The sequence below is a fragment of the Stakelama portus genome, assembly GCF_003171655.1.
In the GTDB taxonomy this organism is placed as follows: Bacteria; Pseudomonadota; Alphaproteobacteria; order Sphingomonadales; family Sphingomonadaceae; genus Sphingomonas; species Sphingomonas portus.
Map to the genome: position 1 here is coordinate 288,358 of NZ_QFZL01000002.1, position 57,671 is coordinate 346,028.

Sequence of the window (57,671 nt, forward strand, 5' to 3'; positions counted from 1 at the left end):
CGGAGCTGCATCTGATCGAGGAAGACAGGGTCCGAAATCGAAATCCCGTCGCGGATCAGATCCTGATATCTGCGACGCCAAGTCTGCTCCTTGGCGATGAAAAGCGCGGTGAAATCGTCAGGCCCGAGTGCATCGAGATGTGCGGCAGGGACCTCCTCAATCACCTCCCGAAGGGTCATCTTCTCTGTCTCCGCGCCGGTCAACGCAGTAAAAAGGGACTTCTGATAGACGGAGAGGGCGTTCCGCGTTTCCGCGATCGCAGCCCGGTGAGCCGCGTCCTGAACCGAGTCCGAGAACATCAGGAAGCGCGGCTTCGCTTCCGGTCGCTCTTCATTCTGCGCCGAGGTGTAGATGGTTCCGGTGATCCCGGTCGTCAGTCGTGCGGCCCGCATTCCAAACAGGAGAAGGCCACGAGCCTGACCGCAAGCGGGGCAAGTCCGATCTATGCGTCCCTGACCATCAGTCGGGCTGTACATCCAAACCGGGGAGGCTGAGCCTGGCTCGAGCCCCTCGTGATCTGCGGGGGTGAAGTCGACGGACTCCGCATCGAGCAGCCCTTTGACGATTTGACCGCCCCCACCGCTGGCCTGCACCATGCGATCGATGGTGTCGTGATAAAAAAGACGGATCCGGTCGGCACCATTCTCGTCGAAGAACTCTTCGTACAGCTGTTCTAGCGGGGCCCAGCAAGATTTCGACCCCGAGTTCAGACGGCCAACATGGGCCGTTGCGCCGCACCGGTTGCAATTCACGACCGGGAGGGAACGACGGAGTGCCTGGCGGTCGAGGTCGAGTGCGTGAGACAGGTGCATAGCTGACCGTCGCCCGTCCGCTTCAAGACGCGGCAGGTTCGTCACCATGCGGGACATCTCCCGGACCCAGATTTGGAGCCGGACGTTGAACAGGGGCCGCGGATTCTCGACCGCTCCAGAGCGCGCCCAGGCGACCAAGGCGACCACCAGTTCGGCGAGAGCTCTGTGGTCCGCTGCCACCCAGTCCCGCAGCACGCGCACTTGCGCGAGACCGGCCGCGATCTCTGCGAGCGAAGCCGGGCCCGAATGCTCGGCGATAATCTTTAGGGCGCGCTGGCACAGGTGGTGCTGAAGGAGCCGCTCTCCGAGCGCGATCCGCCAAGCAGGGTCGGCGGCGTTCCCATCGCGAAGAAAAGCGAAGTCCGGGTCGGTTTCGTCAGGGAAGAGGCAGTGAGCCAGCCGCTGCGCCGCGAATGGTTGATCGAGCTCCTCCGCCTCCCGTAGGGCGGCGTGGACACCAACGGGATCAGGGCGGTCGACATATTCGGGGTCGCCAAACACCTCGTTGGGCGTTTTTCGGGTCTCCCGGATCACAGCGCCCGCATCGAACGGCTCCCCGAATATCGTCTCCGCGTAGCGCCGGAGGTCCGTTGCCGCCTCGTCCCCGGAACCCAGCGTCGCCGAGGAACCAACGCAGACGAGGTGTCCCTCGGGGGTCCCAAGCCGATACTTGAGGCGCCGCAAGAGCAAGGCAAGGTCCGCTCCCTGCGCGCCGTCAAACGTGTGCATTTCATCGACCACGAGAAACCTCAGGGACTCGTGATCGTTCGCCTGCCACAACGGTTTATCCCGCCCACGCAGGAGGAGATAGTCGAGCATCTTGTAGTTGGTGAGCAGAATATCCGGCGGGTTGCGCCGCATCGTCTCACGGTGGGTGATGATGCTGTCCGCGGTCACCTCGTGGGTCGCGTTCTTCGGTTCGGCGTCCGCGTAAATCCCCGCGCGCACCCCGTGCAGGGTTGCGATCCCGGATAGCGCGGCCGCAATCCGGCGCGCCTGGTCGGTCGCCAGAGCGTTCATCGGATAGATCAGGATCGCCTTGATCCCCGGCTTCCCCTTGTTTCGCCGGCAGTGATCGAGGATCGGCCAAAGGTAGGACTCTGTCTTGCCCGATCCGGTCCCGGTCGCCACGAGGGTCGAGCGCATTCCCTCGCCACTTAGCCGCGCGAAGGCATCGATCTGGTGCTGGTAGGGGGCGAAGCGCAGCGGGACTTCAGCGAAAGGCTGCGTCCAGGTCCCATCGGCGGCCCCGTCGATTTGCCGGAACGGCATGTCGACCGAAAGCCACGGGCCCTTGATGAAGTTTGCGGGCTCTTCGAGAAACCGATCCACCATGCCCTCGAAGGCGCGGCTCGAACTGTTCAGGGTCGTGTGGACCAGTTCGCGCAGGCTCTCCTGAACATGGCGGGCAAGGAGGATCGGGTTCATCTCAGGCGGCCTCTTCGGATTTCAGCCGCTCGAAATGCGCCCAGGCGCGCCGGTAGTCCTCGATCCGGTCGCATTGGGTGAAGGGGCCGACGAAATGGCGTGTCACGGTGCGCGGACCGCCGGGCATAGTGTCGTCGATGGCCGTGCAGGTCAGTTGCTGCGCGTTATCGACGAGGATTTTCTCCCAGGCCGCGCGGCCGGGGCTCTTGCCGCGATCGTCGAGCCAGCCGACACCAGGCAAGCCCTTGGAACAGGTCCAGACGATCCGGCCATTCTGGTCGAACCAAGTGCCTGCCTCGTATTCTTGCAAAACAGGAAAGTAGATACGATAGATCTCAATCAGTTGATCGAGGGTCAGACTGAGCGCCTGGGCGACCAGCACATCGATTTCGGCGAGGGCCATGCGGCGAGCAAATTCCGTACGGAAGCCAGCGCTTCGGTCCCAATTAGCGGGCCCATTTATCGGTCTATCATGTTCAAGGCGAGGATCTGAGGACGACCACGTCAGGACATCAGAGCCGACAAAGTTGCGCGCCCAAAACTCAGAGTAAGCGCTCGAAATGCAAACCAACCGCAATACACGGCTTCTCGCTGTGCCGTTCAATCTGACCCATGGCAATCGCGCAGCCTGAGACTCGTGCAAATCGGATATCGCCGACGCCTTTACCAAAAAGTCAAAGGGTAATGATGCAGAAAATGCAGCGAGATCAAGTAACAATGTTTCATCCTGAACTGCAATACTCTCTATTCCACCGACGTGGCAGACGTTCGGGGGAATCAATGCAGATATCAGACTTCGCTCGCTATTCAGATTAATTTGACGGCGGAAAGCAACCCTAAAGAAATCGGCGTGCGCCTTACTCGAATCCCAAGTGCACTTGGTGATCGATCGTCGATATTCATCCATCTCAATTGCTGGAGAAAAGTTTGAACGCGGAATGAAGTCATCAGGGATGAGCTGGTGATCAACGACGTCATAATCCCCCTTCTTCTTCGAAATGTTTCGAGGGGTCTTATAAAACGGATTCGCAACGTGAATGTGCGGTCCCTGCAAGACGGTCTCCGCCCAATCCCGATAGCCTGTATCCCGTTTTATTGTTCCGTCCTTCTGCCTCCCACTCTCATGCCAGCACGAAGACATTTGCCAACGCGGAACTCGAATACCTTCTGTAATCTCGCCCCGAGGATTTTGATCATCGCTTGGCTTCCCTTCACGTAGTTTTGGGAACTCAGCAAGGCGTCGAAAGACAACAAGCATATTTGCAGAAAATGGCTGTATGAAACGTGTTTCCTCAATTGGACTGGCCGCATCCTCTGCAAGGGAATTTATTACAGACAATGCACCGCGATTTATTCTTACGATCCTGTCACGGTGACCACGGGTGTCCCATTTCCCATCAGCCCCTTTTATATCTGGGACGGGACCAGTGCCATCATGCTCAAAAGAGTCCTCAACCTGCTGCGCCAGGAATGCGGTCGTGAATTGATCGAAGGAAATATCGGCATCAACTCCGCGATATATGTTCTGGCTAAACCGCATGTAATGTGCGGCATCCGCGAAATTCTTGGCTGTCATTGTGTTGATGTAGCCAAAGTGCTTGACGATACGCGAATACCAATGCCGACGGAACGCACCGGACTTCGGATCTCCCAAATGTCCGTCCTGATGAATAAGCGCCGCATACCCCTCCGGCGCGACCAGCCGGAACGACAGATCGATGAAGCAGCGGTAGAGGTTGTTCGACCCGCCCCCTGCGAAGGGGTTCATCACCTCGGACGAGGTCACTTCCATCGCCCCCCGGGTCGACACGAAGTCCTGAAGGAAGGCCGCTACTGCCGGAACCAGCCGCCCATCGCGCCGCACGGTAGGCGCCTTCGGCAGCGCCTCAGGGAGAACCTTCTTTGCGTCGGACGCCGACAACCCCGCATGAAGCGGGTCGATATCTGCCAGTACCAACCCTTCGTTCCACGAGGGCTTTGCCCATGGGGGGTTTCCGACGATTACATCGAAACCGCCCCGCGCTTTCATTACGTCGGCGAAGATCAGGTCGAAATGCACGAAGCGCTCTCGCTCGGCGACCTCGACCGCCGTCTTCAGCCAGTCGAAATTATCGATCAGCGCCTCAACATTCGTTTCGCGGAACAACCCCTCCTGCCGCTTGGCTGCCGCCTTGAACAGGTCGCGCGCCGGTGCGTCGGGTTCAAGCCGGTCAAAGAAGTCCGGCGCGGGCTCCGAGAATTCCGCCACGCTTGGCGCAGCGAGCGCACCGTCGGCGGTGAACCCACCCTCGATGATCATCGCCATGCCCTGAAAGAACTCCGCCCGGCTGGGTAGCTGATCCGCCCTTTCGAGCGGCCAGAGCCAGAGCGCGCACCAGGCGTCCATCGCCGTCTTCAGACGCTTGTAGGGCAATGTGTTGGTGGCGCGGTCCTCACCGGTGATGCGCGCGTTCAGACGCGCCTTGTCATGGAAATCCATGCCCTTGTTGCCGGGCATCACCTTATCGGGCCAGATCGTAATCTCGTCGTTGGCCGCGACACGAGAGCGGGCAAGATCATTGGCCACCTGATCGAACAGTGCTTCGGCAACGCGGCTGAGCTTCTGGACCAGCTTGATCTCGTGCGGCTCGAGCTTCTTGAAGAAGCCATCCTTCCGCCACGCCTTGATCTGATCTTGCACGTCCTTAGCAAAGGGGGCGATCGATTTGTCCTTATCGAAGTTCGCCATATCCTTGGCAGGCAGGAGCCACTGCCAGACATGCCCCTCGGGCAGGCGCTTTCGCCAGCCGATCTCTTCCGGCTTGCCGTTGAGCCAGAGGTCCGGCTGCGCCCTCGCGCTAAGCATGTCCGTCGAATAGGCGGCGCGGCGCGCACCGATCAGGGAGTTCCCGGCGTGAAGCTGATCGCCAAACCACGGCGAAAAGTCGCTTGCGTGCAGACTATTGAGCCAGAGGGAGATCGCCCCAAGCTCGACCGCGATTGGGTTGAGGTCTACCCCGAAGCAATTCCGGTCCGCGATATAGGCTCGGACACGTTGTTTCTCGATGACGACCTGATCTTGCGGAATGGTCCGGCCCGTCTCCTTCTGCTTCCGTTCGAGATAGAGATCGGCGAGCTGGTTCGTCGTCTCGACGAGGAAGGCGGCGGACCCCATCGCGGGTTCGAGGATCTTCAGGTCGAGAAGTTCGTCGGCTGTGAGGCCGCGGCACCGCTCCATGAGCGCGTGCTTAACCAGCAGGCGGGCGAGCGGCTCCGGGGTGTAGTAGGAGGCTGACTTTTCCCGGTCGCGGCCCGCGAGCCGGTAGATGAAGGTCCCCTTGGAATAGACTAGCGCCTCAGCCCCCTTGAAAACGATCTCCTCGGGAGCGAACTCGCCGATCCGGCTCCTTGGAACGAACCAGCTTGGCGCAAGCGGGTCCACCTTGTCCCGGCGGAACACATCATCCTCCAGTTCACTGTCGGCCTCCCCTGCAACTTCCTCTTCTTCTGCGTCCTCATCGACCTCGACCGGTTCGCCGGCGTCGTTGTCATCGGCCTCCGCGTCAGCTGACCGGCCCTTCCGCGGCTTCAGCTCGATCAGGTCCGTCTTGGCGACGACCCCGGTGAAAGAGATCAGGGTCTCGTAAACCGCGCCCAGCTGGCCGATCCCGAGCTTCGCGTAGGAAATCCGACCGGTACTCTTCCCAGTTGACCGGAGCGACAAGAGGCGGATTACCTTCTGGATCGCGTCGTTCCGGAGCCGGAGCCCGCTGAGAAGCGGCGTACTCTCCGGATCGAGCAGGGATACCTTGACCGACGGGAGGCGCAGCCCGGTCGCCTTCCCCTCATCGACCAGGTCCAGCCCGTCGTGGAGGAGGTCGAGGGTTCGCTGGAGGCTGTCCCAGAGGAACGTCCCTTCGCGGTCAGTGGTTGTCCGAAGCGGAACGGATTCGAGCTCGCGAAGCGCTTCTAGGGAGTATCCGGTCGCGTAGATCGGATTCCGGAGGTCCAACAGGTTCAGCCGGGGATTCGCCTCCGCATAGAACAGAAACAGGAGGCGATACATGTAGCGCAGGCACTCGCGCGAGAGCTCTGGTCCATCGATCCAGACCCCCCGGCGACCCGGTTCCGGGAAGGTAGATGGGTATTTGCCCCCGGTTACTTCGAGCGCCTCCTGGCCGAGCAGCTCGATCGCGTCCCGAACGGTCCGCTTCAGTGAGGTGGTGACCGCGTTGGCGTTCCGCTGCGCCTCCTCTTCGAGCCGGTCCGATATCGGCACCCCCTGTTCTGGAACGCGCGCCTCGCGCGCGGTGAGGCAAGCCATTACGATGAGCGTATCGCGCTCCGCCCGGGTGAATATCTCTTGAAGGTCGAAACGGAGCACTGACCGGGCCGGCCATTTCCGCTTGTCGACGAGCACCATCTGGGACATGCCGAGGACAAGGAGATGACGAGGCGCGTCAGGGAGCTCGAACACGCCCTCCGCGATCGTTTCCTCGATCGATCGGTCGAGCAGCGCCGCCTCTCGAACCTCCTCCGGGAACTGCTCCGGCGTGAACTTGACCCCGAGTGGGTCGGCCACCTCGTCATCGGCATCCGTAAGCGGCGCCTCGATTATCCAGAGGGCGTCACGACCGGACGCATCCGCGACCCGGCCTACGAGAGGGATCACCGGGCTTCCGTTGAGGGCTGTAAGCGCCGTTTCCCGCTTCCAAGTGTAACCGAGAGCGGCAAGGAGTGCGTGATGAGCGTCCCGGACCAATTCCGACTGACGTGTCGGGTCGGAGGCGTTCCGGACTTGCCGCAGCGCTTCGATGGTCGGGGTAGCGACGCGGGAAAGCCGCTCCACCGGATGAGCTGCCTTGTCGAGGCCGCCCCAGCGCGACGTGATGTCCTGCAATTCCTCTTTCAGCACGTCCGAAAGGGTCCCGGACGGGAAGAATTCAGCCTCGTTCTCGATCCCGATCAGGTCCATCCCGTCACCCCACCAACACGGCTTTGACGTCGACATACGGGTTTGGATCGGCCACCATGCGGCGGGTCCGCTCAAACCATTCCGTCCAGTCCTGGAACAGCCGTTCGATCTTCTGCTCTTTCGCCCGGCGCAGGGTCAGGCGCCGTTTCTCAGCGGGACTGAGCGCTTCTTCATCCGCCAGCACATCTCCGAGATCGAGCGTAAGCTGCTCCTTGAACCGGGTTTCCAGCGCCGCAAGCCGGTCAAGGACGTCGTCCAAGTCCCGCTGGATGTCCGCTTCCCGCGCCCGGCGCAGATCGACGAGATGGGTCTGGAACCGGTCTACAGCCGCGGGGATCACTCCCCTCGCCGTGTCCAGGTTTTCGATTGGCCGGCTCGGGGTGTTGTCCGCGAACCGGGTCCGGCTCAGAAAGTCCGGGACCTCCTCGATTCGGAGCTTCCCATCCGGGGTCCGGACCACCACGGCCCACCGGTCCACTACCGGCGCTCCGTTCGCGTTGGGGACCGCTCCGTGCAGGATCACCGCCACCTCGCCGGGCTCAAGTCGCCCGTGCAGGCACGCAACGGGGGCGGCGTGTTCCGGAAAGAAGGTGCTGGCCCGGTCCGCAAACCATTCAAGGATCGGGTGCCCGTCCCATAGGTACTGTACGGTTGGCCAAGACCGTTCCTGCATCTTCGCCTGATCGATAGCCTGATTGATTACCTGCGCCTGGTCTGTCAATTCGATCCGGTCTCCCGGCCCTACCGCCTCTTCCGGCATGTAGCGCCCGTCGACCGCCCCTTCACTCGCGTATCCGAAGCCATCACGGGCACACATATCCTCTGGGATCGTCATCCGGATCATCCGCTCTTCCCGGACGACGGAAGGCGCCGCAGCGAAGATCTGGTCCTCGAGGCGGGATAGGCGCTCGATCATCGAAGTCGCGTAGGTAAACGTGTCTTTGTACAGGCGAGGAGGAGCGAGGTCTGCGGCCACCTCCGCCTTGGCCGGCGCGGGAGTCGCATAGTCACCGAAAAGGGCGGCGAACTCATCGTCCAGAGACAAATGGGTCGCAGCCTCCGCGGCCCGCGCGTCCATCTGCGCCTCGAACGCGTCGGCACCGATCCCTGCGGCGACGGCCTCGGCGACCACGGTTTCTTCTCCCTCGGTATCCCCGGCGCCTAGGAAAACAGCCGGATCCCCGACCCCCTCCTGAGCCGCCACGTCCTTGGCGACCAGCTTCTCGAGCACCCACATCTGGCGGACCTTCGGATGGGTGCTCTCACCGACGAAATAAGTGATCTGGGGTGGCCGGTCCTGTCCGTACCGGTCGATGCGCCCATTCCGCTGCTGGAAACGCAGGAGAGACCAAGGCAAGTCGAAGTGGATTAGCCGGTGGCACTGAAAGTGCAGATTAAGTCCCTCGGACGCCATATCAGAGGCGATCAGGATGCGTACCGGGGACCGTTCCTGCCCGAATGCCTCAATCACCTGCTGGGTCCGGACGTCCGCTTCGACGCTACCCCCGTCAACCCGGGCCACCTGCTCCTCCGATAGGCCCAGATCGACCCGCAGGCGCTCGGAGAGCCAGGACACGGTGGCAATCCGTTCGGAGAAGATCACAAGCCTGTCTCGAGGGTCTCTTCCGTTCCAGCGCAGGTCGCGCAGCAGCTGCAAGAGATCCTGATACTTGCTGAAAGCGCCGGTATCGATCGCATCTACTTGGTCTGCCAAAGTTAGTAGCCGATCCCGGTCATCCGGAGTGCCGCGGGCGGTCCCATTCTCGATGCCCCGGATACGCCGCTCAAGGGTTTCACGGCAGGCAGCCGGGCTCGAGAAGATCGCCTTGGCGAGCGTGGTCCGGAACAAGTCGATCGCACGTCCCCGAGACGACCCCTCGTCCAAATCGAGATGCAGGTCCGCAACGGATTGATAGGCGAGTTCCTCTTGAGGGCTGAGGGGGAAAGAGCGCCGGAACAGCTCCCGCTTCGGAACCTCGCGGCCGATATCCGCGACCACCTCAGGGGAGGACCGAAACCGGCGCACCACCAAGTCTTCAATGTCGCTCCGGTGCAGTCGGGACGGGTCGGGGACTCTGGTCGGGTCCAGCATCTCGATCAGACTGGCGAAGCTCTCCTGGGATCCGTCGTGCGGGGTCGCGGTCAGCAAAAGGAGCGAGTCGGTCCGGCGCGATAGAAGCCGGGCCAGATCGGCTCGTTGGGAGTTTGTCCCCGTCGTATTTTTACGGACCGCGGCGTTGTGAGCCTCGTCAATGATGATCAGGTCCCAGTAGGAATGTCGGATCGCGTCGCGGATCTGGGCATCCCGCTTCAGTGTGTCGATCGAGACAATCGACCGGTCGAACTGGTCGAAGACGTTATAATGGGCGGGTATCCGGTTCCTCATCCGCCGGATCGCTGCGCTGTCGAGCCGCGCAAGCGGGATCGAGAAGCGGGTCCAGAATTCCTTTTGAAACTGGGTCAGCATTGCCCGGGTGGTGACCACAAGTATCCGGTTCGCCCGGCCACGCAGAGCCAATTCGGAAGCGATAAGCCCGGCCTCAAGCGTTTTCCCGAGGCCAACATCATCCGCGATCAGAAGCCGGACGCGATCCTGCGCAAGCGCCCGCTCAACGGGCAGATGTTGGAACGTCAGGTCATCGATCGCCGCTCGGCCAAGTGTGATGGGGCGTCGGGTAGTAGTCGGCGTGTGACGGAATGCCGCCTCGAGATGCAGCTTGGTGTCATTGAGCCCCGGGGACGTGTCGGGGACGAGGTGGACCCCGGCCGGATCCAGCACGCGTGCATCTTTCTCAAGGTTCCAGACGAACCGGGCCTCCTTGTCGCGAACCAAACCGGAGAGGCCGCGGCAATGTACTTCGCTGTACCCAAGCTTTAGCGTTGAGGTGCCGAGCACCTTCCAGGTCGCTGAGCGCAGCTCGATTACGGCCCCGGGCTGAGGTGTGGAATTCACAGGGAGCCCCCCGTGATTTCGGCCCGATTAAGTAGAATTATCTGCTGATCCTGGGGCCGCCGGGCGGCCGGGTCGGTATCGAGCCCGAGCCGCTTGAGCGCGTAATAGAGGAGCGCGCGCTTGACCGGAATCGCGGCCTTGCCGCCTTCCATCCCATAATCGAGCTCGATCGCCTTGCGCTGCCCGGTGCTCAATTCGGGATGCGGCGCAATGATCAGGTCGACATCGTCCTGCCAATCATGATCGCGCGAAGCTGTCCCCTCGCTAGCCTTGCTCGCCCGCGTTCCACCGATGCGGGACAGGACGAAGTCCTTGAATTCACCGCTACGGACGCAGTGTGCTCGGGCGTGCCATCTGAACCCGTCAAAAACTAAGGCATGCGGCGCCATCCAGCGCCAAGACGGATCCGGCGAGGACATCGACTGATAGAGGACTTCGAGTGCTTCCTTACGCTTGATCGCGGTCACGACCGCTCTGAGAATGGGAGCAGATACACCGCGGGCAGGTGTTGGCGCGCAAGCAAACCCCGGAACGCTGCCTATCCAGGCATCGCCCGGCGTAATAATCCCGTCAGCGATCGACCGGATCTGGGTGAGATACCGCTCGGCGTCAGGCTTATGGAAGATTGGCTTGAAGGAAGAGCTTCGCACATAGGTCCGGGCGCTCTTGTCGTAGACCATGTTGGTCTCGGCCAGACCCAGATATCTGTTGAGATCGGCTGACGCCTGATTGATCGAAACCCCGAATGTCTCGACGATGTCGCTTCGGTTGACGTGGCCTTCCCAGAACAAACGGAATTCGATGAATTCCAGCCTGCTCTCGACCCCTCTTCGTAATCCTGATTCGCCGTCCATGCTCCGCAGCCCCCACAAAAGCTGGACTGACCAGTTTCTGTATGGGCACACCTACTGTACGGATGTGATTAAGGCAATGCGAATCTAATCCGCTAACACGTCAACACGATCCGAGAGCGTGGACGCAACTCCCTCTGTAGACGCGAGAAAATTAAGGACACGTTGCGTTGTCTTGCGCCTGGGTCGACGCCCTTCGCGCAGATCCTGAACAAATCGAGGGTCGCCGACGGCCCGCCTACCAAACATGCTGGCCTTCGTACCGCTTCGCGCCAAATAGCCCTCAATCTGGTCCAGGAGCTCCATCGCCTTCGACTCGCTTTTCGCTTGTGTTCTTGGTATGTTCTTATTAGGAAGGCTTCCTAGAGTCTAGGATCGAATTTCCTAGACGGATGCGATAGGACCGCAGCGATGGAAGATGCACGCAAAGCCCTGGACGATCTGATCCAGCAACGAGGCTGTAATTACTCCTCGATCTCCCGCCTTCTTGGACGCAACGCGGCCTACATCCAGCAATACATCCGCCGCGGCAGTCCCCGCCAACTGGACGAGCAGGACCGCTCCGTGCTCGCCCGCTTCTTCGGAGTAGACGAGAAGATCCTCGGTGCGCCCGAGCGGCGATCCGGCCCGGTCGTCGAACTGGTCCATGTCCCTGTTCTCGATGTCGAAGCCTCGGCAGGGCACGGCGCTTTGGCCGAGATGGAATCCAAATGCGCCCAGTTCGGGTTCGACGAGAAGTGGCTGCGCCGTCTGACCGCAAGCAAGGCGACGAGCCTTTCGATCATCGCCGTGCATGGAGATTCGATGGAGCCAACGCTGCATGACGGCGATGAAGTCATGGTCGATCTCAATGATGGACAGTCGCGGCTGCGCGACGGGATCTATGTTCTGCGCATGGACGACATGCTCAGCGTCAAGCGGGTCGCTATCGAACCGCAAGGCAAGCGGGTCTCGGTGCTCAGCGACAATCCGGCCTATCCCAGTTGGCGCGGCCTGGAGAAGCGGACGATCAATATCGTCGGCCGCGTGCTTTGGTTCGGCCGCGCGCTGCGCTAGGTAGCGAACCCATGCTTGCGCTTCTTGCTGCCTCGATCGTCGCTGCCGGCCAGACCTTTACCTGCACGCCCACGCATGTCTGGGATGGCGACGGGCCCATATGGTGCGCCGAAGGCCCCCATGTCCGCATCGCCGGGATCGCCGCGCGCGAAATGGACGGAACATGCCGAACCAACCAGCCCTGCCCCGACGCGTCGGCTATCGAAGCGCGCGACGCGCTCGTCGATCTTCTTGGCGGCCCTCGAGGGACCATCTCGACAGGGCATGTCGTGGTTCGTGGACCGAGATTGACATGCCGGTCGGAAGGTTCGGCAGGCGGCAACCGGACGGCTGCATGGTGCCGACTGCCAAACGGAGCCGATCTCTCCTGCTCGATGATCCAGACACGCACAGTGCTGCGTTGGGATCGCTACTGGAAAGGGCCTGCATGCCGCTAGGCCCGGAACTCTGCCTGACAGGCCGTCTTGCCGAAGGCCCCTTCGGACTTGAACTCCATTCGGGAGGCGGGGTGTGGGAGCTCGACACCGGGCATGGAGCACGCCGGTTGCTCGGATGCGAAGTGGAAGTCTGCGGACGCCGCGCCGGGTTCAACGAGCTCATCTGCGATCAGATCTGGCCAGCAGGACAACCCCGCCCTCCTCGCTCCAAATTCAATATCGAACTTCTCTGGGCGTGCGGTGTCGTGGGCTACGGTTTGATCGCGTTCTTCCTCGGCCTTGTTGGACGTCTCGGCTGATGCTGAGCGATTGGGAACTCTGGGCTTGTGCCAACCAGGTCCTGAAAACCCATGGTGAGAATGCACCGCTTCATGTCGCCGAACAGATCGGCGCGCGCGCACTGGTTGAGGACAAGGCGGGCATCGCCACTTGGAAAGCCATCGCCAAACGCGTGGCAGAGCTGATGGGGAAGGATCGCCCGACGCGCCTCCAATAAGCCAGTATTACCTCAGCCACATCTCAATGCTGGTCAGCCTATCGGCGAGAGATCGCCCGGAAAGAGGGTGGGGTGAGGGCTTCTGGCGGCATTCCCCTCTCCTTCGATCTCCAAACCCTGCATCCGCTCGACCAGATGGCGTGCGAGATCGACACGCGCATTGCGCTGGGTTCGCGGATCGTCAGCGCCGAGCCCGACAAGCGTTGTTTCGGACGCAACCGCAAGCGCAACCTCGATATGCGTGAACAGGATTTCATCGGCGATTCGGGACATAGTCGCCATGAGAACAAAAACAGAACTAACAGTCAACCGGAGCCATGTGATCCCATGCGGATAGACGCTGCGTCAGATCCCGATTTCGAAGGGCTTGGTGATCGAGCGATCGAGTTCGGGCGGCTCGCGAGCCGGTTCTTGCGAACGATCAGACGCCTTGCCCTTAGCCTGGCCCGTTGCTGCCGCATCGCGCAGCTGATTGACCGTTTCGAGTGCCGAGCGTTTCATTCCCGGATTGCGCTCAACTGCTGCTTCGAGCTTGCCCGCATTGTCGACAAACAGGGTTAGGCCGTCGCGCAGGCGGGTTATCGTCACGAGAAATGTCTGCTGGTTGGCAAGATTGCGTTCGCGGCTATCCATGACGGCGATCCCGCGGTCAGAGGTCAGGCCCTGCGCCATGTGCGCGTTGAGTGCGTAGGCCAGGTCAAGACGCTCGAGCATGGGGTCGCCCAGCCCCAGCCGCTGTTCGGCGCCAAGCGAGGTTTTCACCGTGACGCCCTTCGTATCAACCGCCACGATGCGCGCCTGATCGGCGTTGAGCAGTCCGCGCTTGTGATCCGTCGCCGTCCAGCGAATGCGGTCACCATCGTGGATTTCTAGTGGGCGAACCTCAAACAGACGCAGCGGATCCTGCTCACCCTGCGGTCGCATCTGGCCCGGCCGGAATTCAAAGCGCTTGCCCCGCTCGTTCTGCAGCATCACGCGTTCGCGGGTGGGATCGGTTTCGATCACATCATAGCGGCCCTTCTGCAGCCCCTGCCCCCTTTGCCGGCGGTCGACTTCGAGCACCATGCCGGCCGCATAGCTGCGCGCATAGCGCATTTCCTCACGCGTCAGGTTGACGCGCGACAGCACAGTGAGACCCAAGGAACCCGGTCCCAATTCGCCATTGGCCTTGAGCCCGATTTGGACTGCTTCATTCACCTGTCCGCGCAAGTTGCGACCCGAAGCATAAATCGCGGTCACCTCACGCTCAGCAGGCGAAAGCGATAGCCAGGCAGCCGCGGCGTCGACGGCAGCTGTATCACCTGAAGCGACGACATGCGGATCGAGATGCCGCAAGGCCTCGTCGATATTTCCGCCCTGCGCTGCATATTGAGCATCGCGCAGCGCCTTATCGCGGGCCCGGAGATTGGTGTTCATGATCGCCGTTTCGACGCCTGCCTTCTGCATGACGTCGAAGGGTTTGCCCGCATCGACAGCGCCCAATTGCTTCCTGTCCCCGATGCTGGCGAAGCGGTCGAGCTGAAGCAGGTTGGCGAGGCGCACCAGCTTTTCCTTGTCGGCATTGCCGACCATCGAGGCTTCGTCGAGTAGCACCGTGGTACCGCGCAGAGACGCGCGAGCTTCGGCAAGCCTCGCCTGGTCTGCTCCTTCCAGAAGGCCCTGATGTTGGCGTAGAAAGCGCGCGACCGTCATCGAGGGAATGCCGGTGTCACGTTCAAGCATCTGCACGAGGGTGTTCTGGACTGCTAGCCCGAGCACGGACTTGCCTTCCTCGCGCAAGATGTCTGCAACAGGTTTGAGGACGGTACTCTTGCCCGCGCCAGCTACGCCTTGAATAGCGACAATCCGGTTATGCGAGGCGAGAAGCAGGCGCCCTGCCCCTTCCTGGCCAGGGTTCAAGGTCAGGCCGTATTTGAGCTGGGAGAGCGCCTGTAGCCGCTCTCCGGCCACATCGGCTTCGACCACGGCAGTTCCATGCCCGCGTCCGTGCTCGACGGCGGCGATGATGCGCTGCTCGAGCCCGATCGCATCGCGGGTTGTGACAAGATGCCGATCTGAACCCTTGCCTTTTTGCAGGTGGCCCTGGCGCAGCAACTGGTCGACGCGATGTTCGATATCGGCAAGAGTAGTGGGCAAGGCGAAGCCTAGCGCTGAGCGATATATCTCGGTCCGCGAGAACGCCGCCTCACGCTCGCCCAAATGCCGGATTGCCGATGCGACCGCATGAACGGCGGCGATCTGTTCGGGCGTCCGGCGCCCCATGTCGCGAGGCACAAGTGGGTCGCCCTGACGTAGCCCCAGACGCTCCGCGAAGGTCGCAGCCAAGAGGCGCGCCCGCTGACCGATCGATCGGACCGAATTTCCAATTCCGGAGACGGAGCCAATGTCGGTGGCGGCCCGTGCATTGGCCTGTGCAATGACAAGTCTCGGATCAAAGCCCAACTGTGCCGCTGCCTCGCGCCATTGATTCACGAGAACCTGGCGGTCTGCCACTGGCCCCTTATCCGCGCGGGTCATCAATGTGGCTGCATCCAATGCGGCCGGACCTTTTGCCTCCATGGTCGAGTATGCCTCGAGAATCTCGGTGCGGCGCGAACTGAAGGCGTCACGCACGGGTTTTGGGACGCCCACCGCTTCGAAATTGCCATGCTTGCCGTATTCCCCAACCTGGTAGCCGAGCTTCTCTACAGCCAAACGGAAGCGCGCCATGGTCATGGCATTGAGCAGCGTGTTGTGCTCCCAGATCTTGTCATTCCTCAGCGCTCGCCATTTGCCATCGGGTCCCTGGGTGACGTTGGCAACCACGGCGTGAAAGTGCGCGTTGGGCTCCTGATTGCGGTTTGTATCGTGCTGGAAAAGTCCGATCACGAGATTGCGTGTCGCGACCACCCCTTCCTTGCCTCGGACCTCCATGCGGGTTTCGGCGAGATTCTTCTCGGCCCAGGCCAGCGTCTCGCGGACGGCAGCGCCATAGGCATCGAGGATACGCGTGTCGCCGCCGACGAGGGCAAGGATGGACCAGCTCTTGGGCATCGAGAAAGTGAGGTCGGTGCCGGCGCGATGGGCCCTGTTATCGCTCCCGACACGGCTTCCACCGGGCAGCATGCCCTTGAGCACGGCCTCGAACTGCGAGGCTTGGATAACGCCTCGCAGGCCAAGCGTCTCCGCGCCTTTGCCAAGCCACTGGCCAGATCTCTCGGCATCGGCGCGGGTATAGTAATTGTCGGCGGCAAAGTAGTTGGCAGCGCCGCCAGCAGTGCGGACATTGGCTACAGAGAGCATCAGGTCTCACTCCGCCAGGCGGCGTCTGCCTCGTGCGTCACAGTTCAAAATCGCCGAGGTCGGGCCCCTCGTGCGATGGCTGATCCTGCTCGGGAACGCCGTCTTCGAGCATGAGCTTGCGGGCATCCGCATCTCGTTGGCGCTGGGCTGTCCGATCGACGGCTTGCGGCTTATCCGAGTGCGGATTGGCCCGTGGCAAGTCGCTTCGGCGTCCCTCCTTCACGCTATTCGATGGATCCTTCTCATCGGGATGATCGCCTTTGCGGAGCGCCGCATTCTTCGGCAGCAGCGGACGGGAGTTACGCGGCATTGCCTTGCGCTCTTCGGGCGACGATTTTCGCGGATGACCGGACTTACCTGACACCTTCCTGGGGTCGTCGGGAATGTCCTTCTGCGCCCGTTTCGCCGCCTGCTGGCGTGATTGCTTGGCATCCGCCTCGACTACCGGCTCTAGCGAAAGAGTACCTTGCTTTGGGACGACAGGCTTGCCTGCCCCGTCATCGTTCGACGAAGGATGTTCGCTCTGATTTGCTGGCGGATTGGCAGCTGTCTGGTCGCCCCCAGTTTCGCCTTCGGCTTTCCGGATTGGCTCTCGATCCTTGGCCCGACCGACGAAGACATGTGCGATTCTTTCCCGGTCTATCGGCTTCAAACGGACCGGCGCTGCAGGAAAGCCATCCGGGAATTTGATGAAGCCCGAGAGACGCGGCAGGTTCATCAACTGGTCGGGCAGCAGCAAAGGCTCGATATGCTTGCGCGGCGTCAGGCTGACGGCGTCGCGGGCATTGTTGTAGCCATAGGTGTAGCCTTCTTCCATGTCGCGAACCTGTCGATGCCCGATGAAGTCGGAACACCAGGTGGCCGTCTCGCGGTCTGCCGTACCGAGGATCAATTTGGTCCTGGCAAGCGATGCAAGCGTCATCGCCATGTTCTCACCGTAGACCTCCTTGAGCTTGGCATAGGCATGGATGCCGGTGACGATTGCACCGCCGAAATTGCGCGCCGTCTGCAGGCCTTTCTCGAGAGCGGGGAGCCGGTGAAGCGCACCCAGCTCGTCGATGAAGAACCAGCATTTGAGGTCCTTGGTGCGGGGCATCGTCATCAGCGTGTTCATCGCCGTATCGAGCCACAGTGTGAGAAGCTGCGCGCACACGCTCATGTCGACGTAGCGCGCGGAGATGAAGACCATCGAGCCACTTCTTTTGGCGTTAGTGCCTTCGTCGTCATGGGCGCCCTCCTCGATCCAGTCGCGGACCGAAAAGCGGCGCCCGGAAGTGGGCAGGAGCTTCAGCGCCTTGGCGTTCACGTTGAACACTGCCCGGATCGATTCCGCCATGCGCGCGGCTTCAGGAGCAGTTAGGGGATCAGCGATCGTGCCGCGCATCATGGCGTGGACCCGCGAGAGATCGGCAGTCATCAGTTCGCGGGCAAGCGCGGCATTGGTGCCCCGTCCTTCGGCCACCAGTTTGAGGCAGAATTCGACGAACAGCGCACGCGCTGCGACAACCCAGAACTGCGCCTCCCCGCCCCCGTCATGGGGGACGAGGGCTTCCGCTGCCGCCCAGAATTCACCTTCGGTGCGGCATTCGTCGAAGAGGCTCCATTGCGGACAGCGCGCGTCGAGCGGGTTCAGAATGATGTCCCGGTCGGCCTGGTAGAAGTGTTCGATGAAAGCGCCGGTTAGGTCGAATACGACGCAGCGCTGTCCCTTGGCGCGGGCTTCGGCAATCATGTCCGACATGGCGACTGTCTTGCCCATGCCGGTGGTCCCGATGAGCATGGCGTGGCTCTGTTCAAGCCGCCAGGGATAGACGACCGTCGCAAGATGCGAGGGCCGGTATGGAAATGCCGCAGACAGTTCCTTGGGCGAACACAGATGCCATTTCCAACCCATGGCGCTCGAAAGCTCTCGGGCTCGCTCGCGCTGGTTGTGACCGCGCAGTTCATCGACCAGTTCCGGTAGTGTCACGAGCATGGCCCCGCGCTCATGTTTGCGCTCTTTCGAACGGCTGCCGAAGCGCGCTGCGAACCAGTAGAACAGCACGAACGCCGGCACGAGAAGCAAGGCCGAACGCACCAAAGCGTCGCCCAGCAAGTCCAGCAGATGATCCCACGCACGGATCACCGGCGGATAGGCATCGAGCATGATGATGGGGAGCTGGACGGTTCCTCCAAACCCCGTTTCGAGTGCGACCTGTTTGGCCGGATCGAACTCCATGAAGCCGTAGATGGCAGCATAAATGCGCATCCAGACGAGGTAGGCTTCGTGATCGCTCAGCCCTGCCGAAATGGTCCACCAGCTAGTCCAGGAAATGCCGATGGCGGCGATGATCAGCGGCCCCTTGAGGCCTGCTGCAAACATGAAGCTGAAGTGCCCGAGCAGCTGACTTCCGCGCGTGAAGTTGACGAGGTTACGCTTCATCGGAACCTCCCTCGCCGGTGTTTGCGGTGAGCCCGAGTTCCTTGCATTTGCGCGCGTAGGCGTGATGGGCTCGCTCACGCAGACCGTGATCGGCATGCCCTGCGAGAAGGGCATCAACGCCGACCATCGTGAACACCGATTGACGGCTGATGCGGTCGACCGATGTTTCGAGCTTCGATGCAAGATCATCATTTTCGCATGCCTGCGAAAGCAGCGACCGGATCCATTCGCTGACGCTGATATCGCGCCGGTTGGCTGCAGCACGAACCCGCTCAGCGAGCTCGACGGTGACATGCACTTGGAGAGATTTTGGCCGTGTCATGCACGGACTCCTTGTGGTCAGGAGCCCGGAACGCACTGCGAAAGGCGTGTGTTGTCTAAATCAGAAATGAGAACATGTCAAGAACGCTCGTAATGCGCAGGAATGCGCCATTCTTGGCTGCTTTCAATCGAATCCGATTGACGAATTGGCGACTATTCATTTCTGATTGAGAAGCTGCCATTTTTGCAAGAATCCATCAACACGCTGTCTTTACGCTCTTTTTTACCGCCTCCCACTTGCGATTTGTCGCGTAGGGTGTGCACCTCTGTCCCCAGCTTAGAGGGTAGATCCCAGTGTCATGACCTGCACGGGATCGGCGGTTTTGAAATCCCAGGACCAGGGGATGAAGACGATGCCGCTCGATTGCCGATTGTGTTAAAGATCGATCGAGTCCGCCGTCAGGAAGAATGGTGTCGCGGGCATCCTACCGGGAGCATGGCTATGGCGGATGTAACACTGAGCGCGACACCCAAAGGCAATGGTTTCCAGGCAACCGTTACCTATTCAAGCGGCGTGTCGATCAGTTCGGCAGAAGCCTTTCCGACGAAGGCCGAGGCCATTTCAGCAGCGGCCATGAAGGTACTCGACATGCCCGATCGGCTGGAGGAATTCGATGCGTCTACCGCCGAGGTCTGATGCTGCAGGGAATGCTCGCGCAATGCCTCCGGGAGCGACAAAACGGGACCCGAGCAAAAAGATAGGAGGAAGCCCTGACGGACTTCCTCCTTGTGTGTGGCATCAGATTTCATCGCTCAGCTTTCCTGGCACTGTGTCGATGACCCGGTCCAGCATGGCCTTGGGCAGTGCGCCGTAATCGCCCTCATCGACCGCGATGTAACCTGCCTCACCATCGGTCAGGACATATTGGGTGAAGTAGCTGTGAAGGGACCGGGCATGAGCCTTGTCGAGTGCGGCAACGAAAGCTGCCTGATCTGCCTGGAATGAACCCTGCGCGATATTCAGTGAAGCGTACATGATCTTTCCTCCTGATGTTCGATGCGTCGCATCAGGAGCTGCGAGGATGTGGGTGACGGGCCGGGTCAGGGACCGCGCATAGCGCGGCCGCGAAGCGGCGATGGGGGAAACGATTTTTGCCGGGCTTGCCCGGTAAAAATGGTGGGGCCCCGTCGTCCTTGACGCGGCCCCAAAGCCCGCATCACACTTGGCCTTTCTGCGAGAGAGACCTCTCCAACGTCAGCGTGAAAAGCACTGGCATCGCGGCAAAAACCGTTTTCCTACATGGCCCCATGCTGGCACTGTCGCGCGTGGAGGGGACCAACGGTCAGCGAAAGGACAATCTGATGGCCAGGTCCAAACCGAGCGCGCGCAATGCGCTCAAGAAACTGCGTGAACAGCGCGACGAACTCGATGCACAGGAGGCCAGGCTCCGAGATGAAGCAGCCGGCGAACTGGGCAAGGTTCTTCTCGAATGCGGAGCCGAAACGATCGAACCTGCGCAATTGAAGCAGCTCATCCGCGCATCGCTCACCATCGGGATCGACGATGCTCTCAAGCGGCTCTCCCCCGCTTGACACTTCAACCGCGGCGGGGCGTGGGCTCGATGCCCCGCCCCGCCGTTCACGACAGCGAGCACAAAAAAGGCCCCGATGGCGCGAACCATCGGAGCCTTGTTGTTTGCGGGAGGCACTCAGTCCTCATCGATGTCGGGCGCACCTTCATTGTTCGACGTCCGGCCCTTGGTGAGGAAGTCCACCTTGTCGGCGATGATCTCGCAGCCGTAGCGCTTGGTGCCGTCCTGGTCTTCCCATTGCGTATAGTGGATGCGCCCCTCGACCGTCACGAGCTGGCCCTTGGTGCAGTACTTGGCGACGTTCTGGCCGAGACCGTTGAAGCAGGTCACGCGGTGGAATTCGCTGTCCTTGGCGGTGTAGCCGTTTTCGTCCTTGTAGGTCTTGCCGTCCTTGCGTGCGGGACGGTCGGTGACGACCGAGATCGAGGTGATGTTGGTACCGCCCTGGGTCGTGCGGTTTTCGGGATCGCGGGCGATGCGGCCAACGAGGATTACGAGATTGGTCATGGTCTTTCTCCTGATCGAGCATTCCGGGTCCATCCCGGCTGCAAACCCGACTAGGAAGCGGCCACGGCGAAGCGCACCGAAGGGAAACCTCGATCTGGTTCGGGTGGTGCGGGCAGCCGGGCGCAGCCCGGCAACTCGGCCGGACCTGATCGGGGTTGCGCGTCTCGACGGGGATGCTTCAGGAAAGGTTTGCTTACAGGCCGGGTTGGTCCCGAGTGCCTTGCACAGGCCAAGCCATGACTTTTCGTATTATCGGGATGCGACGTACCCCCTGACCTCGCCTGCCTTTAAAGGCGACGTCATATCTCGACTACCGACGCTCCTCCCGAAGTGGACGAAAGCCCCCTTGAAAACGCGCCGCCAGCAGCAGTCTCCACAGTGCCAAGCGGCATAGGCTCGTCCAGACGATGGCCCCGCAACATCCAGTCTTGGGGCGTGATGAGGCGCCCCCAATCCGCAAAGGAAGGAATCGTGCCCAAGTCCTCGCGGACGTGCTGCTCGCCTACAAGGCGAACGGGCACGACACGGCTGTCGGCGTTGACGATAGTAGGCCCGAACAGCGTTTCGAGCATGAAAATGCCTTCGGCATGGTGCCGAAGGGCCCGGTGCCGCGGATCGGCAAAGATCGCCTTCGACTGGTCAAACCATTGGTGGAGCGGCAGGTAATCTTCCACCACCCCTCCCCATTTCCGAACCGACGATAGGGCGTGATAATAGCAATGAGCCATCGCACTTCTCCTAGAGATCAGTCGAATGGTCGTCGGTCGCCGTGTAACGCAGCTGGCAGTCCAGAACGAAACTCGGCGCAGCCACGTCGATGACCAGTTCGCCGCAGGCACCATCATTGATTTCCCACCCGGGATGATGGCGTTCGAGAGCAAGGTAAGTCAGTTGCTCGAGGGCGGAACTGAGGCTCTGGTCGTCGCCTTCTCCAGCACAGTCGATCGTCAATTCGGGACACGGAACACTCGCCCCCACGGCGTCAGAGAAGACGCATTCTTCGACCGCACCGCTGTCGCCGCACCCATCAAAGCGGATTTCTACGCGGACAATTTCGGCATTGCGCAGCGGGGCAATGATGGCTGCCTTGAGCCGCTGGAGTTCACTTTGTGCCTGCGCCGCACGTTCGACCTGGCGGACAGCAAAGTCAGCCATGATTGCCTGAAAATCAGTCATGAGATTTCTCCTGCAGTGTTCGGGCAAGGACCGATCGTCTTGCCCACGATAACAGGCGATCTCTTTCCTCTGACGGGCTGCGCCAGCGCCGATGGCGCTGGCGCGATGCCGGACGCATCAGTCGGTATCCTGAGCCGCGCGCTTGGGAGAAGTTCCAAGCGGACCGCGGCGATCGACGACGGTAATCCGACGGGATTTGGCTTCGATGACGAGGCGCTCCAGAACCCCGTTTCCAGGAAAGGCGACGACATAACGGGGGTCGAGCGAGAGCATACGCTCGTTGCGCTTGAAGCCTGCGCGCGCGCCCAGGCGCATGTCGAGGGAGAAGCTGATTTGGGGGATACTGCGTCGCTCCGCCCATGAGGATGCCAGACGGTCAACGCCCTTGGTGTCGCCACCATGGACAAGCACCATGTCAGGAACCCGGTCGTGGACCTTGTCCAGAGTAGCCCAGACGTTGTTGGCGAAGGTGAGCGCGTCCTGCTCGTTTGGATGGCGTGTGCGGCCACCGGCAAAGATCACCGGCGTGCCTTCAGGCATGGCGGCGCGGCGCTTGGCTTCGGACCGGGCTCGGACGAACTCGCGGCCCTCCACAAGCGCGGAAGTCAGCATGGCGCTGTGATTGAAGCGCGAACTCGACACGGGCTTCCACGAGGAGCCGAATTCGTTGAGATAGAGGGCAGCGGCCACTTCGCGCATCTCTTCGAGAGCGATCATGGCCCCTTCGGCACACTGCGCACGCTCAACCTGGGTCTCGAGTTCATGGGTATGAATTTCGGATCCATCGGCAGTGGCCAGGAGCGCTCGGACTTCGTCGGTTGCGCGGTCAACTGCGGTCGATTTGCGGGTCGCGGAACGGTGGAAGATGTTGACGAACGCCCAGCCGAGGTCCTCGGCATCGGCCTCCAGCGCAGTCCCAGAGACCATCGCAAATAGATCGGACCAGACCGCTTCGAGCGTCTGGACTACCGCATCGTGGACCGGAAAATCATTGGTGGAAACCGGGGCAGGACCAATCGAAAAACCGGAAAGATCGAGGCCGGCAAGTTGGTCAGAAAATGATGAGTGCATGGGTATTGTCCTCCTGACTGGCGTGAGGCTGACGCACCCGCTCATGGCTGCGCCAGCGAGAGCCCGTCAGGGCCAGCTTGAGGCAGTCTCCGCACCCGACAGGGGAAACCCGCTTGGGCAGGCTGGCGCGGGCAGGCCAACGGCCCACACAGGGCCGGGCCAACTCGGGCCTGCGCAAGCCGGGTTGCGGAAGACTGGCGGCTGGCCCAGGGCCTTTCTCGCATGGCTTCAGACCATGAGTGCAAAAGCAAGCTTCGTCAGGGAGGACAGGCACCTCGCCACGGTCAAAATGACTGGCGCATTCAGGCCACCCGTTTTGCGTAAACGCCCTCACCGTTCGACATGTGACCGAGGCAGACGTAGTCGCCGAACAACGCTTCAAAACGCGAGGCGATCTGGGACAGCCAGCGTTGTGCCCTCGGCGATCTGGCCGTGCGCCAATCGGCATCCCAATAGGTGCCATCGTCACGCTCGACGATCCATACCGCAACCAGGCCGGCGTAAACCGACACGCCGAAATCCACATAAGCATTGCGCATGAGGACGCGGTCTTCGCGGCCTCGCCAACCGTCGTGGGCGATCAGGGAAGGGAATGCCTGCCCTGCGCGCTCGCGCAGATCTTCGCGGAGCCACTCATATTCGAAGTCCCAGTCGTCGTCGTCTTCGACTTCGAGCACGGTGAAGGCGACAATGGCCCCGCTGGGGTAACTGACCGATCGGCCCATGACACCCTCCTTCAGGCGGCCAACGCAGCGTCGGCACACGCTTCGTCGGTATCATCGGCAGAGATCCGTCCTCCGAGTCTGAGCAAAAGCCTCGATGCTTCCTCAGCCTTTGCGGCAGCGGTGAGAATGGCACGGTCATCCTGCTTCAGGAGCTTGAGCCAGTGCTCGATATAGCTCGCATGGCTATCCAGGTGGGTGACTGGCAGACCGAGTTCAGCGCCAAGCATTGCGCTCGAAAGTTCGGCAATGAGTTCCTCGGCAGCGTAAGCTGCAGAACCAAATCGATTCTTGAGATTGCGGTCGAGGCGACTGGCATGGCCGGTCCAATGCGATAGCTCGTGCGCGAGCGTCGCGTAATAGTGATCGAAGCCCGAGAAGAGATGCGCGGGCGGCATTGTCACCCGGTCAGCCACTGGCTCATAATAGGCTTCGTCGCCCTGATGCCGCAGGACGGCCGGAATACCGGCAAAGAATGAGTCAAGTTCAGCCTGACGGCCCTCGGGTTCCACCACCTCAAGCGTCGCGGCGGGATGGAAGTGTTCCGGAAGACCTTCGACCTGATCAGCATTGAAAACCGGGTAGGCCTTCAACACGCGACGACTCTCGTCGGTTTTTTCGCCGGTGTCGGGTGCTTCGACTTCCTTGGTGTAGCTCTTGTAGAAGATGGCGATGGTGGATTTTTCACCCTTGCGCACCTGTGCGCCCAGTTCTTTGGCCTGATTGTAGGTCATCCAGAACGGCGAGGCGTAACCGCACATGTCGGCAACCATCCAGAGCCAGAATACATTCATGCCGCGATAAGGGATGCCGCACGCCCGCAATGGGCGCGAGAATGGCACACCGCGCCATGGCTTGATCCACGGCTTCGTGCCGGACTCGAGGCGAGCGATGATTTCCTGGGTGATACGGGTAGCAGGCGACACTCCGCCGCTTTGTCCCTTGCGATAGGCCATGTTGGATCTCCTGAAATGGCCTGACGACAGTTCCGTCGGTCAGTGCCGGAGATCCCGGAGCCCCCTCCGCTCTCTTTCCACGAAGGAAGCGGCCCCCCGGCATGTGCCGGAGGACCGCTTCACGTGGGCGAGCAGCCGTTCCTGTCAGGAGGAGGTCAGGCGGCCAGCTCGCTCGGGGGCTGATGGTCGTCGTTGGCGACGAAATCCACGTCGGGACTTTGCGCTTCGTTATCGGCAGGAATTTCCGGCTGGTCGGCAAAACGCATGACTTCGGGCACCCAGGCGAGGGCCCTTTCCCGAACTTCGACCTCGGTGATGTAGGTCCCCGCGAAGACGCGCTCGGCGCTCATCGCGAGATCGCCCTTTTTCACCGATGCAAAGCGTGAGGACAGTTCCAAGCCGCCAACATCGGTGAGCGCATCAAGGATGACCTGCTTCGAGACGCGGTCGAAGTAGTTTGCCGCGGTCGGACGCCACCATTGCGCCATGTCGATACCGATCGTGCTGCCCAGATGATCTTGGAACGTGATCTGACGTTCGCCTGCCATGTTGAGGCTCGCCTCGAGTGTGCGAGCGACGACGAAGCCGAGCCATGCTGCGCGACTTTCATCAGCGAGTGCCCGAAACATCTTGAAGCGCGACGAAGCGTCTTCGCCAGATCGCCAGCTCTCATCGAGACCCGAGCGCAGGTCCGCAAGGGATGCGCTTGCCGGCGCATCCTTCGCTTCGAACCCGACAATCGGACCCGCGGGGACGCCGCCACGCAGGGTCGTGGCCGCGCGTGACCGCCAGTCGTGGGTGTCGGCATCCGCGAGGGTGAAGACCATGATGTCGAGCGAAAGGCCGGGATCCGATGCCACGTGGAGCGAGAGCACGTCACGACGTTGCATCGCAAGTTCGTCGACCAGACGCTTGGAAAGCGCTGCACGGCGTTTGCCATCACTGCCGACACTCGCAACGACTTCGACGACATCTTCGTCACCAACGACTTCGATGTCGCGCTCGCCGTAGAACACCGGCTGGAGAACTGGTGTGCCGTCGCGCGAGAGAACGAGGATCATTCCGGCATCGGCCTTCAGTTCGGGTGCCAGCTCCGGGGGCTTTGCCCGAATGTCCTGGCATTCGCGCTCGATCGCTTCGATCGTCGCCTCGGCCGCAGCAATTGCTTCTTCGGCGCTGTCTTCGTCCTCAAGAATGGCCGCATGCTCGTCGTACGAGGCATCGAGCTCGTCAAGGCGGGCCAGTTCGGCGTCAGTCAACGGAGCCGGCTCGGCCGGAAGGCGAATGAGACCTTCGACGAGATCGTGACTGGCATAGGCGTCAAGCGTCGGCTTGACCCAGGCAAGACCCTGCTCTGCTGCGAGCGCCTTGGCGCGCTTTTCCATCTCCTCCGCAGCGAGCGTTTCCAGAAGCGCGACATCAACCCAGGACTCGCTGTCATCGTCGTCGAACAGTTCGCGTTCGATCCGGCCACCTGCAGCGATATAGGCTTCGCGACCGACAAGACGGGCCCGAGCATCGCTGCCGCGAACCGTGCCGGAGAGCACCATGCGCCGGATACTGTCGGCGCTGGGCGCATAATAGCCCGAGGACGCCTGTTCGTAGACGCGAGCCTGAATCTCCTGGTCGGAGGTCGCGCCGAAAGCTTTGGCGAGATCGAGAGTGATTTCGCCGGCCGCCAGTGCATCGAAGACAACGGGTGCAAGGGTCGCGAGACGCAGCCGGCCTTCAACGAAGCGGACCGTCAGTCCGAACCGGCGCGCGACATCCTCCATCGATGCCCCTGCCTCGATCAGGGCAGCGAACGCTTGCGCTTCGTCGGCGGGGTTCATCGCGAGGCGATGGAAGTTTTCGGCCAGGCTCGTTTCGACTGCGATTTCCGCATCGTCCTCAAGCACGAGGCAGGTAACCTCGTAGCCCTTCGGCAGGACTTTCTCTTCAGCAAGTGCCAGCAAGGCGCACCGGCGGCGCTCTCCGGCTTGGACCTCGAATTTGCCACGAGCAGCAGGCCGAACGATGAGGTTCTGCAACAACCCATGGGCTGCAATGCTCGCTTTCAGTTCGACATCTGCGGCTGGGTCGCCTTGGCGGCGCACATTGCGAGGGGACTGGACCAACTTGGTCAACGGGATCGTCTTGATCATGGGATATACTCCTGATTGCGAGCCCAGCATCGACCATCAACGCTCGTTCGGCTCAAACAGAAGCAAGCCCCCTTCCCTCTCAATGACTGCCGGTGGGCTGATTGCTGACAGTCAGCAGTTATAGGTTGAAACGACGCAAGCGGACGTTCGACAACTTGTCCCACTCGGAGGCCTTTGCGTGAGCAGGAGAAAACTGGGGGATAGTCAAGCGCGCGCTTTGTTCACTCATTGTTCTGTGCTATTTATGCCCGATGATTAACCGCGAAGAAGACGCAAAGCTTGCAACTGTCGAAGCCATGCTCGCTGCCGAGGGCATGAATGAAGCGGCCGAACTATTGCGCGAGGCTGAAGCCGAGATCACCGAAACCGGCTACGACAACTGGAACGGCGGAACGCGGATACACACCGTATTTCTGACCATCGAGCCTTCCGAGTTTGGACGGTTGTCTGCAAAGCGCAGTTCTTTGGAAGAGCAGATTACCGCGCGGGTGAAATCTGTGTTCGAAGATGGCTCGAATGATTGGTTTAGTGTTGAGATCCGGCCCCGCATCCAGGCCCGTACCGATTGGCGCTCATCACCCGGCCGGCTGTCCCGGCGTGCCCGTCAGAACATTATCGACGGGTTGAAGGTTGAGAAGGTCCAATGGATGGGCGAGCTCGATGATGTAGAATTTCTGCAGCGCCTTTGGGACCTCGAGTCCATGCCCTCTACGGATCATCGCTTCGAGAACGCAGCGGGGGATATTTGGCAGCATCGCCGGAACAACGACGACTGGGACGATGACTGGATTTTCGCTGATCGCAGGTTCAACCTGCTGAGCGGACCCGCGGACATGTTCTTGGCTTTCCTTGCAGAGATGGTTCACCCGATTGTTAGGCCCGATCGGAACAAAGCGTTGGAAATGGTAAGATTCTTCAACGACCAACTGCACCCTGAGGGTTGGTCGCTGGTCGAAGTGGAAAAGATTGCGGGACGGCCGCGCTTTGTTGCCAAACCCATCAGCGATTACGGCGAAAGATCAGTGCTGCGCGCAAAGACTGTCGCTGACGCTCTCAATGCAGGATGGATGAAGAAGGAGATAGAGAGACTTGAGAATTCTGTCGATCGCGATCCTGCATTGGCAATCGGTACTGCAAAAGAGCTCGTCGAGAGCTGCTGCAAGACGGTGCTCACGAATAGAGGGATTCCATTCAGCAAGAATGCAGACCTTCCCACGCTGACGAAGTTGGTTGCAGGTGAACTCGGTCTTGTGCCCGAAGGAATCTCGGAGGAAGCGAAAGGGGCAAACACCATCAAGCTGATCCTCCGCAATCTGACTGCGCTGACGCAATATTTGGCGGAGCTGCGAGGGCTATACGGTTCAGGTCATGGGCGTGACGGTCAGCACAAGGGCCTTCAACCTCGGCACGCAAGGCTTGCGGTCGGCGCTGCAGTTTCTTTCATCGATTTTGTAACGGAAACCTATCGCCAGCGCACCGACAGGCAGGAAAATGCTCTCACGGAGGCCGAATAGACGACCTGGAAGTGGGCAACGAAGAGTCGACAGCGGAGATAATGTTTTCGGCCGAGCATAGTTTTTGAGCAATCATCTAGGCGTAAATAGTACAACGGTTCGAACTGAGCTAATCTTCGCCTAATTGGGGACATGCGGACAGCAGGGCAGACAGTCCGGAGGGATAACCAGATCCGATGGCACAACTCGATTTTCTCGAAGAAGCAACTCCACAAGCGTTTTCCCTTCCGGCACTGACCTATGGGCCGATCAAGATGACCATCGGTCAAGTCCGGGCGCAGCTTCGGCCCGCAGCCGAGATTGAACTAATTCCCGACGGCCAAATTAGGATTTCGCCACGGAGATTGGTGCCGGTGTACAAGCATCCCCAGGGTGAACGTTACGCGATCGTAGATCGACGCACTTTCGCGCGGCCAGACGATATCGACGGGCTGCTCCTGCGTGATGACCGGCAGCAGCTCAGCTGGCTGAGCCACCGAATGATTGACGAACTAGAGAGCGCGGCAACGGCAGACGGCTGGGACTCGACGCTTGCGGCCCGCGCAGCCGCCGCTTGGGACGACAAGTTCAGCTTCCGCACCGAAGTTCCCAATGACGACGGATCGGTTGACCCGGGCAACGAGGGCCTGCGGCCACCGCAAATTGGCGCACTGCATGCGATCGGAGCGCATTGGAGCTTGTACAGCCAGCCAGCGACGATCGTCATGCCGACCGGCACTGGCAAGACCGAAACCATGTTGTCAGTACTGGCCGCCTATGTGCGAAAGCCGTTGCTGATCGTGGTACCGTCGGACGCGCTGCGCGCGCAGACGGTCGGAAAGTTCCTTACGCTCGGCCTGCTGCGTCAACTGGGCGTGCTGGCGCAAGACGCCGGAAATCCGATCGTAGGAATTGTCACCAAGGTCCCAAAATCGTTAATTGATCTGGAGATATTCGAGCGCTGTAACGTAATCGTCGGCACGATGAGTTCGCTGGCGGGCTCAGCGGCGCAATCGCTCGGGCCGGAGATTGCGAAACGCGTCGGCGCGCTCATCGTCGATGAAGCACATCACATCGGCGCCGATACGTGGTCCAAGTTCAGAGATGCGTTCGCCGGTAAGCCGGTCTTGCAGTTCACTGCGACGCCATTTCGTCGGGACGGCAAACTGGTCGATGGGCAAGTCATCTACAATTACCCGCTCAAGCGCGCGCAGCAGGATGGCTACTTCAAGACGATCACCTTCGAGCCAGTCTACGAGCCTAACCCCGACCAGGCCGATCTCGGCATTGCCGAGACAGCCATCGCCCAGCTACGTCAGGATCTCGACAACAAGCTTAACCATCTCATGATGGCGCGTTGCTCGACGATCGAGCGCGCGAGTGCGGTGTTCGACGTGTATCGCAAACTCGCGCCTGACTTGAGCCCGCTCTTGGTCCACTCGCGGCAGACCGATATCGCCAAGCGCATCGAGAGCTTACGCGCCGGCACGAACCGGATCGCGGTGTGCGTCAACATGCTGGGCGAAGGGTTCGACCTGCCCGAGCTCAAAATCGCGGCCATTCACGACCTGCACAAGAGTCTTGCCGTGCTGTTACAGTTTACAGGACGATTCACCCGGAGCAGCGGCGAGCGGATCGGTAATGCGAGCGTCATCGCCAATATCGCCGAGCCGAACGTGTCGACCGCCCTGGAGCGGCTCTACAGCGAAGACGCTGACTGGAACGAACTCCTGAGCGAAATGAGCTCGGTAGCGGCTAAGGATCATGCGCGTCTCGTAGCGTTTCTCGACGAAGCGCAGCGTCTCGATAAGGGACCGGAAGATGACGACGCCACCATCTCTCATCAGTTGCTGCGCCCTGGGCTCAGCACGCTGACTTATAAAGCAACGGGGTTCGCGCCCAAGCGATTCATCGAGGGCTTACCCAAGGATCATGTTCCATATCGCGTCTGGCTGCACGCATCATCGAACACACTGTTCTTCGTCACGCGCAGCGAGCCCTATATAAAATGGACTCGCTCCAAGGCGGTGCGCGACCTGGAATGGGCGATTTTCGTTCTCCACTACGATCAAGCAAACGGCCTTCTTTACCTCTCTACGAGCGACAAGAGCTCGACCTTCGAAGCGCTGGCGCAAGCGGTCGGCGGGACGAAGCTCATCAATGGCGACACGATATTTCGCAGCCTTGGGCGGATCAGCCGTCTGCAATTCCAGAACGTCGGCGTGAAGAAACATGGAAGACGCAACCTCTCTTACGCGATGTATACTGGCGCAGATGTCGCCGCCGCGCTCGGCCTCACCGAGAAGGGAAGTTCGGTAAAGGCCAATTTGAGCGGAATGGGCTGGGAAGGTGGTCGTCAGGTTCTGATCGGATGCTCGCTTAAGGGTAGAATCTGGTCCCGAGACTACGTGCCCATTCCACAGCTCAATGACTGGTGCGAGCATAATGGCGCCAAGCTGGTGGATCACAGCATCGACACGTCGAAGCTTATCGACAATGTCCTTATCCCGAGTGAGGTGACCGCGCTGCCGGCGGTTGAAGTGTTGGCGATCGACTGGCCATTCGAAATGCTTCGGCAATCCGAAGAGCGAGTGGTCTTCGTCAGCGCGACGGCCGAGCACAGCATGACGACGACAGAGCTCACACTTCTCAACGTCGATCGGGCGGCGAACGCGATCGAATTTGCAGTCGATGAAGCGTTGACTGGCCGGCTCGGCGAGTTTCGTTTTACCGTCGACGCCTCGCGGGGGTTTCGCGTCGTGCAAACGAGCGGAGGGCTCAAGATCGGCTTGACGATCGGCAAGCTCTCCTGCCCGCTCGAGGAGTATTTCTCGAATTACCCGCCGATCTTTCGGCTCGTCGACCTGACGGATCTCGACGGCAACCTCCATATCGCACCGCAATCGCCACAGGATCTCGTGATCTCAGAAGATCGATTCGAGGCATGGGACTGGAAAGGAGTGGACCGCACCAAGGAATCCTATTGGAAGGGCGGCGTTGGCCGCGAGGATTCTGTGCAATGGCACGTCGCCAAACAATATGTGGAGGCTGGATTCGATATCGTCTTCGATGACGACGATGCCGGCGAGGCCGCCGACCTGGTCTGCATGAAGCTGGAAGACGAGTTTATTCGCGTCGCATTTGTGCATTGCAAATATTCGGGCGGCAAGGACGCTGGCGAACGCGTCAAGGATGTCGTGGAAGTAAGCAGCCAGGCCATCCGTTGCGCAAAATGGAGCGCGAAGCTCCCGCAGCTCAGCCAGCATCTGAAGTTGCGCAACGAGCGGCTGAAAGGCGGGAGAGCCAGCCGGTTCATCGTCGGCACGACGACGGATCTGAACAAGCTGGTCAAGCTCAACCGGTTCAAGCCGATGCAAACCGAGATTCTAATCGTGCAGCCGGGTCTTTCACAGTCAAAACGGACCAAGGAACAATCCACGGTGCTCGCGGCGGCTTTGACCTATTTGAAAGAGACGATTGGCGTCGACGTCACCATCATTTGCGATGCCTGAACGAGGAGCAGGTCACAGGATATGCTGCAGGAGTTCTGAATGTCCGAGATGAGGGCGCAAGTTGCCGGAATCGCCGCAGTAGAACCCGGACGTTGGATCTTCAGTCTACTCAGCATCCACCACTCGAAATACGGCACCTGTTCCCGCATCTCGAACCAGGTCGACCCCCGCACCATCCCAGTGATAATCTAGGTGTCGCCCTTGAACAGGGTCTGACGCGCAGTCAGGATAAAATAGCCCAACACATTCGCCGTTCTGATGCCGGATGCTCGGATAGACCAAACCTTCTGCGCCATTCGTCCTGAGGGTTGCAGCGAGGGCTTGCGATGCAGCATAGTTGTTGGGATCAAGTGCGGGATCGCCTGCGGCAAGGCTCCTGAGATCGTGAAGATCGGCGCTTACCGAAAGGATGATCTCACGGAACTGTGAGGTCCAGCCTGGTGCTTCTACAGTGCGAGCCATGAAGCGGGCATGATGATGGATTGTCTCGAACAGCGCAGTTTCGAATGCATCCCCCGCGTATAGGACGCCGTAGGTCCCATCGGTGAAGCGACTTGGCCGGTCAGTGCTGACATGCGTGAACAGGGCCATCAGATGGGATGCACCGTTGCCCCCTACCCGGCGCTCAGCAGGTACCAGATCGAGATTGCCGATCGTCGCCATAATGCGGGGATTGGTTTTTTGCTCGGCAGAGATCAGCAGCGGCCAGTCTGCGGGGTCTGCGATATCTTCGAACAGGTCGATCGGTCGAAAGGCACTGCGGATAATCCGTACAGCACCTTTCCACTCGACCTGGGCAACCGGAATCACCTTGGGATCAATCACCAGGCACCACGTTCGGCATCAAGATAGCGACGCACCCGCATGATATCAGTCAGCTCGCCGCCAAGCATGACGTCGAGCGCGCTCGCTCCGGCAAAGGCGGCGTTGCCTGCCTTGATCCAGACGTAGCCACGCTGGGCTTCTGAAAAGATGATCCTCAGCGCCTTGTGAATACCCATCAGGTTGGAGAGCCGCGCCGCACCATCGCGCGAGACACGGCCCGCACCCTCAGCCTTCCACCGCCGGTAGGAGCGAACCGGCATGTCGAGCAGAGTCGATGCCTGCTCGTCTGTGAGTTCCCATTTGCCGAACAGGTTCAGCACGGCGCGAAACATCGCCGCTGCTTCCTCCTGAGTTACAGGGTCGGGTCGGAAGGCGTGGGGGACGGTATCAACGGGTTGCAAAGCCAACATGACTATTCTCCATATGGCAGCATATACCATTTTAGATGCCATTTGGCAAGATGCGTCAAATTCAGTCTGCAAGCCGCGCCAAGACCGCCACTGCGTTCGTGGTCGGAACGAAAAGACGCGTCTGATAGCGGATGATCTCGGTGAAACACCCATGTGCTTTGTACCAGTCGAGCCGCGACGCCGACCAACCAGCCAGTTCGAGCCGCTGCGCGCCGTTGACCAAGCTACGCTTGAGCGTGAGCGCTTCGCGGCTTCTGATTTGCATCGGCCGCCCGGTCCCGTTCACCGCATCGATGATTTGCTCTGCCGAGAAGGCATGTTCGTCTTCAAGGCCAAGCGCCTGGCATAGTTCGGGCACGCAATGGAGAGGAACCTCCCGGCCTAACAGCGAGCGTCCGTCTCGCGCCGAGATCCGGCTGACCCGAACATAGTCGGAAGGTAGTTTGTCCCACACCGGAAGTAGGAGGCCGGTTGCAAGATGCAGTCGCTCCCGCTTGTGACTTGATGCGGCGTCATCGACCTCCGCCTGCCACAGGCGCTGAAATTCGGTTGGATCCACCGTTTCCCAGTTGCTCTCCTCGAGTTGATCGGCGGTGATGTGCCCATGCTTCAAGGGACGGACAAGCTCGAAGCGGGCCACACGCATTCCTTCGTCGGTGAGCAGGCTGCGCGCCGGGACAAGCAGCCCGATCCGGCCTGAGCGCGCATTACGCAGAAGTTGCTGACGCGCACCTGACAAGCCGTAGAGCTCCTCGAGGCGTTCGAGACGCAAAGGCTTGAGCGCGCGGGCGATCTCAAGTTCCAGGAGATGCGTAGTCGCACCCGACAGCGCATCTGTGCGCAGTAGCGTGTCGGTCAGCACCTCGTAATGCTCGACCGCAATGGTCTCGACCCCAATGTCGAGAGTGCCCGCCTGGCGTGCTGCATCGATCCGCGCTTCGACGAGGCCGAGAAACTCGTCAAATATCCCGTTTTGCAGAGCAATGGGCAACGCAAGGATGCGATTGAGCCAGCGCTGGATTGTTGGCAGGTCATCGACCATCCCGCCGCCGGGACCTTCGACCCTGAGCCCGCTCAATTCCTCAAACCGAGAGAGCGTAACGGCCTCCAGTTTGCCTGCGAACAATAGGCCAAACCAGCGATGAAGCGCCTCCTTGGTGTAGGCGCTCTCGAGATTGTCGGCAGGATCGAAGAGGTTCTGCCCACCCGTCTGGCGCTGCCCGCGGGTTAGCGCGCCGAGGCTGTCAAGCCGACGTGCAATGGTCGATATAAACCGACGTTCGCCACGCACATCGGTGGTCACAGGGCGGAACAGAGGGGCCGATGCCTGATTGGTGCGGTTGGTACGGCCAAGGCCCTGGATTGCGGCATCGGCCCGCCAGCCCGGCTCAAGCAGGAAGTGGACCCGGCGCATCTGGTTCTTTGCGGCGAGGTCGGCATGATAACTGCGGCCGGTGCCACCAGCATCGGAGAAAACGAGAATTCGCTTTGTCCCGTCCATAAAATCTCGCGTCTCGGCGACATTGGCGCGCGGAGAGCGCGACTGGAGCACCTGGCGCCCATCGCGTCCGACGATCAGGCGGCGGGTACGGCCGGTGACTTCGGCGACCTGATCGACACCGAACCGTTCGATGATCGCATCGAGCGCCGTCGCGATCGGCGGCAAGGCACAGAGCTGCTCGATCATGCGATCGCGCGCGGCAAGCGCCGAACGACAGAGAACAGGGGCACCGTTCTCATCACTCATCGGTTCGGACCGAGCATTGCCGTTCTCGTCCGTAAACACGGACATCAACCGCACCGGAAAGCTTTTGGTGAGGTAATCGACTACGTATTCGCGGGGGGAGAGATCGATTTCGAGTGCTTCACGTTCCGCATCGGAGAGATCAGCGAGGCGGCGGTTGAGCATGGCTTCGGCGGTCGAGACGAGTTGCACTACAACAGCGTTGCCGTCGGCAAGTGCCGTATCAATCGCAGGCAGCAGGCTCGGCAGCTTCATGGATAGAAGGAGCTGCGCGAAGAAGCGCTGCTTGGTGCCTTCAAACACCGAAAGCGCAGCCGATTTGGCACCTGAATTCAGGGTATCGCCACTGTCAGTGTCGACGATCCGCGTTGCCTCGAGAGCTTCGCGCAGGTTGGCATGAATGATTGCCCAGGCGTCTGCATAGGCGTCATAAACCGCTACCTGGTCGGGGGTCAGGCAATGCTCGAGAATCTCGTACTCAACTCCGGCGAATGAAAGGGCCCTCGCCGCATACAGACCCAGTGACTTCAGATCGCGCGCGACCAGTTCCATTGCAGCGATACCGCCATCGCGGATATCTGCGACGAAGGCTTCGCGATTGGCAAAAGCCGTCTCGGGACCCCAAAGGCCAAGACGGGTGGCATAGGCGAGATTATTGACGTCGGATGCCCCGGTCGCCGAAGCATAGAGCACGCGGGCGCGCGGCAGCAGATTCTGGATGCGAACACCGGCAATGCCCTGCTCCGATCCCTTGACCTTACCACGTGCGCCTTCCCCGCCTGCGGCGTTGGCCATCGCATGGGCTTCGTCGAAGACGATGAGCCCGTCGAAGTCCTCCCCTGCCCATTCGAGAATCTGATCGAGCCGGGTCGCGTCGCTTCGACCCGAACGCAGCGTCGGATAAGTCACGAAGAGTATGCCCTCGCGCATCCCGATCGGGACACCGAGCTTCCATTGGCCAAGGGGCTGGACGTCGATGGGAAGGCCGCCGAGCGCGCTCCAGTCGCGGCGGGCATCTTCGAGCAAAGCTTCGTTCATGGAAATCCAGATGTGGCGCCGTTTCCCCCTCACCCACCGGTCGAGGATGACGGAAGCGACCTGCCGTCCCTTCCCTGCACCAGTCCCGTCACCAAGAAAGTAGCCCATACGGTAGGCGTGCCCCTCGGCGCTCGCCTTCAAGGTGCAGCCCTTGTCGTCGGGCTCAAACCGGCCCGGCAGATCGCGGGCATGCGCGCTTGCGGCATAGATTAGGGTCTCGGCCTGCGCAGCGGATAAGTCGCCTCCAGCAATGATGCTCGACGGAAGCTGAGGCACCACTTCGGGCACAGGTGCGGTTATCGAACCCATCGCGACAGATTCGACCAGCGGGGTCGGATGCGGAACACCATCTGCAATCGAGATCCGGCTCGGTCGGTAAGGCAAATAATGCCCAACCTGGCTTTCGATCGGCGCAGGTGCTTCGAGCGGAGTAAATTCAAGCGGCAGGATTGATGCCGCTGCCGCGGCTGGACGAACCTTAAGTGGAACCGGTTTCGTCCTGTTCGCCACCAGTCGGAGCGGCAAGGCTGGCCTGGTGCCGATTCTGGGTTCGGCGGGCAGGCTTACCCGGTCAGGCAGCATATCGATCAGCAAATGAAGCTCGGCAAAGGTTGCCGGCTGGGCTATGATCGGGCTGTTACCATCCTCAGCCTTGTCGAGAACCACGAGCCGGGTTGAGATAGAGGTGCCCTGCTTGACGAAACCGCGCTCGATCGTCGCGTTGAGACGCAACGAGACGGGACCGGCGATCCCGACAAGAAACTTCGGAAGCTCGAACCATTCGGGCATCACTGCCACCAGGCGGCCACCGGGCAGAAGGCGCTTCCAGGCAGAACGCAAGTGCCGATCGCCAGTGCGACTATCGTGGCCCCTCTCGATACCGTGTGAATAGGGCGGGTTCATCAACACCACGCTCGGACCCACGTCGGGCGTGAGAAGTTCGTCGATCAGTTCCCCGTCAAATCCCGTGACTGTCGCTTCCGGAAACACGGCGCCCAGACATTCGCGGCGCAGCGGCGATATCTCGTTGAGAGCAAGACGCGCAGCTGCCTTTGCCGCCCATACGCCCAGCATCCCGGTCCCGGCCGACGGCTCGAGAACCAGTTCATTGGCAGAAATCGCGCATGCCTTTGCAGCCATCCAGGCCAGACGGGGCGGCGTTGCGAATTGTTGCCACTCGATCTGCTCATCGCTCCGATTGGACTGGGTCGGGACCAGACGTTCGAGGTGCGTGAAAGCCTCATCGGCAGCGCTGGATGGCATCGCAAGAGAGAATTCAATTGCCTGCGCCAGGAACAGCACCTGCGCCAATTCAAGTGCGGCATGGGCATCGCGTACGGACCAGCGCCCTTCGGCGTCGCTACCGCCGAAATGATCGGCCATTGTTGCATTCACAGTATGCCGTGAGATTGCTTGATCTGAACCTAGCCGCGCGGCCAGCGCCTTCGCCGCTGCCAACACTTGCGGCTCGGCGGGATCGGAGAATGCGAAAGCGGTATTTGCGTGTGACATGAGAGACCTCCTGAAGAGGCCCTGGGTTTGTCCGGGTGTCCGCTCAGATGGATCCGCCCGGGGGCCTCACAAGGCCCCAAGCCCGCTTTCCTCTCACCGACATTCAGACCGCAGCTCGTACTGAGCGCATGAGCACATCATTCCAGTCGTCACCGGATAGCTCCGGGCGCCTGGTGACAATCAGCCGCCCTTCGCAAGCGTAAGCCTCGCGCGCGCGTTCCTCAGCAAGGTGCCCGCCCGCATCATTGTCGACAAAGAGATACAGCTGCCGCACCGATTCCGGGATGGTGGCCAGACCGAAGCGTTCGTTTCCCAGCGTCGCCCAGCAGGGAACATTGAACATTTGCATCGCGGAGAGGGCCGTTTCGTTTCCTTCTGCGAGGCCAAGGCGCCCCCCCTCCGGGTACGCGAAACGCACCGCGCCAGAACCGGGACTACCTAACGCACGCCTGGGCTGATCGAAAGAAGCCAAGCTGGTTTTGTCCAGGTCAAGGAAGGAGCGGTGCAGCGCCAGAATTCCGGCATCATTGCGCACGGCCGCCACCATCGCGGGTAGAAACCGGACAGCACCCTTTGGCCCCAGCGGCATACGCGGGTGGAAACGCAGCTCCGGCGAAGCAATCGTGATGCCTCTGGACGCGAGGTACTTCTCGGCGGGGCTGCCAGCGATGGTCGACGCCTCACGCCAGAGCCTCAGCGCATTGCGATTGGCGACTTCCTCGCGCGGTTCGGCCACGATCGGACCACTCGTGCCATCGAACAGGTCCGCAATTCGTATTCCGAGCCCGGCCATGGCTTCTATCACCGCGTCGTTCGTGCAGCCGGCAAAGCAATGAACAAGGATTGCGCGCTTTCCGAGTGTGATGCTTAGCGAAGGAGTGCGGTCGTCGTGGGCCGGGCAGCAGCACATTCCGCGCGAACGCGACCAGGCACCGCCCAGCTGCTCGACTATCTTGCGCGCGCGGTTTTCCAGTTGCAGACCTTGGAATTGGGATGATCGGTGTTGGTGCATGGGGGCATCTCCATCGTAACGTGCCTCCACCCGCGCAGCCTCCGCTCTGCGTCGCTGACGTTTCATTTTCCTACATCAGATGTTCTATATATGTTCTTTCCCGATTCGGCCATCAAAGGATTGGGGAATGAGACTGAAATGGACAGTAGCTGCTGCGGCAACGACAGGATTTGGGTTCGCGCTCCCCGCTCACGCGCAGGAGATGGAGCCCCCTCAGATGACCGTTGCTTCGGAATTGACGACCGATGGCTTCCGCGTTGCAGAAGGAACCGATGGCTTTCGTCTCGTCGAACACGGCATTTGGAGAATGCCTCCAGCGGGCTCGTCCGAGCCGTCGGCTACCGATGCGGGTCGAACCTATCTGCCCTATCGATATCCAAAGCCCCAGGGCAGCGCGCCATCCGGCTTCCGTCGGGCAAGCTACCTTCCTCATGTTTACGCCGCTGAGGCTCAATATTCGCTACCAAGGGGCCTTCTCGACGCGCTTGTATGGACGGAGTCCCGATATAATCCCTTGGCGATCAGCAAGGCTGGCGCCGCAGGTTTGGGCCAATTGATGCCAGGTACAGCGCGGGACCTTGGCGTTTCAAATCGCTTCGATCCCAAGGCGAACATCTTGGGTGCGGCCCGATACCTACGCCAGATGCTCGACAAGTTCGGGGTAGTTCATCTGGCCCTCACCGCCTACAATGCAGGTCCCGGTGCCGTCGAGCGCGCCGGCGGTGTTCCACGCAACGGCGAGACGCCGGCCTATGTGCGCGAAGTGCTGCGCCATTGGCGTTTTTGAGCGGGGGGCATTGTGAGTGCAGGTCGAATACGCGTGTCGGGGATGTTAAGCCGCGGTAGACGCGGAATGTTCCTGACCACGACAGACGAAGTCGTCTGGATCATCGAGAGCGACGAACTCGAATGCGAATTCGTCGGATCAGCGGTGATTGTCGAGGGGGTTGTCGCAGGTCGAGATCGTTTGCGCGCAGACTGGATGGGACCGGTCTGATCGAAGCCATCGATATCAGGCTGCGCGCTTTCCTGCCTTCTTGATGTCGATCACCTTCCCGCCGCTCAGATAGTCAGCCCAGTCCTGCATCATCCGACGCCGAGGAGCCAGGTATTCAGCGGCATTGTAAGCTCCACGCACGTCGTTTTTCTCCGAATGCGCGAGCTGTAGTTCGACCCAATCCTCATGGTATTTCCTGATCCACACGGGCGGCATACCGAACTCGACCAACTGCTCATTGGCCCAGGTGCTCGCCAAGCCCCGGAAGCCGTGTACGGTTTGGCGGCTGTGGTATCCGAGACGGTAGAGCGCGTAGATCATTGTGTTCTCTGAAAGCGGCTTGTTCAGGCCATTGCCCGGGAAGAGAAACTCGCCAGGCGCTGCTGTTATCATGGATTTCGCGATGTGCGTTGCCTGCTGCGAGAGGGGTACCAAATGCTCTCGTCCCATCTTCATTCGCTCGGCTGGTATCCTCCAGACGGGTGATTTCCCGCCCAGGTCCTCAAACTCGGATTTGGCGGCGAAACGCAGTTCCTTGGTTCGAACCCAAGTCAGGAGCGCAAAGAGAACTGCCTCACGGGTGATCGCGGACCGTCGTTCGCCCTCTTCCTGGTAGGCATGCAGCTTCTCGATGAATGCGGGCAACTCGCTGAGCGGCAGCCGGCTCATATGCTTCACTCTTGGTCGCGGCTTTAGAGCCCCGCGCAAATGCGTCGTCGGATCGTTCGAGGCCAGACCACACGCGATTGCGAACTGGAAGACTTGCCCCACCCCTTGTTTCGCACGCCGGCTGATATCGAGCGCGCCTCTTGCTTCGATCTTGCGGATCATGGCCAGGACGTCGGGTGCCGTGATTTCATTCACGAATTTCTCGCCGATGACTGGAAAGACGTCCCTTTCCATGCGCGACCAGACGCGTTCGGCATGCGCGGCATTCAACGCGCTCTTTCGATTTTCATGCCAGCGCTTTGCGACATCGAAGAAGGTGGCTCCTTCCTGCGAGATCACTTCTCCCTTGGATTTCATTGGATCCTTGCCCTCGGCTAGCAACGCCTTTGCGGCTGTGCGCTTGTCGCGCGCGGCAGCTATCCCGAGATCTGGGTAAGCGCCGAAGGAGAGCAACTTCTCCTTGCCCGCGAAGCGGTACTTCATCCGCCATAACTTTGACCCGTTCGGCTGTACGAACAGGAACAAGCCCTCCCCGTCGGCCATCTTGTAGGCGCGCTCGCGTGGCTTGGAATTTCGGGCCTGAATCTCCGTGAGAGGCATTGGGGGTATCGCTCCTTTCCGATACTCCGCGAAAATACCCCCAAAATACCCCCACACCAAATCCGGCTGCATGTGGAAGACCATGGGCGCATGCGGACGCGAATCACCCGCAACCCTCTGCTTTTCTTTCGATTTTCGGAAAAATGCGGAAGCTAGTGGAAGCTTCCGGATCAAGGAATGGTAGCGGAGGAGGGACTTGAACCCCCGACACGCGGATTATGATTCCGCTGCTCTAACCAGCTGAGCTACTCCGCCCCAATGGCCCGATGGGCTCGGCGAGCGCGCCACATAAGTCGGGTACGGGCGGCGGTCAAGCGAACATGTGCCGCGAATGCGCGTCCCATGGTCCGCCGCGATACCACCAGCTTGCCAGCCCGGCGATTTGCAGCGGCATGGGCACGAAATCCGCACGCATTTCCGTAAGCAGTCTGCGCGCCGCCGGGCGGTCGACCTTGTTCTGAATGGTGACATGCGGCCGCCATCCGGCCCGGTCCTGCGGCAGGAGCAGCGGAGCAAAGGCATCGGCAAGCGTGTCGCGGACATCCTCCAGCCCCGGACTATCGATTCGCAGTGCAACGCCGCCGCCCAGATCGATGACGCCCGCAATCCGTGCCGCCGGGGCCCGAATTCCGCGCGTCGCCGCCGACAGCCGTTGCTTGAGTTCCGGGCCAAGGCCGGGCGGCAGATGATGGAACAAGGTGCAATGCGCCGGTACCAGGTTCCGCTCGGGCGGGAAGTGGCGCCGCCGCAATCCATCGAGCCGGGCGAAATCCTGGGCGCCGAACAGCGCCGTGACGATCAGCGGCGCGAGATCGGCAGTTGCTTCGTTCAAATCTCGACCTGGCTGCCCAGTTCGACGACTCGATTGGTCGGCAGCTTGAAGAACTCCATCGCGCTTTCCGCGTTGCGCAGCATCCAGGCGAAGACCTTTTCGCGCCACACCATCATCCCCGGCTTGGCCGAGGGAAGCAGCGTCTGCCGCGCGAGGAAGAAGCTGGTGTCCATCATCTTGAACTCTGCGCCGCAGCTGTGCACGCGTTTGAGCGCCGCGGGCACATCGGCATCCTGCATGAAGCCATAGCGGATCACCATGCGGTGGAATCCCTTGCCCAGATCCTCGATCTCGACGCGCTTCTTTTCGGCCACGAACGGCTCGTCGATGATCTTCACGGTGAGCAGGATCACGCGCTCATGCAGCACCTTGTTGTGCTTGAGGTTGTGCAGCAGCGCGTGCGGCACCCCTTCGGGAGTCGAGGTCATGAACACGGCCGTGCCGCCGACGCGGGTTGCCGAATTGGCCGCGCTTTCGATGAAGATCTTCACCGGCATCGCGCTTTCGCGCAGCCGCTCCATCATCAGCTTGCGGCCCTTCGACCAGGTGGTGAGCAGGCCGAAGATCACGAAGCCGACCGTCAGCGGGAACCAGCCGCCATCGGGAACCTTGGTCAGGTTCGCCGCGAAATAGGCGCCATCGACCAGCAGGAAGAGCGCGAGCAGCGGAATGGCGTAGCGTTTCTTCCACTTCCACAGCACGAACAGGACGACGCCGAGCAGGCAGGTGTCGATCAGCATCGCACCGGTAACGGCGATGCCATAAGCCGAAGTGAGGTTCGACGAGCTCTGGAACGTCACCACCAGCAACAGCACCATCGCCATCAGCAGCCAGTTGATCAGCGGAATATAGATCTGGCCCGCCGTGGCGGCGCTGGTGTGTTCGATGCGCAGGCGCGGCATGAAGCCCAGCTGGATCGCCTGTTGCGTTACCGAGAATGCGCCCGAAATCACGGCCTGAGACGCAATGATCGCCGCAGCAGTCGCGATGCCGACCAGCGGCAGCTGCAGGCTTTGCGGCGCCAGCAGGTAGAATGGGCTTTCCAGCGCGATCACGCCGTCGCGGATCAGCAGCGCCCCCTGCCCCATATAATTGCACATCAACGCCGGCAGGACGAAGACCAGCCAGGAAACACGGATCGGGTTGCGGCCGAAATGGCCCATATCGGCATAGAGCGCCTCGGCCCCGGTCACGGCCAGCACCACCGACCCCAAAGCCAGGAAGGCCGCCAGCGGATCATGGGCAAAGAACAGCACCGCGAAATGCGGCGAAAAGGCCTGGAGCACCTGCGGCGTCTTGAGGATGCTGAGGATACCCAGCACTGCGATCGTCGCGAAATAGATCAGCATGATCGGGCCGAAAAAGGCACCGACGCGCGCCGTGCCGGTCCGCTGGATCGCGAACAGGCCGACCAGAATGATAATCGCGAGCGGAATCACCCAATCTGAAAAGGCCGGCGAAGCGACCGAAAGCCCCTCGACCGCGCCGAGCACCGACACGGCGGGGGTAATCATGCTGTCGCCATAGAATAGCGCCGTCGCGAACACGCCGAGCAGGATGATGCCGCGCGTCCAGCGCCGTTCCTTTGTACGGCCCGATATCAGCGCCAGCAGCGCCAGGCTGCCGCCCTCGCCCTTGTTATCCGCGCGCATGATGATCGTGACATATTTCAGCGTCACCACGATCATCATCGACCAGAACATCAGGCTGATGACGCCCATGATGTGCAGGGTGTCCAGATCGAGCCGGTGATGGCCCGCAAAGGTTTCGCGGAACGCATAGAGCGGGCTGGTGCCGATATCGCCGAACACGACGCCGACTGCGGCGATCGCAAGTTTCCACAGCCCCTGCGGATGCGCATGGGCTCCATGTTCGTCAGGCAGGATCTCGGCAGCCGCCCCGGGCTTGCCGTCGGTTTCGCTCACGGACGGCTCGTTCGGGCCGATTGAAAATACAACTTGGTCATTGGCGACCGGTTTCTTCTCGTCTCGGGACGCGCGGCGTTAGCACGCACCCTGTTGCACCGCAACGGTGGAGCGAAAACCGTCGAAAAAGCCCGGAAACACGCCACTATTCCGACCCGAACAGTGCGTCGGCCTCGGCGCGGGTGGGCACGGATCGCAAAACAAAGCTGCTGTTGATGGTAACGACTCCGGGAAGCCGGCCCAGCCGTTCGCGGTGCAACCGTTCATAATCGTCCAGATCGCGACACAATATCTTGAGCCGGTAATCCTGGCTCCCCGATACCAGCGCGCATTCGACCACGCCGTCGATTTCCGCCACCGCGCGTTCGAATTGCGCCAGATCCTCCTCGACCTGCGTGCCCAGCGTGATGTCGACCAGCGCGGTCACGCGAAAGCCGAGGCGGCGATGCCCCAGATGCGCGCCATAGCCGAGCAGATAGCCCGCCGCCTCCAGCGCCTGGATCCGCCGGGTGCACGCCGATTGCGACAACCCCGCCTGCATCGCGATGTCGGTTACGGACGCGCGTGCGTCCCGGGCCATTAGTTTCAGAATTTTTCGATCAATTCTGTCAATCTGCATGATTTCACCGAATTTTGTATTTCGGATGCATGATTACTGTGGCGCAACTGTCTCGACAATGCAACTTTGCACGGATTCGTCCGTTGAATCCGACTATATCCGCCCGACAAAAGAACGGGAGAATATGATGCGGATCGGTGTTCCTCGGGAAATCAAAAATCACGAATATCGCGTCGGGCTGACGCCGCCGTCGGTCTCCGAACTCGTCGCCGCCGGGCATGAAGTCTTCATCGAATCGACCGCCGGGCATGGCATCGATTTCGAGGACGCGGATTATGTCGCCGTCGGCGCGCAGATCCTGCCCGATGCCGCTGCCGTTTTCGCCGCGGCGGACATGATCGTGAAGGTGAAGGAACCGCAGGCGCAGGAAATCGCACTGCTGGAGCCGCGCCACACGCTGTTCACCTATCTCCACCTCGCCGCCGACAAGCCGCAGGCCGAAGGGCTGATGGCGTCGGGCGCGACCTGCATCGCCTATGAAACGGTGACATCGCCTACCCGTTCGCTGCCGCTGCTCAAGCCGATGAGCGAAGTCGCCGGTCGCATGTCGGTTCAGGTCGGCGCGCATTATCTGGAAAAGGAACAGGGTGGTCGCGGCATCCTGCTCGGTGGCGTGCCGGGCGTGGCACCGGCGCGAGTCGCGATCCTGGGCGGCGGCGTCGCGGGCATCAATGCCGCGCAGATGGCGACGGGCCTTCGCGCCGACGTCACCATCTATGACATCAACAATGATCGGCTGGCCGAGCTGGACATGCATTTCGGCAGCCAGATCAAGACCGCCTATGCCAGCAAGGCCGCGGTCGCCGCGGCCGTGGAAAAGGCGCATCTGGTGATCGGCGCGGTGCTGGTCCCCGGTGCCGCCGCGCCCAAGCTGGTCACGCGCGACATGCTGAAGACGATGAAACGCGGCAGCGTGCTGGTAGATATCGCGATCGATCAGGGCGGTTGTTTCGAAACGTCGAAAGCGACCACCCATGACGACCCGGTCTATGAAATCGACGGCGTCATTCATTATTGCGTGGCGAATATGCCGGGCGCGGTGGCGCGTACCTCCGCCTTTGCGCTCAACAACGCGACTCTGCCGTTCGTGCTGGCGATCGCGAACAAGGGCGCGGAGGCGGCGATGGCCGCCGATCCGCATCTCGCCAATGGTCTCAATGTTTCCGATGGGAAGATCCGGCATCAGGCAGTCGCCGAGGCGCTCGATCTTCCTTTCACAGCCTGGTCGCGCTGAGCACTGCTCAGCGCACCGAGGTCGGCGGCTTCGGCGCACTCCCCCCCTCCAGCGCCGGGGCCGCCGCACCTGTGCGGGGATCGACACCTGCCTGCGCGAGCAGGCGATCGAGCAGCATCAACCGCTGCGCAATCTCATTGCGATAGGTCGCGTTTTCGGGCGTGAGCTCCAGCGCCCGCGCCCACCAGCGGCGCGCGCCGACAAAATCATTCGCCCGGATCAGCGCGAGCCCCAGGAAGAAGGGCGGACCCGGATGATCGGGCCACAGCGCCAGCGCCTTGTCGAACGCCATCTGCGCCGGCGGGGTGATCATCCCGTCATGCTGCGCCATGGTGAAACCCAGCCAGGTCCATAAGGAAGCGTCGGACGGATCCTTGCGCACGCCGCCGATCAGCCAGATCACTGCCTTTTCCGTATTGCCGTGGCTGATCATCGCGTCCGACGCGATCAGATAGCCGCGAGCCGAAGTCAGCTCGCCGAACATCTTGTTGCGCAAATCGATCAGCACCGGATCGACGGGCGCGACTTCCTTATCGGCCGCGACCGGATCGCCCTTCAGCCCCGGGCTGCCCTGCCAGGCATAGCCCGCCGCGCCGAACACCAGCGCCGCCAGCGCGAAGCTGCCCAGCTTTCCCGGAAAGCCCATCCGCCAGAGGATCAGGATCGCGCCCAGCGCGAGCAGCAGCAACAGCAACCAGCCGATCATTGCGCGCGCCTCCGCCGGAAGCTGCGCCGCGCGATGAAGATGCCGAGCGCGAGCAACAGCAAGGGCGCGATCCATAACGGCGCTGTGATCCAGCTGAGCGGCGGATCATAGGTCACATAATCACCATAGCGTTCGATCAGCCATTCGCGAATCGCCTGGGGGCTTTCGCCCGCCGCGATCCGCTCGCGCACCAGCGCGCGCATGTCGCCGGCCATTTCGGCGTCGCTGTCTGCAATCGACTGCCCCTGACAGACCAGACAGCGCAGCTCCTCCATCAACAGCTGTGCCTGCGCTTCCTGATCGGGATCGGCGAGCTGGGTATAGGCCAGCTCCGCAGGGGGCCGGTTCGATTGGGAAAAGACCGGCGATGCGGGCACGCCAGTCGCCAGCAGAATTGCACCAGCCAATGCGCGGGAAAGAGAAGAGCGGATCATCGCGCCTTCTCCAGCGCGGCCCGGATTTCGGCAATATCCTGTTCGCCGACATAGCCGATATGCTGCAACACGATCCTGCCGCTGCCGTCGATGACATAGGTTTCAGGTACGCCCGAGGAGCCGAGTGCGATGCTCACCTGGCTCGCGCCATCATCGCCGATCGCCGCATAGGGATCGCCATTTTCGTTGAGAAAACGCGCCATCGCCTCGGGCGTGTCGCGCACGGCGACGCCATAGATTTTGACGCCCTGCTGCTTCAATTTCATCAGCTGCGGCGCCTCCGCGATACAGGGCACGCACCAGCTGGCAAAGAGGTTGAGCAGGATCGGCTCGCCCGTCGCCAGAGCAGCGCTGTTCACGCCCGGCTTTCCATCGACCAGCGCAGGCAGGTCGAGCGCCGGAACCGGCTTGCCGACCATCGCCGATCGCACCGCCCGGTCGCCGGGCTTGACGATCCCGCTGATGACCAGCCCGAGCAGCAGCAGGAAAAGAACCAGCGGGAGCCAGATGAGCGCGCGCCTCATGCTTCCTGCGCCTCGCCTTTGCGCTTGCGCCGCTCGCGCCACAAACGGCCGATCAGCGACAAGGCGCCGCCGAACGCGATCAGCCCGCCGCCCGCCCAGATCAGCGTAACGAACGGTTTCCACCACAGCCGCAACTGCCAGCGGCCATTGTCGCTGCCATTGCCGAGCACCGCGTAAAGCTGGCCATCCCAGCGCGTCGCCAGCGCGGCTTCGCTGGTCGATGTCACCGGGTTGGAAAAGAAGCGCTGTTGCGGGCGCAGCACGAACATGCGTCCGTCGCCGCGCCGAACCTCCAGCCGCGCTTCGAGAGCGGACCAGTTGGGGCCGATGGTCGGCGCCACATCGGCAAGCTTTGCCGAAAACGGTCCGACATGCAGCGTTTCGCCGATCGGAATCGCCGCCAGCCTTTCGCGGGTAAAGCCGCTGTCCGCCGCCATGCCGAGGATCGAAACGGCCACGCCCAGATGCGCGATCGCCATGCCCCAGATATAGAGCGGCGTACGGCGCAGATTGCGCCCGACGAGCGGCATCAGGCTGCCCACCGCCAGCCCGGCGCCAAAACTGATGCCGAGGATCGGATAGAGGCCCGCATCGCCCGCCAGGACGAGCAGCAAGATCGCGGCGGCGACCGCTGTCAGAACGGGGACCGCCATGCGCCGCGCCAGCACCCGCCAATCGTCGCGGCGCCAGCGCAGCAGCGGCCCGGCGACGGTAGCGATCACCAGCGCGAGCGCCACCGGCACCGTCGCCTTGTTGAAGAAGGGCGCGCCGATCGAAAGCTGTACGCCCATCGCCTGGGCAAGCAGCGGATAGAGGGTGCCGATCAGCACGACGCCAAGGATGACGCTGAGCAACAGGTTGTTGACCACCAGCGCGCCTTCGCGGCTGACCAGTTCGAACGTCGCCCCCTGTTTCACCGTGCCGACACGCGTCGCGAACAGCAGCAGCGCCCCGCCGATATAGAGCGCGAGCAGGACAAGGATGAAGCTGCCGCGCAACGGATCGACCGCAAAGGCGTGAACGCTGGTAAGAATGCCCGAACGGACGAGGAAGGTGCCGATCATCGACATCGAAAATGCGACGACCGCGAGCATCAGCGTCCAGGCACGCAGGCCGTCGCGCGTTGCCAGCACCGTGACCGAATGGAGCAGGGCCGTCGCCGCCAGCCAGGGCATCAGCGAGGCATTTTCGACCGGGTCCCAGAACCACCAGCCACCCCAGCCCAGCTCATAATAGGCCCAATAGCTGCCAGCGGTGATACCGATCGTCAGGAAGATCCACGCCGCGAGCACCCAGGGGCGCATGGCGCGGGCAAAGGCCGGGCCCACATCGCGGACCAGCAGCGCACCGACCGCAAAGGAAAAGGCGACCGACAGCCCGACATAGCCGAAATAGAGCGTCGGCGGGTGAAAGGCGAGGCCGGGGTCCTGAAGCAGCGGATTGAGCCCCTGCCCATCGAGCGGCGGCGGATTGAGCCGGGTAAAGGGATTGGAAGCGAGCAGCAGAAAGGCATAGAAGCCCAGCCCGATCGCCGCCTGCGCGCCCAGCGTCGCGGACAGCGTGCGCGGCGCCAGCTGCCGCTCAAAGAACGCCACCGCTCCGCCGGCCACGGCCAGCACCGTGACCCAGAGAAGCATCGACCCTTCGTGATTTCCCCATGCGCCGGCGATCTTGTAGAGCATCGGCTTCATCGAATGGCTGTTCTCGGCGACGAGCAGCACCGACATGTCGGACCGCGCGAAGACCCAGATCAGCATCGCAAAGGCGATCGCCACCAGCACGCCCTGAACCAACGCCACGCCCCGCGTTGCGCGCAGATAGAGCGGCGCATCGCTGCTCGCGCTCGCGCCCACCCATGCGACGCCCAGTTGCAGGATCGCCATCGCCGCGGCGAGCCACAATGCCGCCAGCCCTGCTTCCGCGATCATGGCTCCAATGTCTCGCTCTTGTGCATCGCACCGGCCACTTCGGGCGGCATATAGCGCTCGTCATGCTTGGCGAGCAGGTTGGTCGCCGTGAAACTGCCGTCGGCGTTGAAATGTCCTTCGGCGACGACGCCCGAATCTTCCTTGAACAGATCGGGCGCCACGCCGGTAAAGCTGACCGGAACGCTGTCCTTGCCGTCGGTGACGATGAAATGGATCGTCACGCCGTCCCTGGCGCGCTGAATCGATCCCGACGCGACCATGCCGCCCAGCCGGACCGCGCGGCCCGGTTCGGGCGGCGCCGCCCTGGCATCGGCGGGCGCATAGAAAAACGCAGCCTCGTCCTTCAGCCCGGACAATGCGAGACCCGCTGCGCCAAGCACTGCCACCAGCGCAAGACCGGCGAGCAGCATCCGTTGATGCTTTGGTTTCACCGCTTTTTCCTCAACGCTTCGGCAGCGGCTTCGGCCCTGCGCATCGCATGCCAGCTTTGCAGCGCCAGCGCAGTCGCGCCCGCCAGCGTAATGACATAGGCCGCCGTGACAAACGCCCAATGGTTCATGATTGCGCCATCCGCTTCATCCGCGCCTCGACCTTTGCCTGCGCGAGCAGGGTCCGCATCCGCATCAGCGCGATACCGGCAAAAAAGAACGTGAATCCGAACAGGGTGAACCAGAGCGGCCACAGCATCGAAGCATCGATTTTCGAACTGGTCAGCCCGATGCTCTGTCCCTGATGCAGCGTGTTCCACCACACCACCGAATAGCGGATGATCGGCAATAACACCGTGCCCGCGACACCGAACAGCGCCGGCACGCGCCCGTCCCCGCCGCGATCGGCATCGGCGCGGGCAAGCGCGATATAGGCGAGATAGACGAAGAAGAGCAGCAACATGCTGGTCAGCCGCCCGTCCCATTCCCACCAGGTGCCCCAGGTCGGGCGCCCCCAGATCGATCCGGTGATGAGGCACAATATCGCGAACAGCGCGCCGGCAGGCGCTACTGCACGCGCGGCGATACTCGCCAGCGGATGGCGCCAGATCAGATAGACAAGGCTTGCCACGGCGACGCCGCTCCAGCCGCCCATGCCCAGCCATGCGGCGGGCACGTGGATATAGAGAATCCGGACGCTTTCGCCCTGCAGATAATCGGGCGGCGTCTGAGTCAGGCCCGCCCAGGCGCCGAACAGCGCAAGCGCCGTCCCCACCCAGAAGAACAGGGGCGTCAGCGGGCGCGCGAGCTTCAGAAAGCGCGTGGGATTGGCGAGAGCGTGCAGCACGTTGCGGGCCGCTCTACCGAGCTTCGCGACGAGAATCCACTTGCGGATTGCGGCAATGTGCAACGCCACCGCCTGCCCATTGCCCAACACGCTGTTTTTCCTTGCGCGTCAGTGCCTTCCCGCGTGGGGAACCGCGCCATGCCCTATCGCCGATTCACCATGTTTGGCGAGGTTCCGGCAAGGGTTGGGGTTCATGCTTCCGCCTGGGGTGGGGTAGCAGGAATGAATGAAGAATTTCGCGGTGATCGCCGCACCAGCGGTCGTTTCGCGTTGAAGGCTGCAGTATCGATCCGCATTCCCGGACGGGTGCGTGAACCGGCCAGGCTGCTGGACCTTTCCACCGGCGGGTGCCGGCTGATGACGCGGACGCATCTGCCGCCGGATACCACCTTGTGGCTGATGATCGGACATTTCCCACCGCTTTACTGCCACACCGCATGGGGCGCGGGGCCGTTCGCCGGGATTCGCTTTGCCGTGGAAATGGAAGATTCGCAGGTCGCCGAACTGATCGATCTGTACGGCAAGCTCAGCGAACGCGACGCCGACGAACTGCGCCGCCTGTCCGAACAATGTTCGCGCATCGCCGCGACTCAGCGCAACGAGGACCGCGAGCAGGGCCATGTCGCTGCACTGGGCGAGGACTGCCAGCGCGCGGCGATCGCGTTCGAAGAGGCACATCGCCGACAACGCATCGACGCGCTGCTCAGCCGATTGTCGATCGGCCCCGGCGCCTCCTGACGCCGGAGCGCCTGCTCAGCCGCGACCGATCAGCTGTTGCGCGATGCGATCGGCGACTTCGCTTTCCGGATCGCCGCTGCGTTCGCTTTCATCCCAGACCTGCGCCAGCCGATCGGGAATGCGCGCGATCCGCGCTTCGACTTCGGCCCGGTCGCCCTGCCCCAGATATTCGAGACCGACATTGATGATGCCGCCGGCATTGATGACATAATCGGGCGAATAGAGAATGCCGCGCGCATGCAGCCTGCGCCCGTCGAGGCGCGTTGCAAGCTGGTTGTTCGCGCCACCCGACACCACCTTGCACTGCAATTGCGGGATGCTGGTTTCGGTGAGAATCGCACCGAGCGCATTGGGGCTGACGATATCGGCCTGCATCGTCAGGATCGCATCGGCTGATGCCGTATCGGCGCCGAGTTCCGCAGCCAGCGCCGCAGCCTTTTCGGCATTGACGTCGGCGAGCGTCAGCTTCGCTCCGTCCTTCGCCAGCAGGCGCGCCAGTCCGCCGCCGACGCTGCCCACGCCCTGCACCGCGACATGCACGCCCTGCATCGAATCGACGCCCAGTCCGCGCTTCGCCGCCGCCTTGACGCCCAGATAGACGCCCATGGCGGTATAGGGCCCGGGATCGCCGCCAGCGCTGCCCGCCGCGACGGGCAGGCCCGACACATGGCGCGTCTGGCTGGCGATCACTTTCATCCGTTCTTCGGACATGCCGACATCTTCGGCCGTGACATAGCGGCCGCAGAGCGATTCGACCGCGCGGCCGAACGCTTCAAGCTGTGCATGGGTGATGGTGCCGCCCGGTTTGGGCGCCAGAACCACGCCCTTGCCCCCACCCATCGGCAGGCCGGCCATCGCGTTCTTGTAGCTCATGCCGCGCGACAGGCGCAGCGCATCGGTGATGGCGGCGCTGCTATCCGCATAATGCCAGTAGCGCACCCCGCCCGCTGCGGGGCCAAGCGCCGTGGAATGAATCGCGATTACCGCGCGCAGGCCCGAATCGGGGTCCGTGAACAGATGGACGCCCTCATGGTCGTCAAAATCGGGAAAGCCCCAGTCCGGCACGCCTTGCTACTCCCACAACATTTGCGGGCCGCGGGTCCCATCCCTTCGGCACGCGGATCGGAAACGGATCGGGAGGGGCCAACACGGACCATATAAATGGGGCGACCGATGGGACTTGAACCCACGACCCCCGGTACCACAAACCGGTGCTCTAACCAACTGAGCTACGATCGCCGTGAAGGATGCGCGCTTAGCCGGAGCGGAAGCGGAGCGCAAGCATGGTCTGCACTGGTTTCGACGGCGTGGCTAAGTCGTCACGGTCGATGTCGTCTCGCGCGAAATCCGCACGGCGTCGGCGGCCGTGATCACGCCGTCGCGCACCATTGCGCGCGCGCTGGTACCCGGGCTCGGCCCGGTCAGGCTGGCATGACGCGTCAGCAGCACCGCGTCGGCGCCGCCATCGATCAGCCGCGCCATCGCCGAATCGACCTGGACCCAGCCATAGACGCCGGTGATTCCCGCATATCCGGTCCCGCCGCACGCGTCGCATCCGCCCGCCGCATAGACGACCGACCCCGAATCGAAGCCCAGTAGCGCCGATTCCGACCCCGTCGCCTGTTGCGGAACCCGGCAATGGCGACACAGCCGCCGGGCAAGCCGCTGCGACACCACGACGCGCAGGTTCGACGCCAGACGGAACCGGTCATGATGTCGCAACGCGAGCCGGGATATTGCCGACACCGTGTTCGGCGCATCGATCCCCGCCAGCACCAGCCGGTCTTCGGACGCAATCGTCAGCGCGGGATCGGCCAGATCGTGCGATGTCAGCGTGTCGATCCGCAGCACATCCGGGTCGAGATCGAGCAGCGATTCGAGCGAATCGTCGGTATTGGTCGCGTCGGCACGGCGCAGTACCCGCCGCACGCCGCGCGCGGCCAGCGCGGACATTGTTTCCAGCGACCGCGTAACTCCGGCTCCCGGCGGGCCTGCGAACAGCACCAAACCCCGCCCCCGCACCGCTGCGGCTTCGATAATCGCAGCAAGCGGCGGCGGCATGCCGAGCGCCGAAAGCGGCGCACGCAGATCCGGCTCGGGCGGCAAGGTCAGCAGCAATCGTTCGCCCTCGGCAAAGCTGCGCGCATGGAGGCTGTAGCCCCCGTCCGGTTCGGCCGACCGCCTGGCCGCCGCGATCAGCGACAATGCATCACGCGGCCCGGCGCGCAACATTTCGACCAGTGCGCCCGAAATCCGCGCCCGCACCGAATAGTCTTCGCCCAGCGGCTCGAAATGGACAGCGTCGGCACCCAGCGCGCGCGCGCGCATCAGCAGCGATTCGAATGCAGCGATGCTATCGCCGGGCGCCCGCTGTTTCGATTGCTCGTCCCGCCCGGACAGCAACACGCCCTCGCCACTCGATCGCATAAAACTCCCTCTTTTGCGAAACTAGGTCGCATGCGTGACAATGGCGTTTCGCTTTTGTGACGCACGAGCGCGATCGTGCCGATCCTTCGCGACGAAAAACGGCAGCCGCGAGAATCGCGACTGCCGTTTTCGGTTCGGCAAGGTCGGGGGTCGCGCGAACCCGCCAACCCGTTGGTTCAGAAGGTGACGCTGAGCCCCAGCGATCCGCTCGTCCCGACCTGGTAGAGATTGTAATAGATGCGGTTGTCGCCGCTTTCCTGATATTCCTTGTAATCGGTGCCCAGGATGTTGCGGATTTCCAGCTTCAATTCGGCTTCGATGCCACCCAGGCTGATCCCTTGTCGCGCAACGAAATCCAGCCGGAGACCGGGATATTCGTAGATATCGGGCTGGCCGAACGGCGCGCGGCTGGTCACGCGCTTGCTGGCATAGGAAACCAGGAATGTCTGCTGCGACAGATGGTCCTGATCCTCCAGGCCGACCTGGAAATTGACCAGATGATCGGACTGGCCCGTCAGTGCCACGCCGTCCCGGAACACATTCAGTGCCGGCTGCGTGCCGGAGGTGTAGGTTTCGACGGTATCGCCGCTGCCCACCTTCAGTTCCGAATGGGTGTAGGTGTAATTGGCGATCGCGACGATCCGACGCGATCCGAACACGTCGAAATATTTCTGCACTTCCAGCTCGGCGCCATAAAGATTCGCCTTGGGCGCGTTGGCAAAGCTGGTTTCGGTCACATTGTCGGTGAAGCCGGTATAGGTTTCGATCGGATTGTCGATCCGCTTGAAAAAGCCCGCCGCCGACAGCCGCTGCCCGCTCGCCGGATACCATTCGACGCGCGCTTCGGCATTGTAGAGCTGGCTGTCCTGCAGTCGCGGATTGCCGCGATAGAGGCGGTTTGATTCCGGATCATAATATTGCTGGAACAGCAATTCGCGGAACTGCGGACGCGCGATCGTCTTCGACGCGTTGAGCCGCAGCTGCATGTTTTCCGTGAATTCCCAGGTCAGCGTCGCGGCCGGTAGCCAATAGCTGTTGTCGAGCGCCGTCGATGCGCCCGAATTGGACGGCACCGTAAAGACTTCGATCGGGTTCACGGTCTGCAGCGCGGCCTCATAGCGGACGCCGCCGTTGAGCGTGAGCCCTTCCATCAGTTCCGCATTGAATTGAAAATAGCCCGCATCGGTGCGCAGCCGCGCGGTGAAGGCGGGATCGCTCTCGGTCGTTTCGACCAGACCGATGTCATAATAGTCGATGATCGCATCGCCGAGCAGCAGATCGGGGCGCAGCACCGCAGGCGGGAAATTCTGCCCGTTGTTCGGCGCGACGAACTGAAACTCGCGGCGGCTCGAATCACGCTCGGTGTTCGAGAAGGCATAGCCCGCCGACACGGTGATCGACGGCGTCAGCGCATAGGAGACATCGACGCCGCCCGACCACAGATCCTCGTTCAGATCCGAAAAGGCAATCGATGCCGATCCGTTCTGGCCGTTGTTGAGACGGTTGATGAACAAGTCGCCATAGGGGTCGTTGGCACGGTTGCTGCGATAATATTCGAAGCTGATCTCATCGGGCGATTCGCGCTGCGAATTGGCATAGCTCAGCCGCCAGTCGACCGACAGGCCGGCATCGCTGGATTTGAACTCGCCGACCAGCTGGCTGTCGAACAGCTGCCGTTCGTACCACGCCGTATCCTGTTGCATGAAGGTTGCGCCCGCCGCCGAAGTGGCGCGCGTGCCGACGCCCAGACGCGCCTGTTTGAGCGTGTCGCGGATATAGAGGTTGGTCCAGCGAATGCGGTTTTCACCGAATTCCAGACCGAAGCCGAGCATGCCGTCGACCACGACATGTTCGTCGGTGATCACGCGCGTGAAATCGAGTTCCTTTTCCGAAAGGTCGGCCGAAGACGGCGTTTGCTGCGTCGTCTCACGCGTGCGGAACTTGTTGCTGTATCCGGCAGTGGCGATGACGCCGAGGCGCAGATCGTCGCCCAGATCGAAGGCGGTTCCGGCGGTCAGGCCCGCGCTCCAGTTGGGCGCCATATGGTTGTTGCGCTGAAGCACCGCATTGTTGCCGGTGATCAGCTGCTTTCCGATCGCTTCCTGCTCGCTCTGCGTCAGATCGCTGATCCGCTCGCCGCTGTCCAGAAACGCCTGAAGCGCCGGCGGAATGTCGCGCACGCCATTGTCGAAACCGATCCAGTCCTGCGAACTGCCGCGATAGACATAGCCCAGATTGCCGGTGGTGAAGGTATCGCCGCCGATGCTGCCGCTGACGGTGAGATAGGCCTCCTCGGGAACCGACTTGGTGGTCAGGTTGATCACGCCGCCGCCGAACTCACCGGGATAATTGACCGAATAGGTCTTCTGCACCAGCGAGGAGGAAATGACGTTGGTCGGGAAGATGTCGAGCGGCACGACGCGCTTGAGCGGCTCGGGGCTCGGCAGCGGCGAGCCGTTGAGCAACGCGAGCGAATAGCGGTCGCCAAGGCCGCGCACATAGACATAGCCGCCGCTGACGACGCTGAGGCCCGTCACGCGCGACAGCGCGCCGGCGATGTCGCCTTCGCCGGTGCGCGCGATATCGGCGGTCGAGAGGACGGAAACGACTTCGGGCGTGTCCTGTTGAATGTTGAAGGCGCTGCCGCGCACGACGATCTCGGCCCCCGGCACGGAGATATCGGGCGCTGCCTCTTCCTGCGGCGTCGTCTGCGCCGTGTTCGGCACATCCTGGCCGGCGGCATCCTGAGCATGAACCACGCCCGGCGCGACCAGCGCGGTCGTGAACATCAAAATATGAGCGAGCCGCAGCGGCTTCATCATCGCCTTACCCCCATGAAATTGAAATGGGGCGGAGCGTCGCCTTTCAGCGCCGCCCCGCCCTGTGGCGTCGGAAGGCGCCTTAGTTTGTCGGCAGCGACGTGCAGGCGCTGGAGCCGGCGAATGCGAGCGTCGCGCTGGTGCAGGTCCAGCCCTGCCACCAGGTGTCGTTCGCGTCCTTCACTGCGCCGATATACGCCGTGTCGGAGAAGAAGGCGCTCAGCGTCGTGACGTCGAAGGCAGTCACGGCGGTTTCATTGGCACCGTTGACGAAGCCGCTCAGCGTCGAGCTGTGCGTGTCGCTATTGTTGTTCGCACCCGCGCCGAACACTGCGGCCACCTCGGCGTCGGTCACGCCGCCGGCACCCAGATATTTCGGCGTGCCGCACTGCATGGCAACCGAGCGGAACAGCGGCGGGCCGTTTTCGTCGGTGCCGGTGGCGGCAATGGTCTGCGGGCGGCTGATGCGCAGGCAGGTAAGGTCAGGGCTGACGACGACGCCGTTCGCCAGCGCATAATCGGCACCGCCACGGATCAGCATTGCGGCAAGATCGCTGCCCGAAGTCGAGCGCTGGAGGAAGGTGAAGTTCGCCAGGCGGGTATCCTGGCGCGGGGTGTCGCCATCGGCCGAATTGTCCGAGTCGGCTTCGATCATGGCATCGCCGATGCCCGGACGCTGCGCCGCCAGAACGAACTGGAGATTCGCCTGAACGCCGGTGTCGGTATCGAGATTGTCGTCTTCGGCGCCGACGGCCACGAAATACTTCATGTTGACGCTGCCGCCGAACATTTCGACCGCGTCGTCCGAGCTGTTGTACGACATGATGTGGTCAAGCTTCGTGCCGGTACCGACACCTTCGGTCGTCAGCGACTGAAGTTCGTTGTTCGACGAAAGGACATAGCCCGAATAGCGGATCTGCACATATTGCATCGTGCCGCTGCTGTCGGCGCTGTTGGCGCCGCCATAAACGGCCGGGTCCACCGCGCCTTCGGTCTGGCGTTCGCAGGCCGCCGTACCCGGCGTTGCGCCCGGCGTGATCGTGCAATCGGTGATCGGCGCGCGGCCCATCAGCACGACGCCGCCCCACTGGCCCGAAGAATTTTCGGTCGCGATGCCGGCCACGTTGTCGCGGCTGGTAAAGATGATCGGCTTGTCGGGCGTACCCACTGCGTTGATCTTGTTGCCGCGGTTGACGGCGAGCCACGACACGCCGGTGCCGCCATAAATGACAACGCCCGGTTCGATCGACAGCGTCACGGCGGTGTTGGTCGAGGTCG

Annotated in this window: 47 protein-coding genes and 2 tRNA genes (2 of these 49 only partly in view); 12 read left to right on the forward strand and 37 right to left on the reverse strand. The window is 61.7% G+C overall.

From position 1 onward, the window contains the following. The 4 genes in view from DKB74_RS06700 to DKB74_RS06715 are tightly spaced (at most 4 nt apart) and all read right to left on the reverse strand, a layout consistent with a single transcriptional unit that may run on beyond the window. Window positions 1-2,240, reverse strand: partial view of a DEAD/DEAH box helicase gene (locus DKB74_RS06700; RefSeq protein ID WP_109807368.1) — the start only. 4,153 nt of this gene lie to the left of the window's left edge; the window shows 2,240 of its 6,393 coding nt (coding positions 1-2,240); its start codon is at window positions 2,238-2,240; its stop codon lies off the left edge, out of view. Window position 2,241: 1 nt separating this feature from the next. Continuing rightward, a complete protein-coding gene (locus DKB74_RS06705) occupies window positions 2,242-7,194 on the reverse strand; it encodes an Eco57I restriction-modification methylase domain-containing protein (RefSeq protein ID WP_161956824.1) in 4,953 nt (1,650 codons plus the stop codon). 4 nt (window positions 7,195-7,198) lie between these two features. Continuing rightward, window positions 7,199-10,147, reverse strand: a complete 2,949-nt coding sequence (locus DKB74_RS06710; RefSeq protein ID WP_109807370.1) for a DEAD/DEAH box helicase — start codon at window positions 10,145-10,147, stop codon at window positions 7,199-7,201. Next, window positions 10,144-11,001 carry a BrxR family helix-turn-helix transcriptional regulator gene (locus DKB74_RS06715; RefSeq protein ID WP_109807371.1) on the reverse strand — a complete coding sequence of 286 codons (858 nt, stop codon included), beginning with the start codon at window positions 10,999-11,001 and terminating at the stop codon, window positions 10,144-10,146. Before DKB74_RS06715 ends, DKB74_RS06710 begins: the two co-directional genes overlap by 4 nt. Before the next feature lie 408 nt (window positions 11,002-11,409). On the opposite strand from DKB74_RS06715, the gene DKB74_RS06725 reads away from it, so the two are divergent. Genes DKB74_RS06725 through DKB74_RS06740 form a run of 4 tightly spaced genes read left to right on the forward strand, consistent with a single transcriptional unit; the run spans window position 11,410 to window position 12,987 of the window. Further along, window positions 11,410-12,054 (forward strand): S24 family peptidase, encoded by a 645-nt coding sequence (locus DKB74_RS06725; protein WP_007011047.1) that lies wholly within the window; start codon window positions 11,410-11,412, stop codon window positions 12,052-12,054. A gap of 11 nt (window positions 12,055-12,065) precedes the next feature. Beyond that, window positions 12,066-12,491: a thermonuclease family protein gene (locus tag DKB74_RS18975; protein ID WP_082820013.1), complete on the forward strand. Its 426-nt coding sequence runs from the start codon at window positions 12,066-12,068 to the stop codon at window positions 12,489-12,491. Next, window positions 12,482-12,790 (forward strand): DUF5818 domain-containing protein, encoded by a 309-nt coding sequence (locus DKB74_RS18980; protein WP_239987410.1) that lies wholly within the window; start codon window positions 12,482-12,484, stop codon window positions 12,788-12,790. The genes DKB74_RS18975 and DKB74_RS18980 overlap by 10 nt, the downstream gene beginning before the upstream one ends. Then, on the forward strand, window positions 12,790-12,987 hold the full coding sequence (locus DKB74_RS06740; protein ID WP_109807373.1) for a DUF6961 family protein: 198 nt from the start codon (window positions 12,790-12,792) through the stop codon (window positions 12,985-12,987). The genes DKB74_RS18980 and DKB74_RS06740 overlap by 1 nt, the downstream gene beginning before the upstream one ends. Before the next feature lie 33 nt (window positions 12,988-13,020). Here DKB74_RS06740 and DKB74_RS06745 read toward each other — a convergent pair whose 3' ends face one another. The 4 genes from DKB74_RS06745 to DKB74_RS06760 form a co-directional block, all read right to left on the reverse strand. Next, window positions 13,021-13,260, reverse strand: coding sequence for a hypothetical protein (locus DKB74_RS06745; protein ID WP_109807374.1), 240 nt, complete (start codon window positions 13,258-13,260; stop codon window positions 13,021-13,023). 72 nt (window positions 13,261-13,332) lie between these two features. Further along, complete coding sequence (gene mobF / locus DKB74_RS06750) at window positions 13,333-16,269, reverse strand: MobF family relaxase (RefSeq protein WP_109807375.1); 2,937 nt, start codon at window positions 16,267-16,269, stop codon at window positions 13,333-13,335. 37 nt (window positions 16,270-16,306) lie between these two features. Continuing rightward, the gene (locus DKB74_RS06755; RefSeq protein WP_109807376.1) at window positions 16,307-18,691 is read right to left on the reverse strand and encodes a type IV secretion system DNA-binding domain-containing protein; all 2,385 of its coding nucleotides are present in this window, start codon (window positions 18,689-18,691) and stop codon (window positions 16,307-16,309) included. After that, a complete protein-coding gene (locus DKB74_RS06760; protein WP_239987411.1) occupies window positions 18,681-18,989 on the reverse strand; it encodes a hypothetical protein in 309 nt (102 codons plus the stop codon). The genes DKB74_RS06755 and DKB74_RS06760 overlap by 11 nt, the downstream gene beginning before the upstream one ends. 465 nt (window positions 18,990-19,454) lie before the next feature. Here DKB74_RS06760 and DKB74_RS06765 point away from each other — a divergent pair, with 465 nt between their 5' ends. Further along, complete coding sequence (locus DKB74_RS06765) at window positions 19,455-19,649, forward strand: hypothetical protein (protein WP_109807378.1); 195 nt, start codon at window positions 19,455-19,457, stop codon at window positions 19,647-19,649. A gap of 102 nt (window positions 19,650-19,751) precedes the next feature. Here the strand turns inward: DKB74_RS06765 and DKB74_RS06770 are convergent, their stop codons facing one another. Next, window positions 19,752-19,988 carry a hypothetical protein gene (locus tag DKB74_RS06770; RefSeq protein ID WP_109807379.1) on the reverse strand — a complete coding sequence of 79 codons (237 nt, stop codon included), beginning with the start codon at window positions 19,986-19,988 and terminating at the stop codon, window positions 19,752-19,754. A gap of 272 nt (window positions 19,989-20,260) precedes the next feature. On the opposite strand from DKB74_RS06770, the gene DKB74_RS06775 reads away from it, so the two are divergent. Then, window positions 20,261-20,545 (forward strand): DUF6437 family protein, encoded by a 285-nt coding sequence (locus tag DKB74_RS06775; protein ID WP_239987412.1) that lies wholly within the window; start codon window positions 20,261-20,263, stop codon window positions 20,543-20,545. 116 nt (window positions 20,546-20,661) lie between these two features. Here DKB74_RS06775 and DKB74_RS06780 read toward each other — a convergent pair whose 3' ends face one another. The 7 genes from DKB74_RS06780 to DKB74_RS06810 all read right to left on the reverse strand — a co-directional run bounded on the left by DKB74_RS06780 (window position 20,662) and on the right by DKB74_RS06810 (window position 27,120). Next, on the reverse strand, window positions 20,662-21,051 hold the full coding sequence (locus DKB74_RS06780; protein ID WP_109807380.1) for a single-stranded DNA-binding protein: 390 nt from the start codon (window positions 21,049-21,051) through the stop codon (window positions 20,662-20,664). 299 nt (window positions 21,052-21,350) lie between these two features. Continuing rightward, window positions 21,351-21,779, reverse strand: coding sequence for a DUF6915 family protein (locus DKB74_RS06785; protein ID WP_109807381.1), 429 nt, complete (start codon window positions 21,777-21,779; stop codon window positions 21,351-21,353). A gap of 10 nt (window positions 21,780-21,789) precedes the next feature. Then, window positions 21,790-22,227 carry a DUF6878 family protein gene (locus DKB74_RS06790; protein WP_109807382.1) on the reverse strand — a complete coding sequence of 146 codons (438 nt, stop codon included), beginning with the start codon at window positions 22,225-22,227 and terminating at the stop codon, window positions 21,790-21,792. Window positions 22,228-22,344: 117 nt separating this feature from the next. Further along, window positions 22,345-23,298: a DUF2493 domain-containing protein gene (locus DKB74_RS06795; protein WP_109807383.1), complete on the reverse strand. Its 954-nt coding sequence runs from the start codon at window positions 23,296-23,298 to the stop codon at window positions 22,345-22,347. A gap of 302 nt (window positions 23,299-23,600) precedes the next feature. Continuing rightward, window positions 23,601-24,023: a hypothetical protein gene (locus DKB74_RS06800; RefSeq protein ID WP_109807384.1), complete on the reverse strand. Its 423-nt coding sequence runs from the start codon at window positions 24,021-24,023 to the stop codon at window positions 23,601-23,603. A gap of 11 nt (window positions 24,024-24,034) precedes the next feature. After that, entirely contained in the window at window positions 24,035-24,976 is a 942-nt protein-coding gene (locus tag DKB74_RS06805; protein WP_109807385.1) for an ArdC family protein, read from the reverse strand. Window positions 24,977-25,131: 155 nt separating this feature from the next. Continuing rightward, complete coding sequence (locus DKB74_RS06810) at window positions 25,132-27,120, reverse strand: ParB/RepB/Spo0J family partition protein (RefSeq protein WP_109807386.1); 1,989 nt, start codon at window positions 27,118-27,120, stop codon at window positions 25,132-25,134. A gap of 251 nt (window positions 27,121-27,371) precedes the next feature. Between DKB74_RS06810 and DKB74_RS06815 the strand changes: the two genes are divergently transcribed. Then, complete coding sequence (locus DKB74_RS06815) at window positions 27,372-28,634, forward strand: abortive infection family protein (protein WP_109807387.1); 1,263 nt, start codon at window positions 27,372-27,374, stop codon at window positions 28,632-28,634. Window positions 28,635-28,810: 176 nt separating this feature from the next. After that, a complete protein-coding gene (locus DKB74_RS06820; protein WP_109807388.1) occupies window positions 28,811-32,125 on the forward strand; it encodes a DEAD/DEAH box helicase in 3,315 nt (1,104 codons plus the stop codon). A 105-nt stretch (window positions 32,126-32,230) separates the two neighbouring features. Here DKB74_RS06820 and DKB74_RS06825 read toward each other — a convergent pair whose 3' ends face one another. The 4 genes from DKB74_RS06825 to DKB74_RS06840 form a co-directional block, all read right to left on the reverse strand. Next, on the reverse strand, window positions 32,231-32,950 hold the full coding sequence (locus DKB74_RS06825) for an RES family NAD+ phosphorylase (RefSeq protein ID WP_109807389.1): 720 nt from the start codon (window positions 32,948-32,950) through the stop codon (window positions 32,231-32,233). Continuing rightward, window positions 32,947-33,360: an MbcA/ParS/Xre antitoxin family protein gene (locus tag DKB74_RS06830; RefSeq protein WP_109807673.1), complete on the reverse strand. Its 414-nt coding sequence runs from the start codon at window positions 33,358-33,360 to the stop codon at window positions 32,947-32,949. Before DKB74_RS06830 ends, DKB74_RS06825 begins: the two co-directional genes overlap by 4 nt. 61 nt (window positions 33,361-33,421) lie before the next feature. Continuing rightward, window positions 33,422-37,654 carry a strawberry notch family protein gene (locus tag DKB74_RS06835; protein WP_109807390.1) on the reverse strand — a complete coding sequence of 1,411 codons (4,233 nt, stop codon included), beginning with the start codon at window positions 37,652-37,654 and terminating at the stop codon, window positions 33,422-33,424. Between the two features lie 103 nt (window positions 37,655-37,757). Further along, window positions 37,758-38,666, reverse strand: a complete 909-nt coding sequence (locus tag DKB74_RS06840; RefSeq protein WP_109807391.1) for a DUF7146 domain-containing protein — start codon at window positions 38,664-38,666, stop codon at window positions 37,758-37,760. A gap of 217 nt (window positions 38,667-38,883) precedes the next feature. Between DKB74_RS06840 and DKB74_RS06845 the strand changes: the two genes are divergently transcribed. Together DKB74_RS06845 and DKB74_RS18880 are read left to right on the forward strand one after the other, a co-directional pair. Next, window positions 38,884-39,453 carry a lytic transglycosylase domain-containing protein gene (locus DKB74_RS06845; protein ID WP_239987413.1) on the forward strand — a complete coding sequence of 190 codons (570 nt, stop codon included), beginning with the start codon at window positions 38,884-38,886 and terminating at the stop codon, window positions 39,451-39,453. A gap of 42 nt (window positions 39,454-39,495) precedes the next feature. Further along, window positions 39,496-39,663, forward strand: coding sequence for a DUF5818 domain-containing protein (locus DKB74_RS18880; RefSeq protein WP_275658161.1), 168 nt, complete (start codon window positions 39,496-39,498; stop codon window positions 39,661-39,663). 15 nt (window positions 39,664-39,678) lie between these two features. On the opposite strand, the gene DKB74_RS06850 is transcribed toward DKB74_RS18880, so the two are convergent. From DKB74_RS06850 to DKB74_RS06870, 5 genes are all read right to left on the reverse strand, one after another. Next, complete coding sequence (locus tag DKB74_RS06850) at window positions 39,679-40,932, reverse strand: tyrosine-type recombinase/integrase (protein ID WP_109807674.1); 1,254 nt, start codon at window positions 40,930-40,932, stop codon at window positions 39,679-39,681. A 178-nt stretch (window positions 40,933-41,110) separates the two neighbouring features. Next, window positions 41,111-41,187, reverse strand: a tRNA-Met gene (locus tag DKB74_RS06855). 55 nt (window positions 41,188-41,242) lie between these two features. Continuing rightward, the gene (locus DKB74_RS06860; protein WP_109807393.1) at window positions 41,243-41,764 is read right to left on the reverse strand and encodes a 2'-5' RNA ligase family protein; all 522 of its coding nucleotides are present in this window, start codon (window positions 41,762-41,764) and stop codon (window positions 41,243-41,245) included. Continuing rightward, a complete protein-coding gene (locus DKB74_RS06865) occupies window positions 41,761-43,650 on the reverse strand; it encodes a potassium transporter Kup (RefSeq protein ID WP_239987431.1) in 1,890 nt (629 codons plus the stop codon). The genes DKB74_RS06860 and DKB74_RS06865 overlap by 4 nt, the downstream gene beginning before the upstream one ends. Window positions 43,651-43,834: 184 nt before the next feature. Next, window positions 43,835-44,308: an Lrp/AsnC family transcriptional regulator gene (locus tag DKB74_RS06870; RefSeq protein WP_275658162.1), complete on the reverse strand. Its 474-nt coding sequence runs from the start codon at window positions 44,306-44,308 to the stop codon at window positions 43,835-43,837. 127 nt (window positions 44,309-44,435) lie between these two features. Here DKB74_RS06870 and ald point away from each other — a divergent pair, with 127 nt between their 5' ends. Beyond that, window positions 44,436-45,542, forward strand: coding sequence for an alanine dehydrogenase (ald, locus tag DKB74_RS06875; RefSeq protein WP_109807676.1), 1,107 nt, complete (start codon window positions 44,436-44,438; stop codon window positions 45,540-45,542). Window positions 45,543-45,549: 7 nt separating this feature from the next. Here the strand turns inward: ald and DKB74_RS06880 are convergent, their stop codons facing one another. Genes DKB74_RS06880 through ccmC form a run of 7 tightly spaced genes read right to left on the reverse strand, consistent with a single transcriptional unit; the run spans window position 45,550 to window position 50,409 of the window. Next, entirely contained in the window at window positions 45,550-46,248 is a 699-nt protein-coding gene (locus tag DKB74_RS06880) for a tetratricopeptide repeat protein (RefSeq protein WP_109807395.1), read from the reverse strand. Next, complete coding sequence (locus DKB74_RS06885) at window positions 46,245-46,682, reverse strand: cytochrome c-type biogenesis protein (RefSeq protein WP_109807396.1); 438 nt, start codon at window positions 46,680-46,682, stop codon at window positions 46,245-46,247. Before DKB74_RS06885 ends, DKB74_RS06880 begins: the two co-directional genes overlap by 4 nt. Next, the gene (locus DKB74_RS06890; protein ID WP_109807397.1) at window positions 46,679-47,206 is read right to left on the reverse strand and encodes a DsbE family thiol:disulfide interchange protein; all 528 of its coding nucleotides are present in this window, start codon (window positions 47,204-47,206) and stop codon (window positions 46,679-46,681) included. Before DKB74_RS06890 ends, DKB74_RS06885 begins: the two co-directional genes overlap by 4 nt. Then, window positions 47,203-49,134 (reverse strand): heme lyase CcmF/NrfE family subunit, encoded by a 1,932-nt coding sequence (locus tag DKB74_RS06895; protein WP_109807398.1) that lies wholly within the window; start codon window positions 49,132-49,134, stop codon window positions 47,203-47,205. The genes DKB74_RS06890 and DKB74_RS06895 overlap by 4 nt, the downstream gene beginning before the upstream one ends. Beyond that, on the reverse strand, window positions 49,131-49,565 hold the full coding sequence (ccmE, locus tag DKB74_RS06900; protein ID WP_109807399.1) for a cytochrome c maturation protein CcmE: 435 nt from the start codon (window positions 49,563-49,565) through the stop codon (window positions 49,131-49,133). Before ccmE ends, DKB74_RS06895 begins: the two co-directional genes overlap by 4 nt. Beyond that, the gene (locus DKB74_RS18540) at window positions 49,562-49,693 is read right to left on the reverse strand and encodes a heme exporter protein CcmD (RefSeq protein WP_145960919.1); all 132 of its coding nucleotides are present in this window, start codon (window positions 49,691-49,693) and stop codon (window positions 49,562-49,564) included. The genes ccmE and DKB74_RS18540 overlap by 4 nt, the downstream gene beginning before the upstream one ends. Continuing rightward, window positions 49,690-50,409, reverse strand: a complete 720-nt coding sequence (gene ccmC / locus DKB74_RS06905; protein ID WP_193504406.1) for a heme ABC transporter permease CcmC — start codon at window positions 50,407-50,409, stop codon at window positions 49,690-49,692. Before ccmC ends, DKB74_RS18540 begins: the two co-directional genes overlap by 4 nt. Before the next feature lie 222 nt (window positions 50,410-50,631). On the opposite strand from ccmC, the gene DKB74_RS06910 reads away from it, so the two are divergent. After that, entirely contained in the window at window positions 50,632-51,147 is a 516-nt protein-coding gene (locus DKB74_RS06910; RefSeq protein ID WP_109807400.1) for a PilZ domain-containing protein, read from the forward strand. 15 nt (window positions 51,148-51,162) lie between these two features. Here DKB74_RS06910 and DKB74_RS06915 read toward each other — a convergent pair whose 3' ends face one another. The 5 genes from DKB74_RS06915 to DKB74_RS06935 form a co-directional block, all read right to left on the reverse strand. Then, entirely contained in the window at window positions 51,163-52,212 is a 1,050-nt protein-coding gene (locus DKB74_RS06915) for a Glu/Leu/Phe/Val dehydrogenase dimerization domain-containing protein (RefSeq protein ID WP_109807401.1), read from the reverse strand. Between the two features lie 97 nt (window positions 52,213-52,309). After that, window positions 52,310-52,386, reverse strand: a tRNA-His gene (locus DKB74_RS06920). 72 nt (window positions 52,387-52,458) lie between these two features. Beyond that, window positions 52,459-53,574, reverse strand: coding sequence for an ATPase, T2SS/T4P/T4SS family (locus tag DKB74_RS06925; RefSeq protein ID WP_109807402.1), 1,116 nt, complete (start codon window positions 53,572-53,574; stop codon window positions 52,459-52,461). Window positions 53,575-53,750: 176 nt separating this feature from the next. Next, window positions 53,751-56,396, reverse strand: coding sequence for a TonB-dependent receptor domain-containing protein (locus DKB74_RS06930; RefSeq protein ID WP_109807403.1), 2,646 nt, complete (start codon window positions 56,394-56,396; stop codon window positions 53,751-53,753). Window positions 56,397-56,475: 79 nt separating this feature from the next. Then, window positions 56,476-57,671: the 3' portion of a hypothetical protein gene (locus tag DKB74_RS06935; protein WP_109807404.1), read on the reverse strand. The gene runs 382 nt beyond the window's last position; the window shows 1,196 of its 1,578 coding nt (coding positions 383-1,578); its start codon lies off the right edge, out of view; the stop codon is at window positions 56,476-56,478.

Bases quoted from the DNA above. Each gene is read 5' to 3' on its own strand.
- DKB74_RS06845 (WP_239987413.1), top strand. From the start codon at position 38,884: ATGACCGTTGCTTCGGAATTGACGACCGATGGCTTCCGCGTTGCAGAA.
- DKB74_RS06780 (WP_109807380.1), bottom strand. From the start codon at position 21,051: ATGACCAATCTCGTAATCCTCGTTGGCCGCATCGCCCGCGATCCCGAA.
- DKB74_RS06715 (WP_109807371.1), bottom strand. From the start codon at position 11,001: ATGGACGGCGAATCAGGATTACGAAGAGGGGTCGAGAGCAGGCTGGAA.
- DKB74_RS06815 (WP_109807387.1), top strand. From the start codon at position 27,372: ATGATTAACCGCGAAGAAGACGCAAAGCTTGCAACTGTCGAAGCCATG.
- DKB74_RS06800 (WP_109807384.1), bottom strand. From the start codon at position 24,023: ATGGGCCGATCGGTCAGTTACCCCAGCGGGGCCATTGTCGCCTTCACC.
- DKB74_RS06745 (WP_109807374.1), bottom strand. From the start codon at position 13,260: ATGTCCCGAATCGCCGATGAAATCCTGTTCACGCATATCGAGGTTGCG.
- DKB74_RS06705 (WP_161956824.1), bottom strand. From the start codon at position 7,194: ATGGACCTGATCGGGATCGAGAACGAGGCTGAATTCTTCCCGTCCGGG.
- DKB74_RS18880 (WP_275658161.1), top strand. From the start codon at position 39,496: ATGTTAAGCCGCGGTAGACGCGGAATGTTCCTGACCACGACAGACGAA.
- DKB74_RS18540 (WP_145960919.1), bottom strand. From the start codon at position 49,693: ATGAACCATTGGGCGTTTGTCACGGCGGCCTATGTCATTACGCTGGCG.
- DKB74_RS06805 (WP_109807385.1), bottom strand. From the start codon at position 24,976: ATGGCCTATCGCAAGGGACAAAGCGGCGGAGTGTCGCCTGCTACCCGT.
- DKB74_RS06820 (WP_109807388.1), top strand. From the start codon at position 28,811: ATGGCACAACTCGATTTTCTCGAAGAAGCAACTCCACAAGCGTTTTCC.
- DKB74_RS06785 (WP_109807381.1), bottom strand. From the start codon at position 21,779: ATGGCTCATTGCTATTATCACGCCCTATCGTCGGTTCGGAAATGGGGA.
- DKB74_RS06755 (WP_109807376.1), bottom strand. From the start codon at position 18,691: ATGAAGCGTAACCTCGTCAACTTCACGCGCGGAAGTCAGCTGCTCGGG.
- DKB74_RS06850 (WP_109807674.1), bottom strand. From the start codon at position 40,932: ATGCCTCTCACGGAGATTCAGGCCCGAAATTCCAAGCCACGCGAGCGC.
- DKB74_RS06790 (WP_109807382.1), bottom strand. From the start codon at position 22,227: ATGACTGATTTTCAGGCAATCATGGCTGACTTTGCTGTCCGCCAGGTC.
- DKB74_RS06890 (WP_109807397.1), bottom strand. From the start codon at position 47,206: ATGAGGCGCGCGCTCATCTGGCTCCCGCTGGTTCTTTTCCTGCTGCTG.
- DKB74_RS06895 (WP_109807398.1), bottom strand. From the start codon at position 49,134: ATGATCGCGGAAGCAGGGCTGGCGGCATTGTGGCTCGCCGCGGCGATG.
- DKB74_RS06765 (WP_109807378.1), top strand. From the start codon at position 19,455: ATGGCGGATGTAACACTGAGCGCGACACCCAAAGGCAATGGTTTCCAG.
- DKB74_RS06770 (WP_109807379.1), bottom strand. From the start codon at position 19,988: ATGTACGCTTCACTGAATATCGCGCAGGGTTCATTCCAGGCAGATCAG.
- DKB74_RS06885 (WP_109807396.1), bottom strand. From the start codon at position 46,682: ATGATCCGCTCTTCTCTTTCCCGCGCATTGGCTGGTGCAATTCTGCTG.
- DKB74_RS06930 (WP_109807403.1), bottom strand. From the start codon at position 56,396: ATGATGAAGCCGCTGCGGCTCGCTCATATTTTGATGTTCACGACCGCG.
- DKB74_RS06725 (WP_007011047.1), top strand. From the start codon at position 11,410: ATGGAAGATGCACGCAAAGCCCTGGACGATCTGATCCAGCAACGAGGC.
- DKB74_RS06925 (WP_109807402.1), bottom strand. From the start codon at position 53,574: ATGCGATCGAGTGGCGAGGGCGTGTTGCTGTCCGGGCGGGACGAGCAA.
- DKB74_RS06835 (WP_109807390.1), bottom strand. From the start codon at position 37,654: ATGTCACACGCAAATACCGCTTTCGCATTCTCCGATCCCGCCGAGCCG.
- mobF (WP_109807375.1), bottom strand. From the start codon at position 16,269: ATGCTCTCTGTAGCCAATGTCCGCACTGCTGGCGGCGCTGCCAACTAC.
- DKB74_RS18980 (WP_239987410.1), top strand. From the start codon at position 12,482: ATGCCGCTAGGCCCGGAACTCTGCCTGACAGGCCGTCTTGCCGAAGGC.
- ald (WP_109807676.1), top strand. From the start codon at position 44,436: ATGCGGATCGGTGTTCCTCGGGAAATCAAAAATCACGAATATCGCGTC.
- DKB74_RS06810 (WP_109807386.1), bottom strand. From the start codon at position 27,120: ATGATCAAGACGATCCCGTTGACCAAGTTGGTCCAGTCCCCTCGCAAT.
- DKB74_RS06910 (WP_109807400.1), top strand. From the start codon at position 50,632: ATGAATGAAGAATTTCGCGGTGATCGCCGCACCAGCGGTCGTTTCGCG.
- DKB74_RS06740 (WP_109807373.1), top strand. From the start codon at position 12,790: ATGCTGAGCGATTGGGAACTCTGGGCTTGTGCCAACCAGGTCCTGAAA.
- DKB74_RS06880 (WP_109807395.1), bottom strand. From the start codon at position 46,248: ATGATCGGCTGGTTGCTGTTGCTGCTGCTCGCGCTGGGCGCGATCCTG.
- DKB74_RS06870 (WP_275658162.1), bottom strand. From the start codon at position 44,308: ATGCAGATTGACAGAATTGATCGAAAAATTCTGAAACTAATGGCCCGG.
- DKB74_RS06840 (WP_109807391.1), bottom strand. From the start codon at position 38,666: ATGCACCAACACCGATCATCCCAATTCCAAGGTCTGCAACTGGAAAAC.
- DKB74_RS06830 (WP_109807673.1), bottom strand. From the start codon at position 33,360: ATGTTGGCTTTGCAACCCGTTGATACCGTCCCCCACGCCTTCCGACCC.
- DKB74_RS06795 (WP_109807383.1), bottom strand. From the start codon at position 23,298: ATGCACTCATCATTTTCTGACCAACTTGCCGGCCTCGATCTTTCCGGT.
- DKB74_RS06775 (WP_239987412.1), top strand. From the start codon at position 20,261: ATGCTGGCACTGTCGCGCGTGGAGGGGACCAACGGTCAGCGAAAGGAC.
- DKB74_RS18975 (WP_082820013.1), top strand. From the start codon at position 12,066: ATGCTTGCGCTTCTTGCTGCCTCGATCGTCGCTGCCGGCCAGACCTTT.